The organism is Gordonibacter sp. 28C, from assembly GCF_003339845.1.
GTDB lineage: Bacteria > Actinomycetota > Coriobacteriia > Coriobacteriales > Eggerthellaceae > Gordonibacter.
This window is the reverse complement of the sequence record NZ_PPTR01000001.1, coordinates 517,481-574,732: the sequence shown is the minus strand read 5'-3', so window position 1 is coordinate 574,732 and position 57,252 is coordinate 517,481. Positions and strand designations below refer to the sequence as shown.

The following is a 57,252-nucleotide window of genomic DNA, read 5'->3' as shown; positions in this document are numbered from 1 at the left end:
AGCTTTGGATGAACCCGGCCGACGCCGAATCCCGCGGCATCGCCGATGGCGACAAGGTGGCAGTCAAGAGCCCAGCGGGCGAGATCCGCATCGAGGCGAAGGTGACTCCTCGCATTGTTCCCGGAACCGTAGCCATCCCACAGGGCGCGTGGCACAAGGCCAACATGAGCGGCGATCGCGTGGACGAGGGCGCATGCGTGAACACGCTGACCACCTACAAGCCCACGCCGCTCGCCAAGGGCAACGGACCGGCCCATTCCATGATCGCAGAAGTGACGAAAGCCTAAAGGGGGGAGGACGACATGACTCAGTACGGATTCTATTTCGACAACGCACGCTGCACGGGGTGCCGCACCTGCGAGATGGCGTGCAAGGATTACAAAGACCTGCCCGTCAATATTGCGTTCCGCCGTGTATACGACTACGAGGGCGGCTCGTGGGCCGACGCGGGCGACGGCACCTACACGTCCGACACGTTCGCCTACCACGTGTCGCTGGCCTGCAACCACTGCGCCATGCCGGCGTGCATGGCCAAGTGCCCGTCGGGCGCCATCGAGAAGGACGGCAAAACAGGCCTCGTGCACATCGACCAGGAGAAGTGCACGGGCGCGGGCGTGTGCGTGACCACGTGCCCCTACAACGTGCCCATCTTGGATTCGGAGACGAAGAAGGGCGTGAAGTGCGACGGCTGCGCCGACCGCGTGGCGGCTGGCCAAGACCCCGTCTGCGTGGAGTCCTGCCCGGTGCGCGCGCTCGAATGGGGCGACATCGAGGAGCTGCGCGCGGCGCATGCGGGCACCAAAGCCGGCATCGCCCCCATGCCCTCGCCGGACGAGACCACGCCCTCCATCGCCATCAACCCCTGCCCTGCCGCCAAGGATCCCGGCGACACCACGGGCGCGATCGCGAACGAGAAGGAAGTCACCAACGTCCCGGCATAACAGCCGACCATCCGCGCATACCCGGTGCGCGCAAGCGGCACCGGGTATGCGCATCCCATCTTTGAAGCGGCCGCGCCCCTCCCTCCCCGGCGCGGCCGCTTCCGGTATACTGGAGCGGGATGCCCGCGCTCGAAGCGTGCGGGCAAGGGAGGGGTTTGGCAGAGGGCTGCTCATGGCGTTCGGATTCTTCTTCGACAACACGCGCTGCACCGGGTGCAAGACCTGCGAGATGGCGTGCAAGGACTATCGCGACCTCGGCCCCGAGGCCACGTTCCGGCGCGTCATCGACTACGAGGGCGGCACCTGGAACGCGCCGTCCGGCGACACGGAAACCGCCGCGCCCGAAAACGTGTTCGCCTACCACCTGTCCCTCGCCTGCAACCATTGCGGCAGCCCCGCCTGCACGCACGTGTGTCCGACCGGGGCCATGCACAAAGACGACCGGGGGCTCGTGTGGCCCGACGAGCGCAAATGCATCGGCTGCGGCTACTGCACCATGGCCTGCCCCTACCACGCCCCGTTCATCGACCAGCACCTGAAGAAGAGCTCGAAGTGCGACGGCTGCCGCGCGCGCCAGAACGAAGGCCTGCCGCCCGTATGCGTGGAAGCGTGCCCCGTGCGCGCGCTCGACTGCGGCGACCCCGCCGAGCTGGTGGTGCGCCATCCGGGCACCGTCCGCTCCATCCTGCCGCTCCCGGCGGAGGACGCCACCTGGCCCAACCTGTTCATCTTCCCGTCGCCCGCAGCCGCATTGGCGGCCGAAACGGGCGGGCATATCGCGAACCGCGAGGAGATCTAGCCATGGCCAGCGGCTTCGACGAGCTTTCCCTCGCGGTGTTCACCACGCTCGCCCCGGCGGGCACCGTCGCGTTCGTCGTGCTGGCGCTGGCTCGCCTGTTCTCGCACGACCACGAGGCCGCCGTGCGCATCGACCGTTTGATAGCGCTGCCGTTCTCCGTGGCGCTCGTGGGATTCATCGCGTCGGCGACGCACCTGGGAACCCCGGCCAACGCGCTGCACGTGTTCTCGGGCGTGGGGCGCTCGCCCTTGTCGAACGAGGTCCTGTCGGCCGTGGCCTTTCTGTTCCTGGTGGGGTCGTACTGGATGATGGCCTTCAAACAGCGCTTCCCGGACGCCGTGGCGAAGCCGTGGCTCGTGCTGGCCTGCGTGGCCGGAGCGGCGCTCGTGGCCTGCACGTCGCTTGCCTACGCCGTGGACACCGTACCCACCTGGGACACCTGGTACGCGCCGGCGAACCTGTGGTTCTCGGCGCTGCTTGCGGGACCGGCGTTGGGGCTGCTGTTCCTGCATATGGCGCGGGTGCCGCTGCGCGGAGGCGGAATCGCCCTGGTGGCGGTGTGCGCGGCGGCGCTCGCAGCCGGCACGATCGTGCTCGCCCTGCACCAGCAGAGCCTGGGCGGCGTGGCGAACAACGAGCTGGTGGCAAGCGCCCTCGTCCCGAACTACGGAGGAGCCATCGCGTTCCACGCGTTTGCCGGCGCCATCGGCTGCGCGTGCGCCGCGCTCTCGCTGCGGCATCGCGCGAGCGGCCAGGGGGCCGTGATCCTGAGCGGCGCGGCGGCGCTTTTGCTGCTGGTGGCCGTGTTCGTCACCCGCGTCGAGTTTTACCAGTTGCACATGACGGTGGGGTTCTAAAGCGCTACAATCTTCAGGTTCGCGAAGGGAGAGGGCGGGACATGGAGAGAGCGACGCTCAAGCAACCGGCGCCGATGCCGTTGGAGCCATATCAACTGGCTTTTTCCCTGCTGTTGCTCAATCCCGTCGCGGCGCTCGTCTCGGCTGGGAACTACCTGGGAGGCACGCTCACGGCGTTCGACCGGGGCGAGCTTTCCCTGCCGTTCATGCTCGCGTTTCTCGGAACGTTCGCCGCGTCGGCGCTTGCACTCGTCGTGCTGCATCGCTGGGGCCACGACCTGCCGCTCAGGCGGACGGCATGGGTATCGTTCTTTGCGCTGGCGGCCGGCGGCGGTGCGCTGGCGGCCGGTGCGCTGGCAACGAACGCGCCCCTTTTGCTCGGCGCGTCTGCCGTCCTGTCCGCAGTGGGCACGGCCGCCCTGCTCTACTGCTGGCTGACGGTGTGCTCGGCGTTCCCGCTCAAAACGGCGCTGCTCTGGGTCGCAGCGTGCCTTTGCCTCGCGAGCGTCATGTCCCTGGCGGTGCTGACCACCAGCGATGCCCGCATCATGATGGCGACGACCGCTTTCTCGCCCTGCGTCGCCGCAGCGGTCCTGCTCGCTTCGCGCGGTGCCCGGCGCAACGAAACCCGATGCGAAACCGCCGCGCGCCGCAAAGATCAAAGCGAGCCGCTGGGTGCCTTCCTTGGAGGCACCTGGCCCATCTTCGTCGGCGCGCTGCTCTGCCTTTTCCTTTTGGGCCTTATGTGGACCGAACCGGAGCAAGCCCTTGAATTCGCCCATTCGGCAGGCATCACGCAAGGCACCTTCATCGGGTTCATCGTCGCCGCCGTCGCCATCGCAGCCGTCGCCGCTCTGTACCCGAACGAGAAGAACCTGCGCGCCGTCTGTTTCTCGTTCGCGCCCATCGTCATCACCTTGCCGCTCGCAGCCTGCATTCTGACCGTGGATCCGTCGGGAATCGTCGGCTACCTGTTGGGAGGGCTCACGGGCATCGCCTGTTCGTTCTTCGCCTCGCTGTCGTTCTCCATCGTCCTTGAAAGCGAGGCGAACTGGCGTGTTTCCCTGCCGACGACCTGGGGTTGCTGCGGCATCGCCGCCTGCCTGGCCCTTGCAACGGGAATCGTCGTCAACCAAACCATCGACCCGAGCCAAACCATGAGCGTCACCCTCGCGCTGTTCGTGGCTTACCTGGTGGCGCTCGCCACACGTGCCGTTCGCTCGAACGTGCGGACGAGCGCAGCCCAGCAGACCGAAGGCCCCGTCGACATCCGCCAGGAAGAGTGCGAGAGAATCGTGCGGACGTGCGGATTGTCGCCGCGAGAGGCCGAAGTGCTCGCTCTCTTGGCGCGCGGACGCAGCTCGACCTACATCGCCCAGGAGCTCTACGTTTCGCCGGAAACCGTGAAGGTGCACATCAAGCACATTTACGAGAAGACGGGCGTCCATTCGCGCCAAGAGCTGCTCGATCTCTTCGAATAGCCCCGAACCCGTCGACAAGGCCCCCTCCGGCGATGCGCCGTCATCGGCACGGCATGCAACAGACAACGCCGCCCGCAGTCGAGAAAAGGCTGCGGGCGGCGAAACGAAGACGGCGTCCGGGCGGGGAGGGAGGGTAGTGCCCGGAGCCGCTTCTTGCGAAGGATGGTCGGCTATCGCACCTCTTGGCCGGTGATGAGCTTGCCGGCAACGCGGCCATGCGTGACGGCCATGCCGATGGAGTTGCCGGTTATGGGGGTGGAGTAACCCAGGCCGTAGCGTCCGCCCAAGGTGTTCCCCGCTGCGTACAATCCGGGAATGACGTTGGCGTCCTTGTCGAGAACCTGCAGGTCGCCGTTGGTCACCAGGCCGCAGAGCGTGACCAGGCTGATGGACATCGTGCCGTTGTTGCCGCCGAAGCCGCCCGGCGCCGCGTTTCCGTAGCCGTAGAAGGGGGCCTCCTCGATAGGCGTCATCAGGCAGGCGTCTTTCCCGAAGTCGGTGTCGGCTCCCGCATGGCACAGCTCGTTGTAACGCTCGATGGACGCCAGGAAGTTCTCCTTCGTCTCGCCCGTGTACCCCAGCATGTCGGCCAAGCCGTCGAGCGTCGAGGCTTTGTACAGCTGGCATGCCATGCGCTCCGCCACCGTGCACATGCGCACGGTTCCGCCCTTCGGGTCGTCCACCGCGATGGCCTCCATATCGGCTTCCATCTCGGTGTAGTAATCCTCGCGCCCGAAGTTCGCGCATCCGTGGTCGAGCGACGAGTACTTCAGCGTCTCGCGCCAGTTGGCGTCCGTCACGCCGGTGATGCCGCCCCTCGGCTGCCTGATCACCTCTGCGATCGCGGTGCTCGTTGCCGCCTCGTTCATGAAGCGGTCGCCTTCGGAGTTCAGCCACAAGAACGGGCTGGTGCCCCACGGGCCGGAGCCGCCCCCGCCGAAGCTCATGGCGCCTCTCGGGCCCGCCTCTATCATGCCGCCGGCCCAGCAGCCCATCTTGTGGCCCTCGCCGTAGCAATCGGTCTGGCCCATCAGCGAATCCGCGCCCATGCCGGCCCGCTCGTTCCATTCGCGATACTCGGTCAGCAGGTTCCACGTCATGTCGGTGTTGGCGGCGAAATCGCCCGTGCACAGGATGACGCCCTTCGATGCGACGTACTTGACGTACCCGTCGCTGCCCTCGGCTATGACGCCGGTCACCGCGCCGTCGTCGTCTTGCGTGAGCACGGTTGCCTTCTGCTCGCAGTGCCATTCCACGCCGAGGTCCTTGCCTTCGAGGATGGAGAACTGCTGGACCTCGTCCAAGCGGGAAAACGCCGCGTTCCCTTCGAACGTTTCGTGGTTGATGGTGCCCATGAACTGCACGACCGAAGGCCAGGTTTTGAAGCCGCCGCGCTTGAGCGGGTACTCGACCGGGCCGTCGAACCGAAGGGAGGGCTGCTGGATGCAGATCTGGCTGTCGTCGAGCGGGCTCAGATCGCTCTGGTCCTGCGACACCTTCTTGATGCGGTCATCGGGCCATTTGACCAGTTCGACCATATGGTCGAACGTCTCGCCCGAGTTCGCCACGTATTTGCGGATGACTTCCGTGTTCACGCGCCCGGCAGCGCGCGTGCAGAACTCCTGCACCACTTCGCCCTCGTCGTAGGGGCCGAATCCGCGGTCGATGAGGAACTGCGAGTTCACATGGCCCACGTCCTCGCCCTTCACCTTGCGGGAAGCCTCGGGCGACTGCTCGATCACCGCCACCTTCGCGCCGCCCTCCGCCGCGGCAAGGGCCGCTTGGATGCCCGCGTGCCCGCCGCCGCACACGACGACGTCGCATTCCACCGTCTCGACGATATCGCCATCGTCGATCTCGGGCTTCTCGCCCAGCCAGTCGGCAGTGGCCACGTAGCCCGTGCCCTCTTGCGACGCCGAAGCGGATCCGGATCCTTCGCTTCCCTGCGCTTCTTTGCTGCTCTGCGGCGAACAGCCCGGCACCAAAGCCGCCGTGGCCGCCACGGCGCCCATGCCCAGCGCGCCCTTCAGGAAATCGCGGCGGCCTATGCCGCCATGCTCCAAGCTGTTCTTCTCTTCCTTCATAACACCCTCCTTGGTTACGGGTTCCTGCGCTTGCGAAACGGTGCAACGCGACCGGTTTCGCAAACCCCAATGGAGCGAACCATACGGCCCAAGGAAGATCAGCGCGATCCCCGAACCGAGGTAACCGCATAACCCGATTCGAGGTATTTTGCTGTTTTGCCAGGTAAGAAGCAGGCTGCTGGACGAAAGCCAACAATCCCCCATGCAGAAATCAACCGCTTCCGACGAACAACGCTCGACGCGGCGAGCTTTCCGTGATTCAAGCTATTCGAGTCTTCGAGCATGCGCTCTCGCCGTCTTGCTCATCCTTTTCGGCAATGCTTCGTCAACGGACGGTTTTCGGATGCGCCCTGAATCCATGGGGACCATCGAGCAGGCTTAAGGTTTCGTCCTGATTTTTGCGCGCTTCACACTTTTACGTCCTTGTTTTTGTCAGTGGCGCCCCTTCGCGCATAGCGCGAAAACGAAATGCCCGGGTTGGCTTAGCAAGTCAGCGAGAAGCCCCCTCGCGCCGATAATCGGCCCGTCTCGCGGCCGAGCGTACTTCGGTACGCGAGGGCAAGCGGGAAAGGGTCGAGGATCGGCGCGAGGGGGCTTCGCAGCGTCGGCAGGTTCCGCGGGCCGTAGGCCCGCGGAACCCCTAGTGTCCTCCGCCGGCCATCATCTTGGCGGCGTGGGGCAGCGCCTTCACGATGCCGTCCCAATTCTCGCGGGCGGCCTTCTCGCTGCCGGGAAGGTTGATGACGATGTGACGGCCGCGCTGCATGCACAGGGCACGCGACAGCATGGCGAACGGCGTGATGGCCAGCGAGTGGGCGCGCATGGCCTCGGCTATGCCGGGCACGTTGCGCTCGCACACGTCCTGCGTGGCCTCGGGCGTCACGTCGCGCAGCGACAGGCCGCTTCCGCCGCAGGTGAGCACGATGTCGGCCTCCAGCGTGTCGCAGGCGTGCACGATGGCGGCCGCGATGTCGGCGCGCTCGTCCTTCACCACCACGTGGCTCGTGCACGACCAGCCGTTCTCGGCGATGAGCGCCTCGAGCGCGGCGCCCGCCGTGTCCTCCTTCATGCTGCGCGTGTCGGAGCACGTGATGATGGCGAATGTCAAAGCTTGTTCGGACATGATCGTTCCTTTCTCGCAGGTTGGCGTTAGTGAGTCGGCGAGAAGGGCTGCGGTGCGTCGAATTCGCGGGATCGCGGAGGCGTAGCGTACTTCGGTACGCGAGCCTCCGGGATCGTGCGAAAGCGGCGTGCCACGGCCCTTCGCAGCGTCGAGCCGTTCCGCCGTTCGGCAGAACGGCGGAACCTACAGGCTCACTTCCTCGCTCACGTCCAACAGCACGCACTCGATGAGCGAGCCGGCCGTGCGGGACTCCAACCCTTCGGGCATGATTGCCATGCAGTTGCTGCGCTGGATGACGCCGAACAAGCCCGAGCTCTGGTTCTTCGCCGGCGCTACCACGTACTCGCCCGCGTCGTCCTTGTACAGCGTGGAGCGCAGGAAGATGCGGCGCGGGTCGTTCTTCTTCACGTCGCGCGACAGCTTGGCCGTGACGGTCGGGCGGTCGAAATGCCGGTAGCCCTGCATCTTGCGCAACGCGGGGCGGATGATCATCTCGAAGCCCACGTAAGCCGCCGCCGGGTTTCCCGGCAGGCCGAACACGGGCTTGCCCTGCACGACGCCGAACGTCTGGGCCTTGCCGGGACGCATGTTCACCGTAGTCATGAGTAGTTCGCCCAACTCGTCAACCACGGGCTTGATGAAGTCGAAGTCGCCGTTGGAGGCCCCGCCGCTCGTCACCACGAAATCGTACTCCTTCACGGCGGCGGACACGGCGGCCGCCAGGGCCTCCTTCGTGTCCTCCACGATGGGAAGGATGGTGGGCGCGGCGCCGGCGGCCTGCGCGCACGCGGCCAGCGCGTAGCTGTTCGAGTTGCGGATCTTGCCCGGCGTGGGAACCTCGGTGGGATCCACCAGCTCGCTGCCGATGGAGATGACGGCCACGCGGGGACGACGGTGCGTGGGAACCTCCACCACGCCGCAGCCCGCCAGGAACCCGACGCCGGCCGATCCGATGACCTCGCCGGCCTCGACGACCGTCTCGCCGGCCTTCGCCTCCTCGCCCGCCGCGCGCACGTTCGAGCCCTGCTTCGCCGGGGCGGTGAACGCCACGCGGCTGCCGGGCTTGCCGTCGCCGCACACCACGTCCACGATCTCGTACTTCACCACGGCGTCGGCGTCGTCGGGCAGCGGCGCGCCGGTCATGATGCGCACGCACTGGCCCGCCTCGATGGACCCCTCGTACACGTCGCCGGCCGCCACCTCGGCGACGACGTCCACCTCCACAGGCGCCTCGGCACTCGCGTCGGCCAGTTCGGCGGCACGCACCGCGAACCCGTCCATGGCCGAATGCGCGAACGGCGCGATGTCGATATCGCTTTTCAGCGGGGACGCCGTCACGCGGCCCACGGCCTCCAGCACCGGCACCGTCTCCACCGGCAGCGGCTCCACGTTCGCGAGCACGAGGGCGCGGGCCTCTTCGAGCGAGATCATTTCCTTCATCGGTTCCCCTTCCGTGAAAGACGCGCCGCGCATCCCGCCTGCCGTTTTCGGCAGCGAAAGCGCGCAGCGCGCCTGATATACCCATGTCGTTCATTATAGCGCTGAAAGTATAGAGATAGCCCCTGAGTTGGGCGGAACCGAAAGCAAGACGAATGCGAACGGACGCTTCTTCTGCAAAAGCGGCCGGCGCCGCCCGGTGCCCTATAATGGGAACGCGAAACGCACGCTTGGCCGAAAGGAACGCGCATGACCGCAGAACCATCCCTCTACCGCAACGTGAAGGCCCACCCCTCCGCCCGCCTGTCCCCCGCCGCGGGCATCGTGGGCGACGTGACCATCGGACGCGACTCCTGCGTGCTGGCCGGTGCCCAGATCCGCGCCGACGACGCGCCCTGCGTCATCGGCGACGAGGTGAACATCCAGGAAAACGCGGTGGTGCACGTGGACATCGACCATCCCGCCGTCATCCACGACCGCTGCACCGTGGGCCACGGAGCCATCGTGCACGGCTGCGAGATCGGACCGAACACGCTCTTAGGGATGGGCGCCATCGTCATGAACGGCGCGAAGGTTGGGGCCAACTGCGTGGTGGGCGCGGGCGCGCTCGTGTCGGAGGGCAAGGAGTTCCCCGACGGCAGCCTTGTCATGGGCATGCCGGCACGCGTGAAGCGCAAGCTGTCCGACGAAGAGGTAGCCCGCCTATGCGCGCACGCCGCCGACGAGTACGTGCGCGTGAGCGCCGACATGCTGCGCGAGGGCCTGCTGGCGCACCCCGAGCAGGGCGAAGGGGAAGCCTAAACGCGGCACGGCCCCGCCGAAGCGGGGCCGTGCCGCGTCAACCGGCAAGCGTTCGCTTAACGGCTGATGTTGTAGAACGCGCTCATGCCGGCGTACTGGGCGGCGGAGTCCAGCTCCTCCTCGATGCGCAGCAGCTGGTTGTACTTCGCCACGCGGTCGGAGCGGCAGGGAGCGCCCGTCTTGATCTGGCCCGTGTTCACGGCCACGGACAGGTCGGCGATGGTGGTGTCCTCGGTCTCGCCGGAGCGGTGGCTCATGACGCAGGCGTAGCCGGCCTGCTTCGCCATCTCGATGGCCTCGAGCGTCTCGGTGAGGCTGCCGATCTGGTTCACCTTGATGAGAATGGCGTTCGCGCAGCCCATCTCGATGCCCTTGGCCAAACGCTTGGAGTTGGTGACGAACAGGTCGTCTCCCACCAGCTGCACGCGGTCGCCGATGCGGTCGGTGAGCTCTTTCCAGCCGTCCCAATCCTCCTCGGCCATGCCGTCCTCAAGGGAGATGATGGGGTACTTGTTCACGAGCGCTTCCCAGTAGTCCACCATCTCGGCGCTCGTGAGCTCGCGGCCCTCGCCCGCCAGCACGTACTTCTGCTTGTCGGCGTCGTAGAACTCGGTGGAAGCCGGGTCCATGGCGAACATGATGTCCGTGCCGGGCTTGTAACCGGCAGCCTCGCACGCCTTCGTCACGTACTCGAGCGGCTCTTCGTTCGTCTTGAAGTTGGGAGCGAAGCCGCCCTCGTCGCCCACGCCGCCGCCAAGGCCCGCGTCGTGCAGCACCTTCTTCAGCGTGTGGTAGATCTCGGCGCACCAGCGCAGCGCCTCGGCGAACGAGTCGGCTCCCACCGGCATGATCATGAACTCCTGGAAGTCCACGTTGTTGTCGGCGTGCACGCCGCCGTTGAGGATGTTCATCATGGGCGTGGGCAAAAGGTGCGCGTTCGTGCCGCCCACGTACTTGTACAGCGGCAGTTCGGCGGACTCGGCGGCGGCCTTCGCGCAGGCCAACGACACGCCCAGGATGGCGTTCGCGCCCAAGGCTCCCTTGTTGTCGGTGCCGTCCAGCTCCAGCATGATGTCGTCGATGGTGCGCTGGTCGTCGGCCTCCATGCCCACGAGCGCGTCGGCGATCTCCTCGTTCACGTGGGCCACCGCATCGAGCGTGCCCTTGCCGAGGTAGCGGCCCTTGTCGCAGTCGCGAAGCTCCACGGCTTCGAACGCGCCCGTCGACGCACCCGACGGCACGGCAGCTCGGCCGAACGCCCCGTCCTCGAGCACGACCTCCACTTCCACGGTCGGGTTGCCGCGCGAATCGAGAATCTCGCGACCGAACACATCGATGATGACGCTCATGAATGCCTCCTCGTGATTTCATTCCGCTCCGCCGGACCGTTCCGCCGAAGTCGCACATCACTGGCAATCATAGCACGTCGGAGGCCCGAGCCCCCATTCTGCGAGCGTTTCCCACAACCCCGGCGACGAACGGTAACGGTGGGTGCGCGCCACCGGAGCCGTCGAAGGCGCGACGAAGCTAGAACCGGAACTCCCCCGCCCAGTCGAAGTCGCCAGAGGTTTCCACGCTTCCGGGCCAGTGGGCGCACCAAGCGGGGAGCTGCGGGCGCTCGACGCGGTCGATGCTGGGAGTGTTGGGCTTGAGATCGAGGACGGGCGTGCCGTCCTGGGCGTCGAAGTAGGGCGTCTCGATGATGCCGGCCTCCACGTCCACCGAAGCCAACTTGATGACCGTAAGGGCCAGCGGGTTGGAGCGCAGCGGCGAGCGCGTTGAAAAGATGCCCAAGTCGTGGTCGAGGCGCGCATAGGGTCGCCCGGCGTCCATGAGCGCGCTCAGGTCGGGATCGTCCACCTCGTGGGCCCACCAGATGACGACGGCGTGGCCGAAACCTTCAAGGCCCCGCAGGCCGTCTTCGGTATACTGGGTCGATGCGCACCTGCGCGGGCCCCTCTCCTGCCCCGCTCACGATGCCGACGGGATGCACGGAAAACGTTTTCATAGCTGGTGTTCCTTTCGCGGCATGGCAGCCGCCCTTGCGGCAGCGCTTGGCTGGAGCATACAGGCTGACACCGTGAGAGGGTCAAGAGCGCAGAGCAATTACACTCGTTCATTCTGCACGGAAGCTGCCGGAATGTTGCGTTTCTCCCTCGACTCTGGCCTTCATGTGTCGCACTATTTGCGAAAGGCATTCGTTTGCACAGGTCACGTTTTCGCAATTGACTTTGTCGGTTCTTCAGATGCAACATTCCGGCGATTTCCGTGCAGAATTGACGCAACTTGCCACCGCATCTGAACAGCGAAAAGTTAACGACCGCATTCCGTTACGGGAACCAGAAACTCCGTGAGGTAGCCTTGCGGGTCGTCCGCGTTCCACGGGCCGCGATGGGCCACCTCGCGCGTAGGGTCGGCCATGCGCAGCGACGGATGACGTTCCAACCAGCGCGCAAACGAGGCGTACACGGGCGCGATGTTCTCATAGAGGCCGTACACCTTGATGCTGGCGGCAAGCGGCAGCGCGACGCTGCGGAAGAATCGAAGCGGCCCGTCGCCTTCGTCCTGCGCGTCAGTGGCGTCGGCAACCTCCACCACAACAGAGAGAAAGCCCGCAACGTCGGCGACGTCCGCACCGTCCGCGTCGCCCGCGCTATCCGTGCCATTCACACCGTCCGCCATTCTTGCTGGTTCAACGACCTCCCCGTAGCCGGCCACGTTGCCCGAGCCTTCGTCGCAGAACTCGCAGTACTCCGTGTAAGGTTCGGACGGCGTTATCCCCCGCTCTTTCATGAGCGCGCTCAGCCTCTCCCAAGCCAAGCGCTCGTCATCGTAGGCATGCAGCTCCATGCGCAACGCCACCACATCGTAAGTTGGGACCGACACGAGCGACACCTCGCAACTGAGCGCCGCCCCGCCCGCTTCCACCTCCCGCTGGAAACGATGCAGGTCTGCCAGCCGACGCTGCTCGCGCTCAATGACGCCCTCAAGCTCTCGCCCGCGTTCGTCCAGAGCGCGACAGAGCTCGTCGTCGCCCGCATGGGCCAATTGCCCAATGTCCCGTATCGGAAATCCAACGTCGCGCAAGGCGGTGATGCGGTTCGCCTCCGCCAGCTGCGCCACGGCGTAGCGGCGGTACCCCGTCTCCGGATCCTGCTCGGCGGGTTTGAGCAGCCCTACCTGGTCGTAATGGCGCAACATGCGCACTGATATGCGCGAGAGCCGGGAGAACTCGCCTATCTGCAGCACCGGAACACCTCCTTGGAATCCAGGTCAAGCGAACAAGCGCTCCCTGTGTTCGATTCGCTCCGCGCCCAAACATTAAGCCGCCCCTCATCGAGAAGAGAGCTCCATCTCGTCTAAGCTCACCAAGATGGCCCCCAGCTCTTCCGCGCGCGACCGGCACGCTTCGGTGAACCCCGACTTCGAGAACACGAACAAAAGGCGTTTACCCGCAGGAATCAGAAGGCTGCGTCGCTCCAAAGTTTCGAGCACGTCAACGTCCGTCGGCTTCTCGCGCCATTTGCATTCGGCGAAAAGGATCTCACCTTCGTCGCAAAGGGCGACAATGTCGATTTCCGCCTGTTCGCGGCGCACGGGATCGTTCCCCCACCAACGACCGACATCCAAAATGAGCGGCACGCGAGTTGAGCCCATCTCGCGGAGCAGCCACTGCCTGCACACATCCTCGAACATCGGACCGAGATACGTTGACAGATGCCGCTCCGAAACGAGCCGCGCGATCTCCCTCTGCCGTCCCGCCTGCAAGGGTGTTGCGTACTGCGGCACGAACCGATACCAGAAACGAAAGAGGTTGTCGGCTATGCGATAGCGCACCTTCTTGCGGTTCGCATCGACTACGGGCTGCTCCTTGCAAATCACACCCAACTCCATGAGGCTCTTCAGATAACCCGTCGCCGCGGCCGCTTCGATGCCCGCCGCATCGGCGATTTCGGACGACTTGCCTATACCCGAGGCCACCGCGCGCGTGATGGCGTTGTACATGGCCGGGTCGCGCAGCTCCTGCTGCAGGTACGAATCGGGCTCCCCGTAGAGGAAGGAGTCCACCCGCAGTAGGTTCTCCGCCATGTTCTCCTCAAGCGATAACGAAGGCTCGTATTGCTCCAGATACAGAGGGATGCCGCCCACCACGCCGTACCAGGCCACCACATCCTCGGCCAGCATGCCGTCGAGCAGCTTTGCGGAATCGAACACGTCGAACGGCTGAACCTTGATCTGAGCCTTCCTGCGGCCGTACAGGGGACTTTGGTAACCCAGCACCTGGTGCTCCATAAAGCTCATGGACGATCCGCAGAGGATGAGATACAGCTTGCTATCACTTTTCTCGCGGTCGATTTTCGCCTGGAGCAGCGAGGACACCGGACGATGGCTCTGCGCCAGATAGGGGTACTCATCGATCACGAAGACGATGCGACGTTTGCGCCCAATGCGGAAAATCTGTTCGAACGCCGCATCGAACGACTCGAAAACCGGTACGGGAGCATCGAGCGCTGCTATTCCGTCATTCTGAGACAACTCGGCGATGGCTCTGCTCAGCGCTATAAGGTTTTCCTTCGCGCTCGATTCTTGCGCCGTGAAAACCACAGCGGGCTTGCCTTCGATGAACCTGTTGATGAGACTTGTCTTGCCTACGCGCCTACGCCCGTAAATGACGGGCATTTGGAACGTGCCGGCTTTGTATAGCTGTTCGAGTGTTCCGAGTTCTCGCTCTCTTCCAACAAAGGGCATTGGCGCCTTCTTTCTTGATTTCTTGATTTTAATAAAAGTATACTTTATGAAGTTACGATTTAACAAGTTACGATTTGATTATCGACTGATTAAACGAGATGCGCTCTTGGTCAACTTAAGCATCTGGAGGACTAGGGTTTGCGGACTTGCAGAAAGCTGGGTGCGCTCGCCGCAGGTTTTACTTCTTCGGGCGGATTGTGCGATTGGCGCTCAGGAGAGCGCCTCTGCAGAGTTTCCGACACGATGGGCGCGATGATGGTCGCGACGATGCGTTTTATCAAGCTAAGCTGCCAGTACAGCGGGGTGCGGACGCGAAGCGGAGCACGCCGCCCTCACGTTTCCAGCGGTTGCTCGGAGCCGTCGGCGGCCAGGTCCTCGCGCTCGCGCGCCAGGTAGTCTACGAGCTCCTGCTGCGAGTGCACGGCGAGCTTGCGGTAGATGCTGCGCACGTGCGTCTTCACCGTGTCGGGCGACACGGACAGCGCCTCGCATACGGCACGGCGCGACTTGCCCTGCGCCAGCAGCAGCATGACCTCGCTCTCGCGCTGCGTGACCTCGCGTTCCGTGGCCACGAACTTCACCACGCCCGCCAAATCGCCCGCAGCCAGGCTGCTTTCGCCGGGGCGCACGGTGCCCCAACCGTACTTGAGGTTGCTCCCGCTCGACAGGAACAGGGCGGTCGCCAGCACGAAACACGCCACGCAGCTGGCGAGCAACGGACCGTCGGGCGACGGCTCGCCGTTCAAGAAGGCCAGGGCGACGCCGCCTCCCGCCACCACCCCGAAGAACAACGCCGCGCCCGGGCAGCTGGCGATCCAGGTGGCGGGCATCCCCATGTTCTTCATCAGGCAAGCGCCCAAGCTCCACAGCACCAGGTCGAGGTAGCAGAAACCGGCCGCCAGCACCGCATCGCCCGCCACCACCGCATCGGGCAGCAGCGCGAGCAGCACGAAGCCGGCGGCCACGAACGGGAACGCCACCTTGTACACCAACCGATTGAAGTCGAGCCTCAGAAACACCAACGTGGCGAACAGCAGTCCCACGGCCGCGAGCTGCCCAGCCGAGCGCAGAAGGGTGTTCCCAAACGAGGCCGACCACGCTGCGGCATCGCCAACCGCGCTTCCCGCACCCGCACCGCCCAGCACGAACACCCCCGCGAACAGCACGCCGGCCGCCGCGCCCTGCACGCACGACGTGGCCACGAACTTCGCAGGGAACGGCAACGGCACGTCGCGCCCGTGCCCGAAGTAGCGCGCCTTCGGAAAACCGCCCACCACCGCGCGCAACAGCATGGCGGCGGCGAACGGCAAAACGAGCGACACCGTGAGCAAGGGCGCGTCGCCCGCCTCGGCCGCCTGGCCCGCCATCGCCAGCGCCACGAGCACCGCGGCGGCAGCCACCGTGGCCATCATGCCCTGGTACAGCGTCTGCTGCGTGCCGATCCAGCCGAACACGCGATCGACCTCCACGCGAAACAGCGCGCAACCCACTCCCATGACCAAGCTCGACAGCAGGTAGAGCGCGCCTCTTGCCGCCGGCGGCAGCCCGGTGTCGAGCGCCCATACCAAATGCAGGGCCGAGGCCAACGTCATGAGCGAGGCCAGCGCAACGATCCACGAAGGCGCGCTGGGCACCTTCCGCGTTTTCTTGAACCACACGGCTATGACCGCGCTCGCTGCCGCCATGCACGCGAGCGGCCCCATCCACGCCGGCACGAACAGCGTGGCGGCGCCCCGACCCGGCACCGCCGCCCCCAGCTCGACGGCCGGCCCCGTGCAGCAGGCGATCAGCCATACCATGTAACATGCCATGGACAGCGCGATGCGGACGTGCCCCGCCGCAGCATGGCCGAGCCCCGCGCGCACGCGCTGGCGGTCGCCCGGCTCGTTGAACAGATGACGAACGTGGCTTTCCTTCATGGGCCCTCCCCTTCCCGCGCATAAGCATACCGCGTCGCGCCTCACCCCGTAGGGTGAAAACGCGCGATTCGGCTTTTTCCCTGCGATGGGCGAAGAGGGATGCCGACCGCGCATGCTAGAGTGCGGGCAACGCCGCGGTGCGGAGGGCACCGGGCACCAGGCGGAACCGAGGGGTTCCGCACAGGAGGGAAGGGGTATCCCATGGAAAACGAGAAACGCCTGAGCATGGATCGACGCAGCTTCCTCAAGGGAGCGTTCGCCACCGGCGCCGTGGGTGCGGCCGCCGTCACGGGCGTGGGAGCGCTCGCCGGCTGCGCGGCGCAACCGAAGGAGGGCAAGGCGGGCTCGTCTGCCTCCAGCAGCAAAAGCGGCGGCGCCTACGACTTCGAGACCGCGCCCGACCCCATCGCCGAGGGCGACATCAAGGAAACGGTGGACGCCGACGTCGTGGTGATAGGTGCCGGGTTCTCGGGCCTGTGCTGCGCGCTCGCGGCGGCGGAGGAAGGCGCGAACGTCGTCATGCTGGAGCGCATGGACCACGTCATCGGCCGCGGCGGATCCATCTACGCCATGAACTCGAAGCTCACGAAGGAGAAGGGCTACGAGTGCTCCGTGGACGAGGTGGCGCAGCGCTACAAGCGCATGATGGGCTACCATTCCTACCGCGTCGACGGCCGCAAGTGGATGCTGCACTTCAACCGCTCGGGCGAGGCCATGGACTGGCTCATCGACCGCATGACCGCGGCCAGCTCCGTGGGCGGCGACGACCTCACGCCCGTCATGGAGCACTGGTACGAGGACCCCGAGAACATCAACGGCGAGTTCCCCGGCACGCACGAGTTCCTCGACGGCCCGAACGGCAAGGGCCCCGACGACAACCCGCAGCAGGACGTGTGCGCGAACATGGCGCTGTACTGCGAGAAAGCCGGCGTGGACATCCGCTACGAAACCGAGGCGCAGCAGCTCGCGAAGGACGGCGACAAGGTCGTGGGCGTCGTGGCGAAGGGCAAGGACGGCTACGTGCGCTTCAACGGCAAGAACGGCGTGGTCATCGCCACAGGCGACTTCGGCCAGGACAAAGACATGCTGGAGAAGTTCATCCCCTGGGCGGCGCACCAAACCGAGTTCGGCGGCATATGGAACGGCTCGGGCCACAAGATGGCGTACTGGGCCGGCGCCGCGGTGGACAAGAGCGAGACCCCCGCGCCCATGATCTTCTGCTTCCAGTGGCGCTCCATCACGCGCCAGGTGCGCGCGTTCCAGGGCCTCATGGTGAACGAGGACGGCCGCCGCTACGACAACGAGGACAACGTCATCTCTCACGGCGGGCTGGCCCTCATGCACCAGAAGGGCAACCACGCGTTCGCCATCTGGGACGACGACTACGCCAACGAGCCGCAGTGGCAGAACCACCGCTACGTGGACGGCCCGAAGGTGTTCGACACGCCCGACGACGTGCGCGCCTACTGGCAGACGGTCGTCGACGGCCCCGGCACCATCAACATGAACGGCTCGGGCGACATCCCGGTGAAGATGATCAAGGCCGACACCGTGGAAGAGCTCGTGGAGAAACTCGGCCTGCCAAAGGACGAGGCGCTCAAGACCATCGCCGCCTACAACGGCTACTGCGAGACCGGCGTCGACGAGGAGTTCGGAAAGCGCAAGGAGCTGCTGCTGCCCATCAAGAAGGGCCCGTTCTACGGCATCGAGTGCACGCCGTGGTTCCTCTCCACCACCGGCGGCATCCGCTGCAACGAGCACCTGCAGGTCATGAACGCCGACGACGAGGTCATCGGGGGTCTGTACTGCCTGGGCTCCACGGTGGGCGACATGTACAACAACTGCTACTCCACGCACTTCCCCGGTCACAACCTGGGCGGCACGTGCCTCACGTTCGGCTACGTGACCGGCCGCTACCTGGCCGGCGCGGAGAAGTAGCGCTCAACCTGCGGCCGTCCGCCAAGCGGACGGCCGCCTCGCGGCGCCCGTCCCTGCGGCGCCCTTCGGCCCGGACGCTCACTCCCTCCCTGCGTCCGGGCTTTTTCGCGCGCAGGCGCGCCTGCTTGGGTTGCGGTGCTACAGGAACCAGGCGAGGGCCGCGCATGCCGCGATCCCCACGGCGAGCACGCCGGCGCCTTTCGCAGTGAAGCGGCGGTCTCGCAAGGATGTCCGGGCCGCCCCGGCTCCGTAGCAGCGGGCGTCCATGGCGGCGGCCAGCGCGTCGGCACGACGGAACAGACCCACGAACAGCGGTATGAGCACGGTCTGCCATGCGCGCAGACGCTGCCACAAAGTGCCCTCGGCGAACGCCGCGCCGCGCGCCTGCTGGGCATCGTGCACGCGGCCGAACTCCTCGGCCGTGACAGGAATGAACCGCAGCGCCAGCGAGAACACCATGGCGATGTCGTCTACGGGCACGCGCAGGCGGCGCAGCGGCCGCAGGAAGTCGGCGAGCGCGTCGGTGAGCGCCGTGGAGGTGGTCGTGTACGTGACCACCAGGCTGGCCACCACCAACAGCACGATGCGCGCCGCGAAGAAGCACCCGCGGGCAAATCCGGCGGGGACGAAGCCGAACGACCCGATGAGGGCCACGGGGGGCGAGGAGGCGAGCATCCCCGCAGAAGCGCCACCCAGAACGGTGGGCACCGTGCCCGGAACGGCCTGCGACACGTCGAACGCGAAGCCGTTGAACAGCACCGCGAACCCCGCGATAACGTACACGGGAACGAGAAGCGCGAAGAACCGACGGACGGGCACGCCCGACGAAGCCGCCACCGCGACGAACAAGAGGGCGCACAGCGCGAGCCCCGTCCACGTGTCCACGAGGAACAGCGCGACCGAGTACGCGGCGAGCAGCACGATCTTCACGCGCGCGTCGCACGCGTGAACGGGCGATGATCCGGGGATATAGGAGCTGACGTCGATTCGCATGCTGGCAGTATAACGGAAAAGCCCGCAGCACGACGCTGCGGGCTTTCGAACAGGGTGACAAGGATCGCAAGCAGCCGGATTCGCACTCCCCGGCTGCCGGGAGCTACCTGCCTTCCTTGATGTTCTCGGCGCCTTGCTTGATGTTGTCCTTCGCGTCGGTCGCGGCCTCCTTGATGGCCTCGCCGGCCTTGCCGAGCGACTCCTTGACGGAATCCATGAAGCCCTCGGACTTCTGGTCCTTGCGGTCCTCGTGCTGCTGGGCGCGCATGGCGGCATCGGTGCTGCCCGTCTGCTGGGCCACCTGGTGCTCGCGGTCGGCGGCGGCGTCCTCGGCGCGGCGCTCGTTGACGCCCGCCTTCGCCTCGTGGAACGCGTCCTTCACGTTGTTCTTCACATCGTGAGCCATGTCCTTCGCACCGTTCTTCATATCGACGGACGCATCGCCCGTCTTGTAAGCCTGATCAACCATGCCTGCTCCTTTCAAAGGGATTACGGATTCGCTCTCATTCTAGGGATGCGGCGCGGGCTGCCGGCTTCCGCGCGAAAACGGGGCTGCAACGGTTCGCCCACGGAGGATCGATGCGCCGTCTGATGCGGCGAAGGGGACCCTAACCGCACGTCAAGCTCCTTACAGGCGCTCCGACGAGTCGGTTGCTATCCGCTCGGTGTCGCCTTCCGCCTTCTCGAAGTCGAACGCGGTGGCGGCGGCCTCCACGGACTCTTTCTCGCAACCGTCGCCGTCGACGGCCTCGACGTACTCCTCGGCCTCGCGCTTCACATCGCGCTCGATGCGCTCGAGCTCGTCCGCCGCCTCGCGGTTCAGCTCGGCCGCCTCGTCCGCGTCGATGCGGACGTCTTCCTTCGTCGTGGTTTCAGCCATGGTCCGGCTCCTTTCGCTTGAACTCCCGTTTGCTGGGAAATGCTTTCGACCGAACCCATTGTAAGCTTCGCTTCCGCCAAGCCGGTTTCCGCCCGCTGACGGTCGCGCAACGATTGCATATCACCCGATCAAACGCCGAATCCCCATCCGCTTGCGCACGAAGGCGACCGCACGCCCGGGCAAGCCGCCCGCAACCCTCCGCGCGCTCGACAAGCAAATGTCCTAAAAGGGGACTGTCCCCCTTTAGGACAAAAAGAGGACCGTCCCCTTTTTGGGCATTAAAAAACGGGAACCCGAAGGTTCCCGTTCAGTGCAGTGCGTAGGCGCGGGGCGGCAGAAGGCTATTCGGCCTTCTCCTTCTCCACAGCCTCGGCCTCGGCGGCTTCCGCGTTCTCGGCGGCAGCTTCCTCGGCTTTGTCGGCGGCCTCGACGGCAGTCTCCTCGACCTTGGCCTCAACGGCTTCGGCCTTGGCTTCCTCGGCGGGAGCCTCCACAGCCTCGGGAGCCTTCTCCTCGGCCTGGGCCTCGGGCTCCTCGGTCTTCTCGACCTTCTTCGGAGCGGCCTTCTTCGCGGCCTTCTTGGCAGCGGGCTTGGCCTCTTCCTTCTTCGCCTTCACGGGCTCGGTCACCATCTCCATAATAACCATGGGGGCGTCGTCGCCCTTGCGGGGACCCAGCTTCATGATGCGGGTGTAGCCGCCCTGGCGATCCTGGAACATGCCCTGCTCGACCTTCTCGAACACCTCGCGCACGAGCTCCTTGTCGCCCAGCGCCGCGATGGCGAGACGACGGGAATGCAGGTCGCCGCGCTTCGCCCACGTGATGATCTTGTCAACGTCGGGGCGGATCTCCTTGGCGCGCGACTCGATGGTCTTGATGCGGTCGTTCGCCAGCAGCGCGCACACCAGGCTCTTCTTCATTGCCTTGGTGTGGCTGGTGTCGGTGCCCAGCTTGCGCCCCTTCTTGTAGTGTCTCATGATCTCGTATCTCCTAAAGCTTCAAATTGAGGTCCATGGAAATGAGCTTGTCCTTCACTTCCTCGATGGACTTCGCACCAAAGTTCCTAATGTTCAGCAAGTCGTTTTCGGAGAACTCGACAAGCTGGCGGACCGAATGGATGCCGGCGCGCTTCAGGCAGTTGTAGGAGCGGACGGAAAGGTCCAAGTCCTCGATCTGCTTGTCCAGCTCGGCATTGGACTCCTGCCCCTCGGGAGCGAAGATGGAGGGAACCTCGCCTTCCTCCTCGTCCACGATGTCGGACAGGCCCAGGAACGCCCCCATGTACTGGTTGATGATGTTGGCGGCACGGCACACGGCCTCGGAAGGCGCGATGGAGCCGTCGGTCTCAACCTCCAGCACGAGCTTGTCGTAGTCGGTGCGCTGACCCACACGGGTGTCGGTGACGTTGAGCGTGCACCGGCGGACCGGCGAGAACAACGAGTCAACGTGGATGACGCCGATGGGGTCCTCGGTGCGCTTGTTGCGCTCCGCGGACACGTAGCCGCGACCCACCCCGATGCGGATCGTCATGTCCAGCTGGCCGCCGTCGGCGACCGTGGCGATGACGTGCTCCGGGTTCACCAGCGTGAACTCGGTCGGGATGTCCAGATCGGCGCCCGTCACCGTGCAAGGACCCTCGGCGGACACGTGAGCCGTGGCCTCCTCGATGTCCTCGTTGAGCGCGGAGAACACGAGGCCCTTCACGTTCAGCACGATGTCGGTGATGTCCTCGATGACACCTTCGGCCGTGGTGAACTCATGTTGCACGCCCTCGATCTGGATGGCGGTTGCTTTCGCACCGTCAAGCGACGAGAGCAGCACGCGGCGCATGCAGTTGCCCAGCGTGTAGCCGTAGCCACGCTCGAGCGGTTCCACGACGAAACGCGCGACAGTGTCGTTGACTTCTTCCGTTGTTACCGTAGGCCTCATGAACTCTGTCATGTTGTGTAAGCCTCCTTACTATGCCGCGATTATTTCGAGTAAAGTTCGACGATGAGCTGTTCGCGAATGTCCAAATCGATTTGATCGCGTTGCGGAAGAGCAAGCACGCTGCCCTGCAGTTTCTCGATATCGACCTCGAGCCACGCCGGCACCTGTACGCGCTCGTTGGAGATGAGCGCGCTCTTGATGACCAGCAGGTCCTTGGCCTTGGGGGCCACGGCGACCAGGTCGCCGGGACGCACGCGGAAGGACGGGATGTCCACGCGGCGGCCGTTCACGGTGATGTGGCCGTGACGCACCTGCTGACGAGCCTCGGCGCGAGACTTCGCGAAGCCGAGACGGTACACGACGTTGTCCAGACGGCTCTCGAGGATGCGCAGCAGGTTCTCGCCCGTGACGCCCTGCTGGCGGCCGGCGATTTCGTAGTAGTGATGGAACTGCTTCTCGAGAATGCCGTAGATGCGCTTGGTCTTCTGCTTCTCACGCAGCTGCAGACGGTATTCGCTCTCTTTCACGCGCTTCTTGCCGGCTTCGCCCGGCGCGTAGTTGCGGCGCTCGATTGCGCACTTGTCCGTGTAGCAGCGATCGCCCTTCAGGAAGAGCTTCGCACCTTCACGACGGCACAAACGGCAGTCCGCTCCAGTATAACGAGCCATAATACTTCGATCCTTTCAGTTACACGCGACGACGCTTGCGCGGACGGCAACCGTTGTGCGGAATGGGTGTGCAATCCTGAATGCTGGAAACTTCCAGACCGGCGGCCTGCAGCGAGCGGATGGCCGTCTCGCGACCCGAACCCGGGCCCTTGACGAACACCGCCACCTTGCGCAGCCCGTGCTCCATGGCCGTTTTCGCGGCGGCCTCGGCGGCCATCTGCGCGGCGAACGGCGTGGACTTGCGAGAGCCCTTGAAGCCGACCGTGCCGGCAGACTGCCAGGAGATCACATTGCCCTGGGGATCGGTGATGCTCACAATGGTGTTGTTGAACGTAGACTTGATGTGCGCGGCGCCCACGGCGATGTTCTTACGCTCGGAACGCTTGATGCGCGTGCGCACGTTTTTCTTTGCTGCCACTTAAGCTACCTCACTTCTTCTTTCCGCCGATTTGCTTACGAGGCCCTTTTCGGGTGCGTGCGTTCGTGTGCGTGCGCTGGCCGCGAACGGGCAGGCCGCGACGATGACGCAGGCCGCGATAGCAACCGATCTCCATGAGGCGCTTCACGTTCTGGGAAACCTCGCGGTGCAGGTCGCCCTCCACCTTGATGTTCTCCTGGATGTAGTCGCGCAGCTTCGTCAGATCGTCCTCCGTGAGGTCCTTGACGCGGACGTCGGGATCGACGCCGGTGTCGGCGAGGATCTTTTTGGAGGTGGTCAGACCGATGCCGTAGATGTAGGTCAAGCCGATTTCAACGCGCTTGTCGCGAGGAAGGTCGACACCAACAAGACGAGCCATAGATGATTCTCCTCTTTCCTAGCCCTGACGCTGCTTGTGGCGCGGGTTCTCGCAGATGACGAGCACCTTGCCGTGGCGTCGGATGATCTTGCATTTGTCGCACATTTTCTTGACCGAAGGACGTACCTTCATAATCATTTCCTTTCGGTTTATGTGTTGCTCAGGTCTATACATACGCCCAGCCGCAGGCGGTTGTTTTCTTGCTTGTCGTTTCGTGCGTGGACTTGCTAGTGGAGCCGTTGGCACGGCGCAAATCGCGCCGCTGGCACACAAAATGCGCACACCTGGTTCACAGGTCGCGCAAATTCGCGTGCTTACTTGAAGCGGTAGGTGATGCGCCCGCGGTTCAGGTCGTAGACGGAAAGCTCCACCGTCACCTTGTCCCCCGGGAGGATCTTGATGTAGTGCATACGCATCTTGCCGGAAATATGGGCCAATATCTTGTGGCCGTTTTCGAGCTCCACCCTAAACATAGCGTTCGGCAACGCTTCGAGGACGGTCCCCTCGAGCTCGATAACATCTTCTTTGGTCAAAAGTGCTCCTTCAAGCAAATCGTCACTAAACAGCAACCATAGATGATACCAAAAGATGGGAGATTGGGGCAAGAAAAATAAACGGGCGCACAACACCAACAAACCCGCTGGTTCGAAGTCACCTGCTTGCCAGGCGTGCGGTTCGATGCCGCGCGGTCCTCGCCGGAGAAACGGGACCGCCAGGTATTCGCGCGAAGCGCAGCCGCCTTGTCGGCTTTGGTCGAGCAGCGTCCAAAACTGGCTGGGCCACCAGGATTCGAACCTGGATAGCTGGTACCAAAAACCAGAGTCCTGCCGTTGGACGATGGCCCAGTTTCAAACGGAGGCGCTTGCAGCGCGGCGCGCCCAAATGGGCGCCGTGCGCACGGACATTGAAATGGTGGGCCGTGAGGGAGTCGAACCCGCGACCTTGGGATTAAAAGTCCCCTGCTCTACCAGCTGAGCTAACGGCCCACGTCCGCAATGCGCAAGTACCCATTTTAGCCGGGGCGGCAAGGGCGGTCAATGAAAATGTTGGCAACGCCTGCGCACCTCCTCGAATATCGCTGTCCCCTCGTCTTATGCTGACGCTACTGCGGCGCTTTTCGGTTGAAACGAAGCCGTAACGCCCCCGTCGCGCAGGTCGTACTACAATCGTCAAGGTACGCGCAGTCCCCCGCCGGCTCTTCTCAACGGCCCTGCGCGGCCGTCCCTCAACCCGCCCATCGAAAGGCCGTGGTATCTATGTGGTGCTCGAAAGTCCTCGTCGCCTACGACGGATCCGCCCCCTCCGCGAAAGCCCTCGACCTCGCGCAGTCCATCGGCGCGCAAGACGAGCACGTGGAGCTCGTGTTCGTCCACGTCTTGAAGTTGGTCGCCATGGGAACGGGTGCCGAGGGCCCGCTCATCGAGGAGGCGAACCGCGTGCACGCCGGCCTGCAGCAGTTGGCCGAGCGCGTGCCGAACAAGGCCCACGCGCACCTGCTGAAGGGCACCTCGCCCGCCGACCTGCTGCTGAAGTGCGCCGAGGACGAGGGCTGCGACCTCATCGTCATGGGCAGCCGCGGCAAAGGCGGCGTGAAAGGGTACCTGGGCAGCGTGAGCTACGCCGTGGTGCAAGGGTCTCCCGTGGCCGTGCTCATTGCGAAGGACGCGCCCGACGCGGGGCGCGCGAACGCGGCGATCGACCAGGAGGCCCGTTAACATGTCCAAGGCGGCACAGGCGAAACTCTGGACGAAGGACTTCACGCTCGGCACCGCCGTGAACTTCCTGCTCATGGTGAACTACTACGGCCTCATGGTCGTGGTGGCCGACTACGCCATGAAGACCTACGACGCCCCCGCTGCCACGGCAGGGCTCGCCGCGAGCATCTTCATCATCGGCGCGCTCGCGGCGCGCCTGGTAAGCGGGCGCATCATGGACAAGGTGGGCCGCAAACGGCTGCTCGTGCTCGGCGCGATCGGCGAGGTGGCGTTCTCGGCGCTCTACCTGGTCGGGCTGGGCTTCGCGCCGCTGTTCCTCATCCGCCTGCTGCACGGCTTCGCCTACGGCATGTGCTCCACCACCATCGGCACCATCGTGACGGCGCTCGTGCCCGACAGCCGCAAGGGCGAGGGCGTGGGCTACTACATGCTTTCCGTCACGCTGGGCGCCGCCATCGGCCCGTTTCTGGGCATGTTCCTCACGCAGAACGCCGGCTTCTTCGTTCTGTTCGCCACCACGGCGGCCGTTGCGGCGCTGTCCTTGCTGGCCGCCGCCCAGCTGAAGGTTCCCGAAGCCGCGCAGGAAAGCGACGCCCAGATAGACGAGGCGGCCGACGAGATCGCGCGGGAAGAGCGCGACGAACGCGCGGGCGGCTTCCGCGTGCCGCGCTTCAACATGGCGAACTACCTCGAATCCAGCGTGCTTCCCATCGGCGGCGTGTGCGCGCTTTTGTTCTTCTGCTATTCCAGCCTGCTCGCGTTCCTCACGCCGTTCGCCGCGGAGAGCGGTCTTGAGGCGCCGGCCAGCTTCTTCTTCGTGGTGTACGCCGTGGCCACGTTCGTCACGAGACCCTTCACGGGCAAGCTGTTCGACCGCAAAGGCGACCGCGTGGTCATGGTGCCGGCCTTCATCGCGTTCATCGTGGGAATGGGGCTTTTGGCCACCGTCCATCGGCCTGCGGCCATGCTCGTGGCAGCGGCGCTTCTGGGCTTCGGCGTGGGCACCGTGCAGGCGAGCGGACTGGCGCTGGCCGTGCGCATCGCCCCCGACGACCGGCTGAGCCTGGCGAACTCCACGTTCTACATCCTGCTGGACGTGGGCGTGGGCGTGGGGCCGCTCCTGCTGGGGCTGGTGCAACCCGTGTTCGGGTATCGAGGGCTGTTCGAGGCCATGTCCACCGTGGCCATTCTGGCGCTGGCGATCTACCTGGTTGTCAGCCGCCGCAAGGGGCGCATGCGGCAAACGCTGCGCGCCCAGGACGAATCGTAGGAGCGGGCAGCAGCCCGCTCCTACGAGGAGGTTCGTCGATTGGAGCGAGACCGCTCCCGGCGCGGACTATTCGGCGGGAACGAACGTGTCTTTGTCCGGAGCGAAGGACTGCATGGCCTCGATGGTGCGGGCGAACAGCTCGTCCAGCTCCCAGCCCAGCATCTCGGCGCCCGAGCGGATGACGTCGCGGCTGACGCCGGCGGCGAAGCGCTTGTCCTTGAACTTCTTCTTGAGCGACTTCACCTCGAAGTCCATGACGCTCTTGCTGGGGCGCATGACGATGGCGGCGCCGATGAGGCCCGTGAGCTCCTCGGTGGCGAACAGGATCTTCTCCATCTGCAGCTCGGGCTTGGGCAGCTCGGGGTTGAAGTCCGACGTGTGGCTCTGGATGGCGCGGATGAGCTCGGGCGAGCCGCCGGCGGCCTCGATGTCCTTCGCCGCATAGATGGTGTGCAGCTCGGGCTCGTCGTCGTGCTCTTCCCAATCCAGATCGTGCAGCAGGCCAACGATGCCCCAGAACTCCTCGTTCTCCGGGTCGTATTCGCGCGCGAAGTAGCGCATGGTCTGCTCCACCGTTTCGGCGTGCTCGATATGGAACGGGTCCTTGTTGTGATCCTGCAGCAGCGCGAACGCGTCGTCGCGCGTGATGCCGGCTTCCAGCTTCGCCATAAGAATCTCCTATCCTCGACGGTCTTTCCCTATGCTATCGCAAAACCGCGGGACAGGCGAGGAGCCCGCCCACGGCAACTTCCGACTCGAGAACGCAACATCGCGGCCCTTTTCGTGCTTTTCACTTTTCCTATAATGACCTGGTATTATGGTCGATATCACCAGGTCAAATGCTTACACGAAAAGGGGCGTTATGTTACCTCTCGCCCTACTCCGTCCGCCTAAAACACTATCCCCAGCGCATTCGCGATGAAGCCCCACGTCACGCCCGTTGCGTACAGCAGTACCACCACCAGCACGTTCTGGCCCGGATGTCGGTTCGCACGGAAGAGCACGAGCAGGCCCACGCCGGCCGACACGAGCAGGCCGGCTAGCATGGCGCCCGAGCCCAGGATGCCGTCCACGTACAGCTGGGCGATGACGACGCTGGCCGCGCAGTTCGGCACGAGGCCGACCAGCGCCGAACCCAACACCGAGAGCGCCGGGTTCGCGGTGAGGAACTCGCCGAGCGCCTCCTCGCCCACCACGGCCAGCACGGCGTTCAGCACGAGCGTGATGACGAACACGAACACCGTGACCTGCAGCGTGTGCTTGACGGCGCTTTTCAGGATGCCGCCCTCGCCGTCGTGGCAGTGGCAGTGGTCGTGCTCGCACAGGTCGTGGATGTGCAGCGGCGAGTCGATGCGGCGCGCGACGCGCAAGGCCGCGTCCACGACGAAGCCCATCACCATGCCGATGATGATCTTGGCCCCGAGTATCTTCAGGATGACGTCGACGGGCACCTGCTCGGCGATGAAGATGGGCAGCATCTCGTCCGACGTGGACAAGAACACCGCGAACAGCGTGCCCAGAGTGATGACGCGTCCGGCCCAGAGCGTGGCCGCAGCCGCCGAGAACCCGCACTGCGGCACCACGCCCACGATGGCGCCGATGAACGGGCCGGCCGCGCCCGCGCGCTGAATGGCTGCCTCGGCCTTGTCGCCCGTCTTGTGCTCGAGCCATTCCATGACCAGATAGGTGACGAACAGAAACGGGATGAGGTAGAGCGTGTCCTTGGTGGCGTCCACCAGCACGTCCGCCGCTATGTCGAAGAATGCTTCCATGGGTTGGTATTGTAGTGCAACGCAACGCCCGTGGTCACCGCGTCGTTAAACGGTCACCTTTTCCCAACGTCTGCCCTGCGGCCGCCCGCCCCTCTACCGTTTTCTACCTGTGGTAGGTGGAAGATCCCCGCCCGATTACGTATGATCGTCCAGACGAAAGGAGCATTCTCATGGATGCACGAACGACGGGCCGGTTCATCGCGGCCAAGCGCAAGGAGCGCGGCGTGACGCAGGAGCAGCTGGCCAACGAGCTGGGCGTTTCCGGCAAGGCGGTGTCGAAATGGGAAACGGGCCGCTGCATGCCCGACTGCTCGCTTATGGAACCCCTGTGCGACGCCTTGGGCATCACGTTTAACGAGCTGCTAAGCGGCAGGGCCATCGAGCAGGAGCAGGAACGTCGCGCCTCCGACGACGCCCTGCGTCGGGCCCTGGCGACCGTGGAGCAAGTGCAGCATGAGAAGCGCCTGATCATGGGCATACTCGTCATCGTGCTGGGCATCGCGCTCATCTCCATGGGCAGGACCCTCGTCGTTCCCTCCATCAGCGATACGATGGATTTCTTGGGCGGCTTCATGGAGGGGCTCTCCATCGTCATGGTGCTGGTGGGCGTGTTCGTGACGATACGGGAGCTGGCCCATCCGCCAACCCTCTAACGTGCAAAGAACCGGTTCGAGAGAGGGCGAGCCGGTCAAACCGCCAAACAAAAACGTGCCGTTTTAGGTTTTCGGTTATACTGGCCGGGTACCAATACCCCAATCGCATACGGAGGCGGCATGACGAATCAACAAGCCGGATGGTATCCGGATCCGGCGGGAAATCCCGCGAAGCTTCGATACTGGAACGGCATGCAGTGGACCGACGACTTCACCGACGTGCAGCCTCAAGCCGGTCAGGCCCCCGGCTACGGCAACCCGGGCTACGCGCAGCCCGCAGCCAGCCAGACCTACTACCCGCAAGCTCAGGTCATGGACAGCGGGAACGACGCCACCTTGAGGCTGATCGCCTTCATCTTCTGCATCGTCTCCACCGTGACGACGTGCTGGCTGATCATTCCGCTCGCATGGATGATCCCCATGACCGTTCGTTGCTGGGGCATCTACAAGGGAACCAAGCCCAACACCACGGCTTTCGGCGTGTGCACGCTTTTGTTCGTGACCATCGTGGGCGGAATCCTGCTGCTCATCTCGAAGAAAGACGCATAAAGCGCAAAGGCGTTGCGCCAGCTCGCGCGCCCGCGCCTTCGTGTTCGTGCTGGCGCGTATAGTAAGCGGGGTCGCCCCACGGCGACCCCGCTTCGACTAGCTAGGGGCGGGATGGTTGCCGAAGCCCATCGTTCCTTAAGATTCGGCAACAGTGAGGAAACGCCTCTCCGACAAGAAGTGAGGCTGGAAGAACAAAACCGCCTCGCCCTCAGCCGTTCCAGAGGGCCCGGCCGATGTCCTTCTCGAGTTCCGGATGCCTCTTCAGCACGCGGGGCACCGCGACGGCATCGATGGCGCGCATGGTTTCGACGATGTCGCGCTCAAGCAGCCAGTCCCATCCGAGCCACTTGAACCGTCGATGCTCGTACTCGTTGCCCAAACCCGACGAGTAGACGTGGAACATCTCCTTGCTTGTGAGGGCGCGCGCAAGCCCTTCGCCGAAGAAGAAATCGACGATGGCGTCCGCGCGCTCGCCCCCATCGCGCTGGACAAGAAAGAAATAGGGCGCGAGCAACGCTCCGTCATCGGGCCAAACGCGCAGCAGATGCTCTTCGTGCGGAGCGGCCGTCGAGAAGAAGTGCGGCAGCAGGTACACGGCATGGCAGTTGCGTTGCCGCAGAGACGTGCGCATGATGTCGAGCGTGTCGATGGGCGCGGCCAGGTTGTCGGCGAACGCGGCGACCCCGTCGAGCCCATAGCGCTGGTAGAAATACAGCAGGAACACCTCGTTGATGTCGTCGATGTTGAACCCGCACACGACCATGCCCCGGTAGCGCGGGTCCAACAGGTCCTCCCATCGTCGCGGCACGGGCCTTCCCTCCAGCTTCCTCTCGTCGACCAAGAAGTCGAAGGCGCTGCCGCCGTATATATGGTAACTGCCCGTGCGGTCGACAAGGTCGACGCCGTCGAACAAGGGAATGGGCGGAGCGGGGTACGGCACGGGCCGGAACCGGCCCCCGAGCACATGACGGTCGATGAAGGCCCTGCCGAAGAACTCTCCGAACCCCATGCCGCCCACGACGTCGGGCAGCTTGGCGGGATCCTCGACCAAGCTCAGGTCCGCGTAATTCGGGTCGGGATGCGCCAAGGACCCATGCCCGCCCTTGAGCGGGCGGTCATGGGTCTTGTTGTAACGCGCGACGAACGCATTGGAGGCGAGAGAGACCTCCTTCATTCCAGGGCCGTGCACGCTCAGAACGTAGTCGAGCTTGGCTCGGTCCGCATCGGACAGGTCGTATTTTTTCACGTAACGTCGCATCGCCGGCTCCGGTTACCGGGATACCTTCGTGTCCAGCAGGTCGGACACCTGGGCGTCGGAAAGATCGCAATGGTAGAACAGCTGGTAGAACTCCTTCACGTCCGCCTTCAGGTCGTAGGCGGCCTTGTCGGGATACAGGATGCTGTTGGTCCACTTCACGCCGATGATGCGGTTGACCCCGGTCGGCTTGTCCACCCAGCTGAACGGGGCTTGGGGAGCGGCGTATATTTCGCCGTTTTGAACCGCTTTGACGTCGGCCCATGCCTCGCCGCCGTAGAGGGAGGCCAGATCGCCCTTGGCCGTGGACACGATCACGTCGGGCTGCCATGTCAGCACCTGCTCCATCGACACGTTCGCAAACCCGCTCGTCTGGTCGGTGTCGCACACGTTCACCCCGCCGGCCGGCGTGACGAACTGCCCGTTCCAGTTGCTGTCCCCGCACGTTTGCGTGCCGTCGTCGCCCGTGGAGTAGAGCACGCGCGCCCTGCTGGCCTCCGGCACCTTGGCCATGACCGCGTCGACGTCGGAGAACGTGTCGCTCACGTAGCCGGCCAGCTTGTCGCACTGCTCCTTCTGGTCGAGAATCGTTCCCAAAAACCGGTATGTGTCGTCCAAGTTGGCGAGCTCGGCGTCGCCCACCACCACGGGGACGCCCGTTTGGGCCGTCAGGTCGTCGTAGAGCGCCATGTCGGTGTTGCTCAGGTCGACGGTGACGAAGATGAAGTCGGGATCCATGCTGAGGATTTCCTCTTTGTTGGGATCCTCCCATTTGCTCACGCTCGTTATCTTCGGAAGGCTTGCGGCCGTCGCGTCGAGGTACTGCTTCGCGTCGGCGCTCAGGTCGAACGTCCAGCCCGTCAGCAGCTCGGGGTCGATGCTGTACAGCATGATGCCGTCGGGGTTGGCCGCCCCCATGATCTTCGTCGGGTGCGCCGGTATCGTCACCTCACGCCCGGCCATGTCGGTGATCGTCTGCTCGGCGGGCTCCTGGGCCGCCGGCTCGGTTTGCTTGTCGTTTTGCGCCGAAGGGCTGCCGCACGCCGCAAGCATCAGCGAGAACGCCAAAGCCAGCGACGCCGCGAGGGCCAAAAGCGCCCGCTTCGTCGGTTTCCGCATCGTTCCAGATTCCATAGTGCCTCCTTTTACACGATTGCCTGCACAGCGCGCACTCTGTCGGGCGCGCGCGATATGCCTTCTATCCGAACGGCCCCGAAGGGTGCCCGGCCCTTACGGACTCATGAACGAACTCACGTCGAAGTCAATGCGCTCGCCGGCCCTCACCAAGCGCCGCAGCTCCATCAGCCGCTCGTCGACCGTGCAGAGCACGTCCCGGTTGCAGCGCTCGGCCTCGTTCGGCTCGATGACGCGGCGCACGCCTCCGTTGCCCACGACGAGGCGTTTGTCTCCCATGAGGGCGGTCAGCGGATCGTGCGTGGCCACGAACACGATCTTGTCGTTGCGGATCAGCAGATCGAGTGCACGCTTGCGATCGACACCCGCGTTCTCTATCTCGTCGATCAGAACGATGGGAGACGTGCTGATGAAGGCGAGGTCCGCTATCATGAGCGCGCGCGACTGCCCGCCCGACAGGACCGTGAGCGACGCGTCGGGCTCGAAGGGCTCGCCGGCCAGGTCGTTTGCGCAGGAGATGGCCCGCTCGACTGTTTCGTCGATGCGTCCCTCGGGCATCATCCGGCTCTCGGCATGCAGCCGTAAAAACGAGCGCGCGGGCAGGTCCATGACGAACACCATGCTTTGAGAGAGCTGCGCGACGATCTTGCTCTCGACGGCATGGCGCACGGCGTCGTCGGGAACGGTCCCATCGACGAGCACACGTCGTTTCGTGGGCGTGTCCCCCTGCGCGAGGTACTCGATGTCCTCGAGCAGCCTGCTTTTGCCCGAGCCGGTGGGGCCCACGATGCAGGCCACCTCGCCCGCACGCATCACGAGGTCGAGCGATTCCGCGCGGCCGTCCTTGTCCACGCCGCCTCGTATACGCAGTTCGCTCACCGGCGGGCCGGCTGCAGCCGACAACGACTCCATGCGCCGCACGTACGAGAGCAGGCTCTCTTCGAGCGCTGCGGCGCTCATGCCGCAATCCGAAAGCTCGAACTCGTCGAGCGAGGCGAACAGATGGCGCGGCGTTTCGTGCGCGGCGGGAGGTGCGATGCCCAGCTCGTCGAAGAACCGGACGCACACGGGATGCTCGTCTGCGAGCCGCACATAAAGGAGGTCGAGGATATCCGTCATCGTCGCTCCCCTCCGTCGGAAAACGTCATGTACTTGATGTTGCCGGTGGCGTACTTGTCGCCGATCTTCATCTCGCCGAAGCAGTACGAGCACACGGCGCCGGGCATGGTGAACCGCAGACGCTCGACCTGGTCTCCCTGCGCGTCGAGGGCTTCCTCCAACGCTTGGGCCAGAACGCGGGAGCCCTGCCCCGTCAAGCCGTTCACGAACAGGATGCGCGCCCGAGGGTTAGCCCGCACGGTATGCAGGGCGAACACCTCGCGCTCCGCCTGAGAGACGAGGTCGCTTTTCGTGATGACGACGAAATCGGCCAACTTGAGCATCGGACCGATCTTGCGCGGGGCCTCGATACCCGAAAGGATGTCGATGACGCAGACTGCGGCCACGTCGCGCAAATGGGGCGAGCAGCGGTTGCACAGGCCGGCGCTCTCGCTCACCAGCAGATCGAGCCCCTGGCGTTCCCCCCATGCGAGGCAGGCCCCGATGTTGCTGGCGAAGTAATGGTCGGGGCACAGCACGCCGCTCACGCCCGTTTCCACCGGAATGCCCGCCTGCTCGTACAGGGCCCCGTCGCAGCTCGTCAGGCAATCGAACTTGACCGCTCCCAAACGGTAGCGGCCCTCGAACAGCGACGCTAACTTCAAGATAACCGACGTCTTGCCGCTCGAAGGCGGCCCCGAAAACGTTACCAGCTTCACCCTGTCCTCCTAAAGCCGCAGCACGCAGCTGCGCAGCGCCGCGCCGTTCGGCCCGGCCGCTTTCTCGATGATGTCGATGGGCGTTCCGTAGGCGTCCGTCAGGCTCTCGTCGTCCAACACGTCCTCCACCCGCCCGCAGCGACAGCCGCCGCCCTTGCTCAGCAGCAGCACCTTGTCGGCGACGAGCAGCGCGTGATCGGGATTATGCGAGGTCATCAGCACGGAAAGCCCTCGGGAACGCGACAAATCGCGCACCATGCGCAGCAGAATGGCTTGATTGCCGAAATCCAAACTAGCCGCGGGCTCGTCCATGATGAGCACGTCGGGCTCTTGGACCAGCGCGCGGGCGATGAGGATCATCTGTCTCTCTCCGCCGCTCACCTCGGTGTACGGGCGCTCGGCGAGGTGCTCCAGCCCCAATTCGACCAGCGTTTTCCGCGCGAAGGCCCGATCGCGCTCGGATGGCGCGGCGAACGCCTTGATGCGCGGCGTGCGGCCCATGACCACCACCTCCGCCACGGTGAACGCGAAAGCGGGGACATGCGCCTGGGGAACGTAGGCGATGCGCTTCAGATCGTCGCTGCCCGGCTTCGCATCGAGCGGCGCACCGTCGAGCAGCACCTCTCCACCCAGGCGGGGAAGCAGGCCCAGCACGGTCTTGAACAGCGTGGTTTTGCCCACGCCGTTCGGCCCGAGCAAAACGAGCACCTGGCCGCGTTCCACCTCGAAGCTCACATTCTCCACAACGGCCCGGCCGTCGTATCCGCATCGCAAATCGCGCACCGCGATCATCGGCTCCACCCCCCGCGGCTGCGTTTGAGCAGGAATAGAAAGAACGGCGCGCCGATAAGCGCCGTGAGTATGCCGAGCGGAAGCTCGATGGGCAGCAGGCTGCGCGCGACGATGTCGACGGCAAGCGAGAAGCTGCCGCCTAACAGCAGGGACGCGGGTATCAGCCTCGTGCAGTCGGCCCCGACGATGCTGCGCGCCATATGGGGCACCACCAGGCCGATCCACCCGATGACGCCGCAGTACGCCACCGCCGTCGACGTGACTAGCGTGGCGCACACGATGAGCACCATCCTGACCAACGGCACGTTCACGCCGAGCGTCTTAGCCTCCTCGTCGCCCATGGCCAGAACCGACAGACGCCATCGGAACAGGAACATCGGCAACACCGAAACCGTGAGGAGCGTCGCCAGCTGGCCGACGTCGGCCCACGTGAGGCTCGAGAACGTGCCCATGAGCCACAGCGTTATGGAGGGAAGCGTGCTGTTGGGGTCGGCCACGTATTTGGTCAAGGAGATGCCGGCTTGGAATATGCCCGATACCACGATACCGGTGAGCACGAGCGTGACGGGCGTCGCACCCTTCCCCTCGATGCTGCGGGCGATACCGCACGTCAGCAGCACGGCCGCAAGCCCTCCCGCGAAGGAAAACAGCTGCACGGCCACCGCGGAAAGCGAGAGCAGGATGCCGCACGCCGCCCCGAAGCCCGCGCCCGTGGCCGCACCGAGGATGTCGGGCGAGCTCATGGGGTTCTTGAACACGCCTTGGAACACTGCGCCGGCACAGGCCAAGCCCGCTCCCACCAGAACGGCTCCGACGTTGCGCGGGACGCGGATGACGAAGAACGCCGTATGCGCGGCGTTCGCGTTGGCGAAATCGCCCACTCCGAGCTTTTCGAGCACGAGCGACCCTATCTCCGCAGGCGACATGCCGTAGCGTCCCACGAAGAGCGAGACGAGGAACACGGCGACGAGCAGAAGCGACAGGGTTAGAACGTAGTGCCTTTTCCAAAACGCCATCCGCACCCTTGCGCCCCGTTTCTCCCGCGGCATCCGCCAACCACGCCCCGCCATCCTTCAGGACGGCACCGACCGTATTTATATCTTTTTTAGATTAGCTTCAATTAAGAATATTTGGAAATACGAATTGCTTATCTGAAGTATAATTAGCGCTTATAGCTTTCCCGCTATTTCGATTCAGATCTCTTATCGGGAGAGTCAAGGAACGAAGGGGCTCCCATGGACGACAACGCACCTTACCTGATAGCAATCGCAGACGAAGGATCCATCAGCAAGGCGGCGCAGCGCATGCACCTATCGCAGCCGGCCCTCTCGCAGCGGCTCAAGCAGCTGGAGGGCCAGCTGGGCGTCACGCTCTTCGATCGCTCGCATACGCCGCTGGCTCCCACGCACGCCTGTCAGATATACCTGGAGTGGGCACGAAAGGCAGTCGAAGCAGAGCACGAAATGAGGCGCGAGGTTTCCGCCGTGGCGAGCAACGCAGTCCGCCGCCTGCAGATCGGCACCTCGATTCCCCGGGCGAACAGCATGCTGCCCGACATCGTCGCGCGGTTCTACCGGGAAAGGAAAGGGTGCGTCGTTTCCCTCCACGACGCAGGCGTTCCCGAAACCCACAACCATCTGCTGGCAGCCTCGGAAATAGACTGCGCGATCCTCACGCCCGTCAGGCCCGAGCCGTCGCTTTGCCGAGGAGAGGCGCTCTGCGATGAGCTCATGTTGCTCGCTGCGCCCTCAACATGGAACCTGCCTGCGAAGAAGGCCCGCGACGGAGGCCTCCCCGTCGTCGAACCCTCGGCCATAGCGAACCTGCCCTTCATCATGCCCCCTCGCCAGCTGAAGCATGCTTGGGCCATCCGCACCATGATGGACACGGCGGGCGCGAGGCTCGACGTGCTTATGCACAGCTGCAGCAACGAGATGACCTGGGAGATGATCCGCCGAGGTCTGGGCGTCTCCATTGCTCCCAACACCTTCACGCTCTCGCAGCCCAAGGACCAGCTGGCCTACTACCGCATCGACGGGTTCGCCAGCCTCGGGCATCTTTACTACAACCGCAGGATCGACCGAAGCCCTTCGGAAGACGAGAAGGCGTTCGTGTCCATGGTAAAGGAATGGATAAGCGAGCATCCCCTCCTCGCGTCGGCGAACGCAGAGCAGAGCATGCCCCTTTGATAGCGACGCCCCGCTTCACCGCAGGCTTGCATCAGAGCGCCGCCCTCCCTCTACCTCCCGGCTATCCTCGCGATGGCGCGGGCGACCTCCTCGGGGCGGACGGGCTTCTGCACGTGCCCGCTCATGCCGGCTGCGGCGAGGGCCGCATCGTCCTTCTCGAAGGTGTTGGCCGAGGCGGCGAGAATGGGCACCGTGGACGCGTCCGAGCGCGGGAGCGCGCGGAGGGCCCGCGCAGCGTCCAGGCCGTTCATCACGGGCATCTGCACGTCCATCAGCACGAGGTCGATGGACCCGGGTTCGCTCGCCGCGAACGCGTCGACGCCCTCGCGGCCGTTCCAAGCTCGCTCCACATCGGCGCCGGCCCACTCCAGCGCGTCGGTCACGATCTCCATGTTCACGACGTTGTCCTCCACCACGAGGATGCGCAGACCCTTCAGCAGCGCGGTCTCGTCCTGGTCGCCGTCCTCGTCGTCGGGCACGGGGGGCAGCGGGATGCGCGCCGTGAAGACGGAGCCGCGCCCCAGCTCGCTTTCAACCTCCACCGACCCGCCCATGAGCTCGCAGAGCCGCTTCACGATGGAAAGTCCCAGACCAGTGCCTCCGTGGCGGCCGGCCACCTGGGCCGTCTCCTGCTCGAAGGCCTCGAATACGCGCTCAAGGTTCTCGGGCGCGATGCCGCAGCCGGTGTCGGCCACGACGAACGCGACCTCCTCCAGGCCGTCCGCCTCGTCCAAGGGGCGCGCCGTCACTTCGAGGGTCACGCTGCCGCCCTCGTCGGTGAACTTCACCGCGTTCGACAGCAGGTTGTTCACCACCTGGCCGATGCGCAGGGCGTCGCCCGCATAGCGCTTCCGCACGCGCTCGTCCACGCGAACGGACAGCTCCACGTCCTTCTGCTGGGCGAGCGACCCGAACAGCGCCTCGGCGCGCTCGGCGAGTTCCTGCAGGTCGAAGGGGGCGCTCGTTATCTCGATACGGCCGCTCTCGATGCGCGACATGTCCAGCACGTCGTTGAGCAGCGCAAGCAGGTGGTCGGAGGCGACGAGGGTCTTCTCCAGGCATTCCTGCATGCGCTTGGGGTCGTCGGTGGAGCGCAGCGCCATGGTGGTCATGCCGATGATGCCGTTCATGGGCGTGCGAATCTCGTGGCTCATGCGGCTCAGAAACTCGCTTTTCGTTCGGCTGGCCTGCTGCTCGCGCACGTAGGCATCCCTCGTGCGCCGGTTGCGCAGAAACAGCGCGCCCGCCACCAGGCCGAGGGCCGTGAGCGCGGCCATCACGGTGATGGCGTTCCTGCTGAGCGTAGCGGCGAACTCGCTCATGGAGGCGTTCACCACGTCGTAGGGGATGATGGTGATCAGGCTGTAGTCGGTGTCGGGCACCGCCGTGTGGAAGCCCAGGTAGCGCTGCCCCGCCAAGCGGAACGCGACGTAGCCGTCCTCCTGCGCCGCCACGGACTGGCGCATCTGGTCGAGCGGCTCGCCGCCCTCGAACTCCGCGGCGCGCTCGAGCATGGAGAACAGGTTCGAGCCGTTGGGAACGTCCGGGCTCACCGGCGACGAGACGATGTAGGCGCCCTCGGGGTCCACGATGCTCGTGAACGTCTGGGCGCTCTCGCGCGAAAGCGAGAGCTGCTCGCTCAACGTGTCGAGCGGAAGGCCCGCCAGGCTGGCGACGAACGTGACCCCCTCGCGCTCGAACGGCTCGATCGGCACGGAGATGAGCAGCAGGTTCGTATCGCCCACCGTCTCGCTCACCGACATAAGGGGCTCGGAGGACGACACGATGGCCGGCAGGTTGGATATCTTGGAGATGCCCGGCTGCACGCCCTCGCCGGTGTAGAGCATCCCCCGGTCATCGACGTAGGCGAGGTAGGCCGAGCCGGTGTCCTGCCTCATGTCGCCCAAGAGCGCCTGCAGGGCGGCCGTGCTCTCCGGGTCGGCCTCCCTCACGGCGCGGTTGACCACGTCCAGCTGGGCTATCTGGCCTTGCAGGCTCGTCTGGAAGTGGTCCGCCGTCTGGTCGGCGATCTCCTGCAGGTAGAAGTCGCTCAGGTCCTCCACCGCCGTCCGCGACGCGCTCGCCGTCGAGAGGATCATCCAGGCGCCGCCAATGGCGAGCAGCACCGCGAGCACGAGCGTCACGAGCGCCGCGCCCGTCCAGCGCCGCGCTTTCGCCTTAAGGGACTCGACGCTCACGAGGGGGCTCCTTCCATGACGATGCGGCCCTCCACGGAGGGGGAGACGTTGACGTCCCTATGGCGCTCGAAGTAGGCGGTCAGGGCGTCGGCGTAGGTCATGCCCGTCTCGTCGACCAGCCTCACGTCCTCGGCCAGCGGCGCGGTGTCCGGGCTGTACAGGTTCAACATGGCGTAGCCGTCGCCCGCGCCGTCGGCGTATCCGGCCGATCCGCACAGGTAGGCGTTCACGGCGACGGTGTAGCGGCCGTCCTCCTCCACGGGAGAGCCGTCGGCAAGGCGGACGGAGACGACCTCGGCGCGGGCGGGCGCGTCGTCCTTCTCGGCGGAAGCGTCAACGCGCACCTCCATCTGCAGGCCGCTCACCTGCAGGAACCTTCCCGTGGGGAAGCCTTTGTAGTACAGGGCCGACACGCTGTTGCTCAACGTGTCGAGCAGCGTGCGTCCCGACATCTCAACCACCACGATCTCGTTGGCGATAGGCACGGTGCGCGCGACGTCGTCGGAGTACACGTCGCCCTGATACAGGCTTTCTCGGATGCCGCCGCTGTTCACAAGGGCGATGGGCGCGCCGCTGGCCTCGGCCACGGCGTCGGCCACGAGGTTGCCGAGCGCCGTCTCCCGGCGGCGCACGTCGAAGTCGCTCACGAGCACGTCCCCGGCAACCGATCCCACGAGCACGTGCGACTCCGCCGCGCTCTGGGGGCCCTCCTCGCAGAAGCGGTTGAGCTCGACCAGGGCCTCCTCCACCGTGGCGGAGCCCTTCATGACGTCGAGCACCTGCGCGCCCATCTGAGCTGCCATGTCGGCATCGAAGCGGTCGAAGTACAGGTACCCGTCGCCAAGCGCCTCTTCGACGCCCGTGCCATCGAGATCGACTCCGCTGTCGAAGTTGTTGAGGTAGGATCCGACCGTGCTCGTGTCGCGCATGAGCGCGCGCTGGCCTTCAGGGGTCGACAGCAGGTCGAGCACGCGCAGGCAGGCATCGAGCCGCGCCTCGTTGCCCGGCTCCTCGAGCTCTTTGTTGAGGGCCATATAGGACAAAGGATAGGTGGCTGCCCAGCCGCGCTCGTCCGGCTCATCGCCCGGATACGGCAGAAGATCAAAGTCGTAGCCCTCAGACGCTTCCTCTATCTCGCCCAAAAGCTCGAGCGTGCCGAAGGCCGCCGCGAGCTCGCCTGCGGCCATCCGTGCCACCAGGTCGTCTTGGCGCACAACGTTGCGCGACCCGTCGATGCGCGACACGTCCAGCAGCCCTTCGTCCGCCAGCGCGGAGAAAACCCCGAGCGCCGGCAGCCATTCGTCGCCGAAACCGGCCCCTCCCTCTTGGAACGAGAGGAACCACGACTCGCCCTCCACGGTGCCGAGGAAGCCGGGCACAGTCGCACCGGCCAGCAGGTGTCCGAGGTTGGACGCGTCGGACTGGTCGATGCCGATAACCGCACCGCCCTCCGCCGCGCCCAAGCCCAGCTCTTGCGCCGCGCGCAGACCGTCCAACAGCTCTTGGATGGTCTGGGGCCGTCCGGCGCCCGCCTGCTCGAGCAGCGTCTCGTTCACCACGATGCCGCGGTAGTTGCTTGGCAGGGGAAGGAACAGCGCGCGCCCGTCCGACTTGATCGACGACATGATGGACGCCTGGTAGCGCGTGGAGAAGTCGTAGGCGCTCAGGTCGGCCGCATACTCGGCCACGATGCCCGAGGGCTGGTTCGCGAACAGGATGTCCTTGCCCTGGCCGTTGAGCAGCTGCCGCTCGGTGGTGCTGGTGTACTCGGTGCGCGTGGAGGCCTGGAAATCGATTTCTATGTCGTCGTACGTCGACTCGACGAGCTCCTTCACATTGTCTAGGCCGCCCGCGTACAGAAGCGACACGACGGTTTTGCCGTCGCCCTCGGGCGAGGCGTCGTCGGGCGTGGGAGTGCAGCCGGTCATCATGGCGGCAAGCGCCAGGGCAACGGCCGCGATGGCCGCGGCGAACCGGCGTCGGAGGCGAGGGCACGTTGCCTTCATCGATACGATCCTTCCGCATGTGCATACTGGAAACTCGGTTCATTGTACCGCACGAAAAACGATCAGCCGTTGCAAAAGCCGGGGTCAAAGGCAAGGCAACGAGCCTTTTGCCCCTTCGAGCGGGCGTGCAGGCGCGGCTTGCCCCTGTCATCCTGAGCGGAGCGCGCAGCGCGGAGTCGAAGGATCTTCGGCCGCGCGGCTACCCTTGCCGAAGATCCTTCGACTCCGGCCTTCGGCCTCCGCTCAGGATGACAGGGGCATCGGCCTCCGTTCAGAACGACAAGAGGGGGCGGCCGATCGGCCGCCCCCTCTTTCCGAGTTAGGTTGCGATGCAGGCCCGCGGGCTTACATCATGCCGCCGCCCATGCCGCCGGCAGCAGCCGCGGCGAGGGCCGCCGGATCGGGGTCCTTCGGGATGTCGTTGATGGTGGCCTCGGTGATGAGGATGAGGGCCGCCACGGAGGCAGCGGACTGCAGAGCCGTGCGGGTGACCTTGACGGGGTCGTTCACGCCCATCTCGATCATGTTGCCGTACTCGCCGTTGGCGCAGTTCAGGCCTTCGCCCTTGCCCATGCCCTTCACGTGCTCGACCACGACGCTGCCCTCGAAGCCGGCGTTCTGGGCGATGGCGCGCATCGGAGCCTCCAGGGCCTTGCGGATGATGCCGATGCCCACTTCCTCGTCCTTGTCGGTCGTCTCGATCTTGTCGAGCGCGGGCAGCACGTCCACGAGCGCCACGCCGCCGCCGGCGACGATGCCCTCTTCCACGGCCGCGCGGGTCGCCTGCAGGGCGTCCTCGATGCGGGACTTCTTCTCCTTGAGCTCGGACTCGGTGGCAGCGCCCACCTTGAGCACGGCCACGCCGCCGGAGAGCTTCGCCAGGCGCTCCTGCAGCTTCTCGCGGTCGAAGTCGGAGTCGACGCGCTCGAGCTCGGACTTGATCTGGTGGATGCGGTCCTCGATGGCCTTCTTGTCGCCGGCGCCGTCCACGATGAGGGCGGTGTCCTTCGTCACCTTCACCGTCTTGGCGTGGCCCAGCATCTCGACCTTGGCATCGGCCAGCGTCATGCCGAAGTCCTTGTCGATGACCTGCGCGCCCGTGACGGCCGCGATGTCCTCCAGGATGCGCTTGCGGCGGTCGCCGAAGCCGGGGGCCTTGATGGCGACGCAGTTGAACGTGCCGCGCAGCTTGTTCAGCAGGATGGTGGCCAGCGCCTCGCCCTCGACGTCCTCGGCCACGATGAACAGCGGGCGGCCGGAACGCATGATCTCCTCGAGCAGCGGCACCATGTCCTGGATGCTGCTGATCTTCTGGTCGGTGAGCAGGATGTAGGGGTCGTTCAGCACGGCCTCCATCTTCTCCATGTCCGTGGCCATGTAGGGCGAGATGTAGCCGCGGTCGTACTGCATGCCCTCGACGATGTCCAGCTCGAGGTCGAACGAGGCGGCGTTCTCCTCCACGGAGATGGCGCCGTCCTTGCCCACGGCCTCCATGGCCTCGGCGATCTTCTCGCCGATCTCGGCGTCGCCGGCGGAGATGGTGCCGACGTTGGCGATCTGCTCCTGCGTTGAAACGGGCGTGGCGTCGGCCTTGATGGCCTCGACCACGGTGTCGGTGGCCTTCTGGATGCCGCGGCGGATGCCGAGCGCGTCGGCGCCGGCGGTCACGTTGCGCAGGCCCTCGGACACGATGACGTCGGCCAGCAGCGTGGCGGTGGTGGTGCCGTCGCCGGCCACGTCGTTCGTCTTCACGGCAACCTCGCGCACCAGCTGGGCGCCCATGTTCTCGACCGGATCCTCCAGCTCGACTTCCTTGGCCACGGTCACGCCGTCGTTCGTGATGGTGGGAGCGCCGTAGGACTTCTCGAGCGCCACGTAGCGGCCCTTGGGGCCGAGCGTCACCTTGACGGCGTTCGACAGCTTGTTGACGCCGGCGGCAAGCGCGCTGCGCGCGTCGGCCTCGAACTTGATCTCTTTAGCCATAGCGAATCTATCCTTTCAACTGCGTCTTGGTACCTTCGTTGGGTTTTCCGGCTTCGCCGGAACGGGCGATCTGGAGATCGCCCCTTCGGTTCGACCCGCGAGATCGCAGGCCCACCCGAGCAAATGCTTACGCGAACACCGCGTACAGATCGTCGGCGCGCAGGATCATGACGTCCTCGCCGTCCACCGTGACCTCGGTTCCGCCGTACTTGCCGTAGAGGACCTTGTCGCCTTCCTTGACCGGCATGGGAAGGAACTTGCCGTCCTTGTCCATCTTGCCCTCGCCCACGGCCAACACGGTGCCCGTCTGGGGCTTTTCCTTCGCTTCGGTGGCGAGATACAGACCGGATGCCGTCGTCTCCTCAGCCTCATCCTGCTTGATGATGACGCGATCACCCAATGGTTTCAAGTTCATAACGTTGCCTTCCTTTCGTCCGTCTCATGTCCGAAACTGGTTGAACACGTTTATTTAACCACTCAATCGTGGTGACTGCTAGCACTCATAGGGTAACGAGTGCTAAACACTGCGTTATCATAGCAGCCCTGTCACCGAATGCAAGCGAAATTGAGAAAATCTAAGCGCATCTGACTGAGATTTTGCGCAATCGCCAAAGGATCGTCACAATTCGTTCGAGCGGCCGTTCCCCTTTTTGTGCTTATGCACAAAAATTTGATCAGCGAGTCATCCTACCGCGCGCCCGGCTTCACCAGACCGCCCTCGTAGGCGAGCACCACGAGCTGGGCGCGATCGTGCGCGTCCAGCTTCGCCATGATGCGCGCGAGGTGGGTTTTCACCGTGGCCGGGGAAATGAACAGTTCGCCGCCTATCTCGTCGTTCGTCATGCCGCGCGCCACCAGCACGAGGATCTCGCGCTCGCGCTCGGTGAGGGCGGAAAAGGCCCCGCGCCCGCCGAAGCCCGTCGCGGCCGTCGCGGGGCGCGTGCGCACGAACGTCTCCACGAGCCGCCTCATCACCGAGGGTTGGATGAGCGCGTCGCCGGCGGCCACCACCCGCACGGCGGAGGCGATGTCGTCGGGCTCGGCGTCCTTGAGCAGGAAGCCGCCCGCCCCGGCCGCGAGAGCGTCGTAGACGTACTCGTCGATGTCGAACGTGGTGAGGATGAGCACGCGCACGTCGGCGAGCGCCGGATCGCCCGTGATGGCGCGGGTAGCCTCGATGCCGTTCATCCGGGGCATGCGGATGTCCATGAGCACCACGTCGGGCACAAGGCGGCGGGCGAGCTCCACGGCCTCTTCGCCGTCGCGCGCCTCGCCGACGATGGAGAACCCGTCGTAGGAGGACAGGATGAGCCTGAAACCGCTGCGCACGAGATCCTGGTCGTCGGCCACCAGCAGGCGCAGGGGCCGCTCGTTCGCAAGCTTGGCGGCGCGCTCGCCGCCCGCCGCTTCCCTCGCCTCGCGCATATGCCGCTCGATCATGAGGCCTCCTTATCCACGGTCAAGGGGATGCGCGCCTCCACGCGGAACCCGCCGTTCATGCGCGGCCCGGCGGAGAACGTGCCGCCCAGCAGGCCCACGCGCTCGGCCATGCCCGCGATGCCGTGCCTTCCCCCGTCGCCCTCCGACGCCGCCCCGCAGCCGTCGTCTTCCACCGTCAAGCACGCGCCCGTCGGCCCCGTGGAAAGGCGGACGACGGCCGTGCGGGCCTGCGCGTGGCGCACGATGTTCGTCACCGCCTCGCGCGCGATGCCGTACAGGGCCACGTCCACGAACGCGGGCACGTCGGCCCGGTCGTAGGCCGCCGTGTCCAGCGACACGCCCACCCCGGCGCGCTCAAGGTAGGCCACGAGGTCGTCCAAACGCTCGGTGCCGGCCGTGGGCTCCGTCTCGGCCGCGTCGTCGCCGTGGCGCAGCACGCCTATCATGCCGCGTATCTCCTCGAGCGCGTCCTTCGCCGTCGTGCGCGCTGCGGCTATGGCCTGCTTCGCCGCCTCGGGGTCGCGGTCGACCAGGCGCTCGGCTGCAGCCGCCTGGATGCTCACGGCGGAAAGCGAGTGCGCCGTGATGTCGTGCACCTCGCGGGCGATGCGCACGCGCTCCTCCTCCACGCGCCGCGCCGCCTCCTCCTCGCGCGAGCGCTCGGCCTCCAGCGCGCGCCGCTCGGTTTCCGCCACGTAGGCCCGGTGGGTGCGATAGGCGTAACCCGCGAAGGCCGCAGCTACCAAAAGAGCAATGTTCTGGAAGCGCGTGAAGAAGGCCAGGCTCGCCGTGCGCGAGGGAGCGTCGGCGAACAGCACGCCCGCCACGGCCAACACGGCGGCGGCCACCGCCTCGGCGCGGCCGCGCTCGCTGGCGATGGTGTAGAGCGCGACCACGGGCCCCACCACGGTGAGCGAGAAGCCGCTGAACGCGCTTTGCAGCCCCAGAAACGTCACGAACACGAACAGGAACACGGGCCAGGGGAACCGCCGTCGCACTACGAGCGGCAGCGTGGTCAACGCCAGCGCCGCGAACACCGACGCGGTGGGCACCACGTTCACCACGCCCAGGTACTGGCGCAGCGCCATGTCCGGGATGACGATGGACGAGGCCGTGAGCATGAGCTGGCCGCAGCCGAACAGGAACGCCGCCAAGGCCACGGCGACGTCGATCGCCCAGTCCTTGGGTGCCATCGGGCGGTTGTTCACGAGAAAGTTTTCCATGCCTGCCATGGTACGCGACGCGCCGGGTGCGCGCCATACATCAACCGTGGTAATTGGGAAACGGGTTGCCGCGAGCCTTTTTCGACTCGATCGCCCGCTCTCCCCTTCGCCATGTCGAACCATCGTCGACGCAAGCCAGCTCGGGCCCGCACGATGCCAGACCGCTGCCGAACGCCACGCGACACCATGCGGCTTCATCTCGGTGGCAAGAAGAGGAATTTTGGCAGAAAAACCGAGTTCAGGGAATCAACGGCGAAGCAAAGACGCTCCGCTGTGGCGATCGAAAACCGCGACCTGGGGGTTTACCTTCGAGAATCCGGCGAAGTCGGTCATCGTGGGTCCAGTCATTCCCTGAACTCGGTTTTTCTGCCAAGATGCGGCATGTTGACGTCGAACCAAGACCGAGGGTGCTGGCGCGACCCGATACGTCCAGCACATGCATGCCCGCACGCAGGAGAGCGCCTGAGGCACGGTCACGCGCATGCTCCAACAGCCGTGCAGCGTCGAGGCGGCCATCCGCGCCCACAGCCCGAAGGCAGACCCGAGCCCAGACCCCATGCGAAAAAGCGGTCTTTTCAAGGATGCCGACCGGCCCACGCAACGGGGATCGGCCCAGATCGCGTTGACGACGGCCTAGCATAGGTAGACCTCTCGACCGGCATCGAAGCGCGCCGTCCACCAAGGACGCAGTCAAACCAACGATCAACGCAAGATTGTCCAGCCGCCCGCTCTTACGAAGGCCCCGTGTTTCGGGCCGCCTGCGCCGCATCGTCCTCCACGAGGTCGATGAGCTGCTGGCGGGTGTGGATCTCCAGCTTGGAGTAGATATTGCGCACGTGGCTGCGCACGGTGTTCTCGCTCACGTACAGCACGCCGGCTATGTGCGCGTTCGTTCGGCCGCGCGCCAGATAGCGCATGATCTCCGCCTCGCGCTCGGTCAGGCCGCCCTCGGCGGCCACGGCGGCGCACCGGGCGTCGAACGCCGCGTCCCCCTCTGCCCGTGCGGCGGCCGCAGCCGTCGCGGCGGCCGGCACGCCGGCGTCGGCACCCTCGGCCGACACGCCGTCCGAACCGTCGCCCGCGTAACCGCCCGCGTAACCGTTCTCCCTTCCGTCCGCTCCGCCACCTTTTCCGCCGCTCGAACCGTTGCCCGCCCCGACCGCACCCGGCCCGCCCCGGCGCCGACGGCGCCGGTCGCGCGACACCAGCACGGCCGCCAACGACAGCGCGTAGATAACGGCCATGATGACCACCAGGTAGCGCATGATGTGCTCGCTCTCGCCGAACAGGCCGCCCGGCAGCGAGCCGATGGCGTAGCCGCCCAGCAGCGCCGCGGCCAGGCATATGCGCGCGAGGCATGCGGCCGCGCCCATGAGCACGTAGGGCGAGAGGTTTCGCACGTGCGCGGTCTCGGCCACCACGTAGGTGATGAGCAGGGCGATGAAGTAGTAACCGCCCAAAAGCACGGTGCTGAAAAAGAGGTTGAACTGCTCGCCCAGAAACGGCAGGAACACCAGAAGCGAGGCGATGACGGGCATGAGCACGCGAAACGCCGTGGACACGCGGGGGATGCGCTGAACCACGAACACCACGATGCAGAACGCCAGAATGCCCACGAGCATGCCGGCCGCCGACACGGTGCCCGACCCCGCGAATTCGATCGATCCGGCCAGCATGAAGCTGTTGAGCAGACCGATGACGGCCTCCATGACGCAGAACGCCACCAGCGAGTCGCCCAGCTCCAGGAACGCGTCGCGATACGTTCCGCGCGAGACGGGCTTCGTTTTCCGCGAAGGGCCTCCTACGGCCGAAGTCGCGATCGGAGCAGATCCATCAGCCGCCGCGGCCTCCGCGGACGCGGCTTCCTCGAACGCCGGAGCCTTCGCGGACGCACGCGCCTTTGCATGCGCGGGCGCGCCCCCTTCCGCCGCCGACGCCGCCCTGCGCGCGGGCGCAAGGCCGTCCCCCCGCGAACCCGCCGCATGCGTGCCGCCCGCGCGCAGGGCGCCCCGCACGTAGCGGGCGCACAGCGCCATGACGGCCAGCATCGCGCAGCTCGCAACCATGCGCGCGCCGCCGCCCAAGCCCGAGAGCACCCACGACGTCACCATGTTCACCAGCATGCTGAGCGCGATCTGCGTGACGATGGCGCGCGGCTCCTGGCAGGCCAGCACCTCCACCCACACGAGCGACAGCATGACCGACGCCACCCCGAACAGCACGCCCGGCACGATGAGCGCCATATCGGACGGCATCCACGAGAACGCGCCGAACAGCGCGCACAGGTTAGCCGCCAGCAGCAGCACCGTGGGCGCCACGTAGGGCATGGACAGCGGGCCCAGCCGCCCGCGCAGCACCAGCGCGATGACGGCGACGGAGCACACGACGACGGAGCACGCCACCACCACGTTGAAGAACAGGTCGGGCACGAACAGAAAAGGCGCCTCCACCGAGGCGAACGCCGAGAGGTAGGAGTTGGCGTTCACGCCGCGGAACAACCCGTAGCCCGCCACGACGGCGAGCGAGAACAGCCGCGGGTCGACGGTGCGCGAGGACGCCGCCGGCGCTGCGCGTCCCGGCCCCTCAGCGTTCGACGCGCGCCCAGCGGCGCGCTTTCCCCTCCCCGCTTTCATCATGCGCCCATAATACCGGAAACGCCCGCGCGAGGACGGGGCGAAAACGCAGGATATAGGCGGGAAGGTCAATATAGTCCGAAACGGACGGTGACGGACGAGGCGCGCGGCCATAAAGTGAGGGCATCGTCGCGAGGGCGGCGAAAAGGGGTCCCGCACCGCGCGCGGCACACGGCCGGCGCGAGGCGGGCGAGGCAGAGGGAAACAGGGAGGACAACTATGGAAACCAGCATGAATCGCCGTAATTTCCTGAAGGCGGCCGTGGCGTCGGGCGCCGTGCTCGTGGCCGGCGGAGCATTGGCCGGCTGCGCGCCCACCGGGGGCGGCAGCGCGGGCAGCTCGAGCGAGGGCGACTCCGTGGTGGGAACGTCGCCGGTGAGCTTCACCGAGGAAACCGACGTGCTCATCCTGGGCACGGGCATCGCCGGCATGTCGGCGGCCATGGACCCGGTGGAAGCCGGCCACAAGGTCATGCTCGCCGACAAGCTCGACCGCGTGGGCGGCGAGAGCTTCATCGCCTGCGGCGTCATGAACGTCTCGGGCTCCAAGATGCAGAAGGACGCCGGCATACCGGGCGACCCCGAGGAGAAGTGGCAGGCCTACCTGCCGGTGCTCGAGAAAAAGGGCGAAACCGACGACATGGACTACAAGCACAACGTGTACGTGTACCAAACGGAGTGGGCCGACCGCGTGGCGGCCGACTACGGCGGGGTGTTCCAGCCCCTCGAGGCCTACAAGGACACGGGCGCGCCCACGTCCATGCTGCTGCCCGAGCACGGCATCGGCGACATGACCACCGTGCTCACGCCGCTGCAAAAGGGCCTGGAGGCGAAGGGCGCCACGTACAAGCTGAACCTGCGCGCCACGAACTTCATCGTCGACAAAGACGGCACCCCCGTGGGCGTGCGCTTCCACGACGAGAAGAACGACCGGAACGTGGACGTGAAGGCCAGCAAGATCATCGTGGCCACGGGCGGCTTCTCCTGCAACCAGGAGATGGTGTCCACCTTCGTGCCCAGCCAGGCGCGCCTGGGGCCGCTCACCGTGTACTCCATGGGCGAGGGCCATCAGATGTGCAAGGCGCTGGGCGGCTCGTACATGCACATGGACATGGAAGCCAACCTCATGAGCGACTTGGCGCAGGTCACCGTGTGGGGCTACTTCGGTCCGAACGTGCAGGTCACGCCCCAGGGCAAGCGCTTCATCAAGGAAGACCAGAGCCACGACTCCCCCGACGCGTGCCACAAGGGCGGTTTCGGGTACTGGTGGACCATCTTCGACAACCAGCTCATCACGGGCAGCCAGGCGTGGAACGTCGAGCTGAACATGAAGAACAACGCCGACCGCCTCGTGGGCCCGTGCGACACGCTTGACGACCTGGCCGCCGCCATGGACGTGCCGGCCGACGCGCTCAAGGCCACGTTCGAGAGCTACGACGCGCAGGTGGCCGCCGGCGAGGACAAGGAGTTCGGCAAGAAGCTGTTCCTGCAGTCGCTGGCCGCGCCGTACTACGCCATGAAGCACTTCCCCTACCGCTACAAGACGCACGGCGGCATGAAGATCACCACCGACAGCCAGCTCACGGACAAGGACGGCACCCCCATCCCCAACGTGTACTGCTGCGGCTCCACCGTGGCCGACAGCGGCAGCGACCTCAGCCCCAACGCCGCCAGCGGCCTCATCTCCGGCAAAGCCGTGGTGGAGGCGCTGAAGGCGTAACGCGAGAGCCCCTCCTTCCCCCCTCCTCAACGGGGCCCTGGCGTTTCTGCCGGGGCCCCGTCCATCTTCCAGCCGACCGAGCGGGACTTCCCTAGATCGCCTTCGTCAACGGCAAGGTCGCGACTGCGGCGGAGAGGCCCGATGCGAGTTCCGCACGAGCCGAACAGCCCAACGGGCTGTTCGCGCGAGCTCAGGACTGTCCGAGCAGCGGGCCTCTCCGCCGCAGTCGCGACCGCCCCGCAGGTCGAAAGCTATTTCTCCGCATCCCGCTCGTCGAGCGCCTTCGCCACGGCGCGCCCCACGATGAGGCCGAACGCCCCGTTCGTGGCCAGCCCCTCCACGCTGCCCGCCGCCACCGACCCGCAGCAGTACACGTTGGCGATGGCCGACCCCGTGGCGTTGAGCAGTCGTCCGTCGGCGTCGGTCCGCACGCCTCCGCGCGTCTTGTAGCGCACGGGGAACTGCTTGAGCGCGTAGAACGGCGGCTCGATCTTCTGGAGGAACGCCGTGCGGCCGAAATCGGCGTCCTTGCCGGCGTCCACGAGAGCACCGTAGCCGTCGAACGTGGCCTTGAGCGCGTCGGCAGGCAGGCCCATTCCGCCGACCAGGGCCTCCACGTCGTCGAACGGCCCCACCATGCGCTTGGCGTTCTTCGTGGTGACCTGCGCGATGCTGCGCGCCTGGGCCCCGCTGGACAGCCCCTTGCCGAACACCGTCCACCAGTATCCCCGATCGTCGGCCACGCAGGCGTCGGCCGCCGCGTTCAGATCGTCCTCGCGCGCGAAGCGACGGCCGAGCGCGTCCACGATGAGCACGGGGCCGAACAACCCCCATGCCGCGGCCTGAGGAAGGTCGCTCGTGAGGGGCGCCGCCTTGTTCATGTCGGCCAGCTGGCCTCCCAGATACGCGCACAGCAGCTGGCCCTCGCCCATGGAAGCCGTGGTGTAGCAGCCGATGCGCTCCTGCGACGGCACGTTGGCGTGCACGAGCGGCTGGCTGCTGGCGAACCCGCCGGTGGCCACCACCACGACGCGGGCGCGCACGTCGGTGACGGCGTTCGTCTTCACGTCGCGGAAGCGCACGCCGCACACCGCGCCGGACTCGTCGACCACGAAGGCCGAGGCGCGCAGCCCCGTGGAGAACGCGGCGCCTTTCGCGGAGAGCCCGTCGCGCAGCGGCGTCATGACGCTCTCCATGTCGCCCAAGCCGCGCTTCGGCAGCAGCACGCCCTCCGAGGAGCCCGCCTTCACGTAGTCGGACGGGTTCTCGAACTGCGCGCCGTACTCGTCCACCAGGCGGTCCACCCACTCCGGCGTGGTCACGAACAGCCGCTTGGCGAAGTCGAGATCGGTGACGCCGGCGTCGGCGTACTCCTGCTTGCGCTCGTCCCACGCCTGCTCGGCCGTGGTGGCGATGCCCGCCTGCTTCTGCAGCGCGCTGCCCGAAACGTGCATGACGCCGGTGGCGGAATAGCTCTCACCGCCCAGCAGCTCCAGCTTCTCCGCGATCATGACCGAACGATGAGCTTCCAGCGGGGCCATGGCCGCGGAGAGCCCCGCTATGCCGCTGCCCACCACGAGCACGTCCACCTCGGACGCGAAGCCGACGTCGGGGTCGTCGGCCACATGCGGCCCGGCGTCCGTCGCGGCGGCGGGAGCCAACGGCGACGACATGCCGCCGCTCGACGAGCAAGCCGCGATGGTGCCGCCGGCCGCGATGACGGCGCCCGCGCCTATCAGCTTGAAGAATGCCCGGCGTTCCATGAGACGGCCGCTCCTTTGCGCACTCGCATGGCGTTTACGTGATGCGCCGAGTATAGTGACCGCAAGGCCCCGCGCCGCAGGGCGCGCGGTCGCGTCACGCAATCTTCGCATAGTTGGATGAGCGGTCGGCTTTTGCCGTGGCCTTCGTCGGTTGACCGCAGGGGCAAGCCGCTACGCGTAGAACGCGGCGTCGGGGAACGGGGGCTCCATCGCACGCTTGAAGGCGGTGGCCTGCACGGTGGACAGCACGCGCTCGACCGTGGCGGCGTCGAAGCCCTCGGATACGAGCTCTCGAGCGTCCAGGCCGCGCTCGATATGGGCGCGCAGCAGCGCGTCCAACGTGGGGTAGTCGATACCCATGCTCTTCTCGTCCTCCTGGTCGGGCGAGAGCTCGGCGCTGGGAGGTTTCGTGAACACGCGCTCGGGCACGGGCGGCACGGCACCGGCCGATACGGCCTGCTCGTTGCGCCAGCGCGCCACGTCGTACACGTCGGTCTTGTACAACCCGCCGATGGGGGCGAAGGCGCCGGCCGTGTCGCCGTAGAGCGTGGAGTACCCCATCATGGCCTCGCTCTTGTTGCCGGTGTTCACCAGCATCCAACCGTGCTCGTTCGACAGCGCCATGAGGCACACCATGCGGCAGCGCGCCTGCGTGTTCTCGGCCGCCAGCCCCGCGAGCTCGCCGCCGCACGCACGCGCGAGCACGCGCTCGAACGCCTCGTACGGCTCGCAGATGGACACGACGCTCGTCTCGACGCCCAGGTTGCCCGCCAGCTCGCGCGCGTCGTCGAAGGAGTGGTCGCTGGAATAGGGGCCGGGAAGCAGCACGCCGTGCACATGGTCGGCGCCGAACGCGTCCACGCTCATCACGGCCACGATGCTGGAGTCCATGCCGCCCGAAAGGCCGATGACCACGTCGGAGAACCCGGCGTTTCCCGCATAGTCCCGCAGCGCCTCAACGCAGAGGCGGTATCGCTCGTTTGTTTGCATCTGCCAGCCCTTTCGCTCGCGCCAACCGTTGCGCCCAGTATGAACGCCCATTGTTTCGCCGCGATTAACGCCCCTATCGAAGCGAGGCCGGTTGCCTGCCCCTGCGGGCAACCGGCAGATTCGCGGCCAACCGTGGTCGGTGCGGCTTCTACAAAGCCCGAATCCGGTCGGCCAGCCACTCGGCCCACGCCTCCACGCCGTCGCCCTTCGTGGCGGCGATGGGGAAGATGGGCGCTTGGGGGTTCAGCTGGTGAACGGCCGACTCGAACGCCTCGCGGTCGAAGTTGAACACGGGCATGGTGTCCACCTTGTTCAGCACCACGGCCTCGGCCACTTGGAACACGCCAGGGTACTTGAGCGGCTTGTCGTCGCCCTCGGGCACAGACAGTATCATGACCTTGGCGTTCTCGCCCAAATCGAAGTCGGTGGGGCACACGAGGTTGCCCACGTTCTCCACGATGATGAGGTCGAGACGCTCCAAATCCAGCACGTCCACGGCGCGCTTGAGCATGGCGCTTTCCAGATGGCATGCGCCGCCGGTGTTGATCTGCACGGCGGGAATGCCCTGGGCCTTTATCTTCTCGGCGTCCACGTTGCTGGCGATGTCGCCCTCGATGACGGCGATGTTGAACTCGTCGCGCAGCGCGTCGATGGTGGCCAGGATGGTGGACGTCTTGCCCGACCCGGGGCTGGCCAGAAGGTCGAGCACGAACACGCGGTTCTCCGCGAACCGCGCGCGCAGCTCCGATGCCAGCTGGTCGTTCTTGTCGAGGATGGGTTGCTTCATGTCTATCTGCATAATGCTGGTCCTTCCTGCTCGCACGTCTTTCCGTAGGGGCGATCTTCTGATCGCCCGTTCCGCCGCAGGCGGAAAACGCAGCTCCCGGTTGATTTTCGCGCTTCGCGCGAGCGGGCGATCAGGAGATCGCCCCTACGGTCGGCCAGCGGCGTCTGTCCGACCAGCGGCGCTAGCCCCGGCCGGTAGCGTCTACTCATCCGGCTGCGCTTCTTGCTCTTCCTCGTCGTCGGGAATATCCACCTCGATCGAGTCGATCTGCATCTCGCGGCCGGCTATGAGCTCGGTGGCGAAGCTCTCGCATTCGGGGCAGAGCATGTGGAAGCGATCGTGCTCGTACTCCGCACCGCATTCCAGGCAGCGGCTCCGCGGGCGCACCATGGTGATGTCCAGCTCGGCGCCTGCGCACAGCGCGTACTCCCCTTGCTCCGTCAGCGCCTCGAAGGCGAAGCGCAGCGCGTCCTCGATGGCCTCGGTCATCTCGCCCACCGACAGGCTCACCTTGAGCACCTTGTCGGCGCCGGCCTGCTTGGCGGACGTTTCAACGGCGTCCAAAACGCCTGTCATGATGCCCAATTCATGCATGATGCTCCTTCAACGAAAAAGGGCCCGCCGATTCGGCGGACCCCGGTGATCGGCTCGGCTACTCTTTAGCCTTTTTCGCCTTCTTTATCGCGCGTTCCTTCTCGTACTCTTTTTCCTCGGCCTCTTCGCGTTCGAGGTCCGCGTTCTGCTTCTTGATGCGCTTGCCCAGCACGATGCGCGAGATGAGAAGGCTGCCCTCGTACAGCACCACCAAAGCGGCAAACATGAGCAGCATGGTGACGGGCGAGGCGTCGGGCGTCACCATGGCCGAGATGACCATGAGCGCGACGTAAACCGTGCGCCACGCTCCTCGCAGCTTCTTGTAGGGAATAATGTCGAAGATAACCAGGTAGAACACGATCAGGGGGAGTTCGAAGGCGAAACCGAAGCCTATCTCGAACTTGATGATCATGTCGATATAGGACGATGCCCTCGGCACCACTTCGCCCAAACCTGCCGCCTGCTCCGTCAGCCACTGGAACGCCGGGCTGAGGATGACCAGATAGCAAAATACCGTGCCGAAAACAAACAGGGCAACGGCGGAGCAGAACGTGGGAACGAACCACTTGCGCTCTTTGGGCTTGAGCGCCGGCAAGAAGAATGCGAGGATCTGCCACAGGATGATTGGAGAGCAGGCGACAACAGAGGTCCAAATGGATATCTTGAAGCGCGTGGCAAACGCCTCGAATGGATCGAGTACGATCGTACCTGCCAACAAGCCATCAACGCCTTCCGGCAGATATGGAGCGATGGGCTGGAGCAGAAACTGGCTGATCGTGGGCGTGGCCATGTAGAACACCACCACGGCGATGGCAAGGCACACCACGATGCGAACGAGGCGCATGCGCAGCTCGCCCAGGTGATCGAACAGGGGCATACGTGCCGGTCCGATAGGCATGAGCTATTCCCCCTTCTCGTTCGTCGTCGTGGGCGCGATCTTGGCCGCCTCTTCGGCGGCCTTCTTCTTGGCGGCGCGCGTCGCGGCGGCCTTCTTCGCCGCGGCCGAACGGGCGGCGGCCTTTTCGGCATCCGTCTTGGCGGCGGGTTTCGCAGCAGAGGCTTTGGCGGCAGCCGGCTTCGCGGCCGCGGTTTTTGAAGCGGCGGGTTTCGCAGCCGCAGTCTTGGTCGCCACCGGTTTCGCGGTCGCGGCCTCATCCGCGGAGGCGTTCGCCGTTGCGGGATCGGTCCCTGCCTTGGAAGCCGTCGCGGCGGCCGTCGTCTTGGCCGCAGCGGCCTTCTTGGCCACGGGCTTCGTGCCGTACAGCTCGTCGGCCGAGGGCTTCGCCTTCGCCGGAGCCTGATCGGCCGGCTTCGTCGCATCGTCCTTCGCGGTCGCGGCTGCCGGCTTCGCCGCGGTCGCCGCCGCGGCACCGGCGACGGCCGTGGTCGCGGCAGCGGCGCCCAGTTTGGCCTCTTCGGCCTTCTTGGCGGCGCGCTCCTTGTCGTAGCGGGCTTTGCGCTCCGAGAAGCTCTCCTGCTTCCCGTCGTCCTTCACGGCGTTCTTCGCCGTGTCGCCCACCTTTGACAGGGCGTCCAGCGGGTTCTTGAACGGCTCGTCGGAGTTCGGGTCGTAGACTTCCGTCTTGATGACCTTGTTCATCTCCTCTTGAGCGCTCCTGAATTTCGCGATGGCCTTGCCCAGCGTCTTCGCCATGGCCGGCAGCTTGTCGGGTCCGAAGATGAGGAACCCGAACAGCAGGATGAGGAAAAACTCAAATGGACCTATACCAAACAAAGCAAACCCCTTTGCGCGGTGTCTCTCAACGTGTCAGCCGCGCCCCGCGCGGCAACGATTCATAGTAGCACAAACGCGTTCGGGCAAGGCAGCCGCGAGCGCTCTACAGAAAAAACAAGGGATTGAACGGCGCTCCGAGCAGGCGCGCACGCCCTTCGTAGGAAGGGCTCTCCAGAGCGCCCGTTCCGGCGAAGCCGGAAAAGCAGCCGATACTCGCGTTCTCGCGCTCCGCGCGAGCGGGCGCTCTGGAGAGCGCCCCTACGAACAAACCGGCGAGATTTTCTCAAGCCGGCGCAATGGACGGAGCATCCGCGCCCTACGATCCGCCGCCCATCACCATGAGGGCCATCGTGGGAATGCCCAGAGCCAGCACGAGTATGACGCAGATGACCACCGTGAATATCCGCTTCGTCCTCGCGGCGCGCTCGCGCTGCTCTTTCGCGCGGGCCTCGCGTTCCTGGGCCGCTTTTATGCGCTCGCTCTTCTGCTTTGCCACCGACTTTTGCTGCTTAGCCATTGCCCTACATCCTCAGTTTTCCTCGGATTTCGATGACGCGGGCGATGTTCTTCGCCACTTCCACGTCCACGTGCCATCTGCTCTTCTCGTACAGCGTCACGCCGTCCACCATGGTCATGAGCACGTCGGCCCCGCTGCACGTGTTCACCACGGCCGACACGGGGTCGGTCGTGGGCGTCTGGTGCGAGCCGGACAGGTCCACGGCCACGATGTCGGCGCGCTTGCCGATGTCGAGCGAGCCTATCTTGTCGTCCAGCTTGAGCGCGCGGGCGCCGCCGATGGTGGCCATCTCCAGCATGGTGGCCGAATCCAGGAACTGGCCCACGTTCACGGCGCGTTGCACCAACATGCCGATGCGCATCTCGGCGAGCAGGTCGGTGGAGTCGGTGGCGGCCGGAGAGTCGGTGCCGATGCCGGTGCGCAGGCCGGCGCGCAAGAACTCCGTGAGCGGCGCCACGCCCATGCCCAGCTGGGCGTTGCAGCGCGGGCACACGGCCACGGCCACGTCGTATTCCTTGAGCTTCTTCACGTCCTCGTCGTCCACGTGCACGCAGTGGATGGCCAGCACGTTGTCCGACTCGAACGCCCCCCAGTTCAGGGCGTAGCGCACGGGCGTCGTGCCTGTGGGCAGCCACGGCGGGATCTCCACGTAGCCGCGCTTCTGGTCCATGGTGTGAACCGAGAACGGCGACGAGCCGTACTTGATGAAATTGTACTCCTCGCGGTTGCCGGCCATGTGCATGGCCACCGGCGCGTTCTCGCGGCGGGCGAACTCGGACACCTTGCCGAACACGGAGGGGTGGCACGCGTACATGGCGGCCGGCGCCATGCCGATGGTGATGCGGGACGAGTCGACCTCCTCGCGCCAATGCATGATGTCGTTCTCGGCCACGCGCATGGCGTAGTCGACGCGCCGCTTGTCCATGGCGCCCACCTCGCGGTAGATGACCGAGCGCATGCCCAGCTTCTGCGTGGCCGTGCAGGCCGCGCCCGTGGTGGTGATGTCGGCTACGCAGGTGATGCCGCTCGAAAGCGCCTCGAGGCCGCCCAGGATGGCGGAGTCGTACCAATCGCCCACGTCCATCCTCGCGCTCTTCTCCAACATGGACGTGATCCACGTGG

The 57,252-nt window shown here is 65.5% G+C and carries 53 protein-coding genes, 2 tRNA genes and 1 pseudogene (2 of these 56 only partly in view); 13 read left to right on the top strand and 43 right to left on the bottom strand.

Translation table 11 applies throughout. The features are described from left to right. From C1878_RS02380 to C1878_RS02360, 5 genes are all read left to right on the top strand, one after another. On the top strand, positions 1-287 hold the final stretch of the coding sequence (locus C1878_RS02380; RefSeq protein ID WP_114600080.1) for a DMSO/selenate family reductase complex A subunit. 2,206 nt of this gene lie to the left of the window's left edge; the window shows 287 of its 2,493 coding nt (coding positions 2,207-2,493); its start codon lies beyond the left edge, outside the window; it ends in the stop codon at positions 285-287. A gap of 15 nt (positions 288-302) precedes the next feature. Further along, entirely contained in the window at positions 303-941 is a 639-nt protein-coding gene (locus tag C1878_RS02375) for a DMSO/selenate family reductase complex B subunit (protein WP_114600079.1), read from the top strand. 172 nt (positions 942-1,113) lie between these two features. Then, positions 1,114-1,740, top strand: coding sequence for a 4Fe-4S dicluster domain-containing protein (locus tag C1878_RS02370; protein WP_114600078.1), 627 nt, complete (start codon positions 1,114-1,116; stop codon positions 1,738-1,740). 2 nt (positions 1,741-1,742) lie between these two features. Next, complete coding sequence (locus C1878_RS02365; protein ID WP_114600077.1) at positions 1,743-2,597, top strand: DmsC/YnfH family molybdoenzyme membrane anchor subunit; 855 nt, start codon at positions 1,743-1,745, stop codon at positions 2,595-2,597. Positions 2,598-2,638: 41 nt separating this feature from the next. Continuing rightward, positions 2,639-4,078 carry a helix-turn-helix transcriptional regulator gene (locus tag C1878_RS02360; protein WP_114600076.1) on the top strand — a complete coding sequence of 480 codons (1,440 nt, stop codon included), beginning with the start codon at positions 2,639-2,641 and terminating at the stop codon, positions 4,076-4,078. 170 nt (positions 4,079-4,248) lie between these two features. On the opposite strand, the gene C1878_RS02355 is transcribed toward C1878_RS02360, so the two are convergent. The 3 genes from C1878_RS02355 to glp all read right to left on the bottom strand — a co-directional run bounded on the left by C1878_RS02355 (position 4,249) and on the right by glp (position 8,725). Continuing rightward, entirely contained in the window at positions 4,249-6,162 is a 1,914-nt protein-coding gene (locus C1878_RS02355; protein ID WP_114600075.1) for an FAD-binding protein, read from the bottom strand. A 640-nt stretch (positions 6,163-6,802) separates the two neighbouring features. Continuing rightward, a complete protein-coding gene (locus C1878_RS02350) occupies positions 6,803-7,285 on the bottom strand; it encodes a molybdenum cofactor biosynthesis protein B (RefSeq protein WP_114600074.1) in 483 nt (160 codons plus the stop codon). Between the two features lie 183 nt (positions 7,286-7,468). After that, on the bottom strand, positions 7,469-8,725 hold the full coding sequence (gene glp / locus C1878_RS02345; protein ID WP_114600127.1) for a gephyrin-like molybdotransferase Glp: 1,257 nt from the start codon (positions 8,723-8,725) through the stop codon (positions 7,469-7,471). Between the two features lie 246 nt (positions 8,726-8,971). Between glp and C1878_RS02340 the strand changes: the two genes are divergently transcribed. Next, positions 8,972-9,523: a gamma carbonic anhydrase family protein gene (locus C1878_RS02340; RefSeq protein WP_114600073.1), complete on the top strand. Its 552-nt coding sequence runs from the start codon at positions 8,972-8,974 to the stop codon at positions 9,521-9,523. A gap of 56 nt (positions 9,524-9,579) precedes the next feature. On the opposite strand, the gene eno is transcribed toward C1878_RS02340, so the two are convergent. The 5 genes from eno to C1878_RS02315 all read right to left on the bottom strand — a co-directional run bounded on the left by eno (position 9,580) and on the right by C1878_RS02315 (position 16,191). Continuing rightward, the gene (gene eno, locus C1878_RS02335; RefSeq protein WP_114600072.1) at positions 9,580-10,872 is read right to left on the bottom strand and encodes a phosphopyruvate hydratase; all 1,293 of its coding nucleotides are present in this window, start codon (positions 10,870-10,872) and stop codon (positions 9,580-9,582) included. Positions 10,873-11,050: 178 nt separating this feature from the next. Beyond that, positions 11,051-11,401 (bottom strand): TrmO family methyltransferase, encoded by a 351-nt coding sequence (locus C1878_RS02330; RefSeq protein ID WP_241963579.1) that lies wholly within the window; start codon positions 11,399-11,401, stop codon positions 11,051-11,053. A 435-nt stretch (positions 11,402-11,836) separates the two neighbouring features. Continuing rightward, entirely contained in the window at positions 11,837-12,772 is a 936-nt protein-coding gene (locus tag C1878_RS02325) for a MerR family transcriptional regulator (protein ID WP_114600070.1), read from the bottom strand. Positions 12,773-12,856: 84 nt separating this feature from the next. Continuing rightward, complete coding sequence (locus tag C1878_RS02320; protein ID WP_114600069.1) at positions 12,857-14,272, bottom strand: ATP-binding protein; 1,416 nt, start codon at positions 14,270-14,272, stop codon at positions 12,857-12,859. Positions 14,273-14,604: 332 nt separating this feature from the next. Beyond that, positions 14,605-16,191: a response regulator transcription factor gene (locus tag C1878_RS02315; RefSeq protein WP_158539666.1), complete on the bottom strand. Its 1,587-nt coding sequence runs from the start codon at positions 16,189-16,191 to the stop codon at positions 14,605-14,607. 201 nt (positions 16,192-16,392) lie between these two features. Between C1878_RS02315 and C1878_RS02310 the strand changes: the two genes are divergently transcribed. Then, on the top strand, positions 16,393-18,129 hold the full coding sequence (locus tag C1878_RS02310; protein ID WP_114600067.1) for an FAD-dependent oxidoreductase: 1,737 nt from the start codon (positions 16,393-16,395) through the stop codon (positions 18,127-18,129). Positions 18,130-18,267: 138 nt separating this feature from the next. On the opposite strand, the gene C1878_RS02305 is transcribed toward C1878_RS02310, so the two are convergent. The 12 genes and pseudogenes from C1878_RS02305 to C1878_RS02250 form a co-directional block, all read right to left on the bottom strand. Then, positions 18,268-19,122: an energy-coupling factor transporter transmembrane protein EcfT gene (locus C1878_RS02305; RefSeq protein WP_114600066.1), complete on the bottom strand. Its 855-nt coding sequence runs from the start codon at positions 19,120-19,122 to the stop codon at positions 18,268-18,270. Positions 19,123-19,225: 103 nt separating this feature from the next. After that, positions 19,226-19,591 carry a hypothetical protein gene (locus C1878_RS02300; protein WP_114600065.1) on the bottom strand — a complete coding sequence of 122 codons (366 nt, stop codon included), beginning with the start codon at positions 19,589-19,591 and terminating at the stop codon, positions 19,226-19,228. Between the two features lie 159 nt (positions 19,592-19,750). Further along, the gene (locus C1878_RS02295) at positions 19,751-20,002 is read right to left on the bottom strand and encodes a BAG1 BAG family molecular chaperone regulator 1 (RefSeq protein ID WP_114600064.1); all 252 of its coding nucleotides are present in this window, start codon (positions 20,000-20,002) and stop codon (positions 19,751-19,753) included. Between the two features lie 626 nt (positions 20,003-20,628). Then, a pseudogene (gene rplQ / locus C1878_RS17040) lies at positions 20,629-20,979 on the bottom strand (50S ribosomal protein L17); the annotation flags it as partial. Between the two features lie 13 nt (positions 20,980-20,992). Then, positions 20,993-21,943, bottom strand: a complete 951-nt coding sequence (locus tag C1878_RS02285) for a DNA-directed RNA polymerase subunit alpha (RefSeq protein ID WP_114600062.1) — start codon at positions 21,941-21,943, stop codon at positions 20,993-20,995. 29 nt (positions 21,944-21,972) lie between these two features. Further along, positions 21,973-22,599, bottom strand: coding sequence for a 30S ribosomal protein S4 (gene rpsD / locus C1878_RS02280; RefSeq protein WP_114600061.1), 627 nt, complete (start codon positions 22,597-22,599; stop codon positions 21,973-21,975). Positions 22,600-22,618: 19 nt separating this feature from the next. After that, positions 22,619-23,017 (bottom strand): 30S ribosomal protein S11, encoded by a 399-nt coding sequence (gene rpsK / locus C1878_RS02275; RefSeq protein ID WP_041239256.1) that lies wholly within the window; start codon positions 23,015-23,017, stop codon positions 22,619-22,621. 10 nt (positions 23,018-23,027) lie between these two features. Beyond that, a complete protein-coding gene (gene rpsM, locus C1878_RS02270) occupies positions 23,028-23,396 on the bottom strand; it encodes a 30S ribosomal protein S13 (protein ID WP_080143796.1) in 369 nt (122 codons plus the stop codon). An 18-nt stretch (positions 23,397-23,414) separates the two neighbouring features. Continuing rightward, complete coding sequence (gene rpmJ, locus C1878_RS02265) at positions 23,415-23,528, bottom strand: 50S ribosomal protein L36 (protein ID WP_006363204.1); 114 nt, start codon at positions 23,526-23,528, stop codon at positions 23,415-23,417. Between the two features lie 182 nt (positions 23,529-23,710). After that, positions 23,711-23,929, bottom strand: a complete 219-nt coding sequence (gene infA / locus C1878_RS02260; protein ID WP_009306918.1) for a translation initiation factor IF-1 — start codon at positions 23,927-23,929, stop codon at positions 23,711-23,713. Positions 23,930-24,167: 238 nt separating this feature from the next. Beyond that, positions 24,168-24,241, bottom strand: a tRNA-Gln gene (locus tag C1878_RS02255). Between the two features lie 65 nt (positions 24,242-24,306). Next, positions 24,307-24,382, bottom strand: a tRNA-Lys gene (locus C1878_RS02250). Positions 24,383-24,652: 270 nt separating this feature from the next. Here C1878_RS02250 and C1878_RS02245 point away from each other — a divergent pair. After that, a complete protein-coding gene (locus C1878_RS02245) occupies positions 24,653-25,111 on the top strand; it encodes a universal stress protein (protein ID WP_114600060.1) in 459 nt (152 codons plus the stop codon). Between the two features lies 1 nt (position 25,112). Continuing rightward, entirely contained in the window at positions 25,113-26,381 is a 1,269-nt protein-coding gene (locus tag C1878_RS02240; protein WP_114600059.1) for an MFS transporter, read from the top strand. Positions 26,382-26,447: 66 nt separating this feature from the next. Here C1878_RS02240 and C1878_RS02235 read toward each other — a convergent pair whose 3' ends face one another. Next, the gene (locus C1878_RS02235; protein ID WP_114600058.1) at positions 26,448-27,050 is read right to left on the bottom strand and encodes an HD domain-containing protein; all 603 of its coding nucleotides are present in this window, start codon (positions 27,048-27,050) and stop codon (positions 26,448-26,450) included. A 221-nt stretch (positions 27,051-27,271) separates the two neighbouring features. Further along, positions 27,272-28,153: a putative manganese transporter gene (locus C1878_RS02230; RefSeq protein ID WP_114600057.1), complete on the bottom strand. Its 882-nt coding sequence runs from the start codon at positions 28,151-28,153 to the stop codon at positions 27,272-27,274. Positions 28,154-28,323: 170 nt separating this feature from the next. On the opposite strand from C1878_RS02230, the gene C1878_RS02225 reads away from it, so the two are divergent. Next, entirely contained in the window at positions 28,324-28,806 is a 483-nt protein-coding gene (locus C1878_RS02225) for a helix-turn-helix domain-containing protein (RefSeq protein WP_114600056.1), read from the top strand. Between the two features lie 120 nt (positions 28,807-28,926). Next, positions 28,927-29,355: a DUF2510 domain-containing protein gene (locus tag C1878_RS16685; protein ID WP_199519266.1), complete on the top strand. Its 429-nt coding sequence runs from the start codon at positions 28,927-28,929 to the stop codon at positions 29,353-29,355. 208 nt (positions 29,356-29,563) lie between these two features. On the opposite strand, the gene C1878_RS02210 is transcribed toward C1878_RS16685, so the two are convergent. From C1878_RS02210 to C1878_RS02185, 6 genes are all read right to left on the bottom strand, one after another. Beyond that, the gene (locus C1878_RS02210) at positions 29,564-30,601 is read right to left on the bottom strand and encodes an ABC transporter substrate-binding protein (RefSeq protein WP_158539664.1); all 1,038 of its coding nucleotides are present in this window, start codon (positions 30,599-30,601) and stop codon (positions 29,564-29,566) included. Between the two features lie 24 nt (positions 30,602-30,625). Next, positions 30,626-31,744, bottom strand: coding sequence for an ABC transporter substrate-binding protein (locus C1878_RS02205; RefSeq protein WP_114600054.1), 1,119 nt, complete (start codon positions 31,742-31,744; stop codon positions 30,626-30,628). A 96-nt stretch (positions 31,745-31,840) separates the two neighbouring features. Further along, positions 31,841-32,863, bottom strand: coding sequence for an ATP-binding cassette domain-containing protein (locus C1878_RS02200; protein ID WP_199519265.1), 1,023 nt, complete (start codon positions 32,861-32,863; stop codon positions 31,841-31,843). Beyond that, the gene (locus tag C1878_RS02195) at positions 32,860-33,561 is read right to left on the bottom strand and encodes a GTP-binding protein (protein ID WP_114600053.1); all 702 of its coding nucleotides are present in this window, start codon (positions 33,559-33,561) and stop codon (positions 32,860-32,862) included. The genes C1878_RS02200 and C1878_RS02195 overlap by 4 nt, the downstream gene beginning before the upstream one ends. Before the next feature lie 9 nt (positions 33,562-33,570). Then, entirely contained in the window at positions 33,571-34,353 is a 783-nt protein-coding gene (locus C1878_RS02190) for an ABC transporter ATP-binding protein (RefSeq protein WP_114600052.1), read from the bottom strand. Further along, the gene (locus C1878_RS02185) at positions 34,350-35,369 is read right to left on the bottom strand and encodes an iron ABC transporter permease (RefSeq protein ID WP_114600051.1); all 1,020 of its coding nucleotides are present in this window, start codon (positions 35,367-35,369) and stop codon (positions 34,350-34,352) included. Before C1878_RS02185 ends, C1878_RS02190 begins: the two co-directional genes overlap by 4 nt. A gap of 219 nt (positions 35,370-35,588) precedes the next feature. On the opposite strand from C1878_RS02185, the gene C1878_RS02180 reads away from it, so the two are divergent. Beyond that, the gene (locus C1878_RS02180; RefSeq protein ID WP_114600050.1) at positions 35,589-36,542 is read left to right on the top strand and encodes a LysR family transcriptional regulator; all 954 of its coding nucleotides are present in this window, start codon (positions 35,589-35,591) and stop codon (positions 36,540-36,542) included. Between the two features lie 50 nt (positions 36,543-36,592). Here C1878_RS02180 and C1878_RS02175 read toward each other — a convergent pair whose 3' ends face one another. From C1878_RS02175 to C1878_RS02145, 7 genes are all read right to left on the bottom strand, one after another. Beyond that, positions 36,593-38,740: a hybrid sensor histidine kinase/response regulator gene (locus C1878_RS02175; RefSeq protein ID WP_114600049.1), complete on the bottom strand. Its 2,148-nt coding sequence runs from the start codon at positions 38,738-38,740 to the stop codon at positions 36,593-36,595. Beyond that, positions 38,737-40,746 (bottom strand): extracellular solute-binding protein, encoded by a 2,010-nt coding sequence (locus tag C1878_RS02170; protein ID WP_114600048.1) that lies wholly within the window; start codon positions 40,744-40,746, stop codon positions 38,737-38,739. Before C1878_RS02170 ends, C1878_RS02175 begins: the two co-directional genes overlap by 4 nt. A 345-nt stretch (positions 40,747-41,091) precedes the next feature. Next, positions 41,092-42,729, bottom strand: a complete 1,638-nt coding sequence (gene groL / locus C1878_RS02165) for a chaperonin GroEL (protein WP_114600047.1) — start codon at positions 42,727-42,729, stop codon at positions 41,092-41,094. A gap of 127 nt (positions 42,730-42,856) precedes the next feature. Further along, positions 42,857-43,144, bottom strand: coding sequence for a co-chaperone GroES (groES, locus tag C1878_RS02160; RefSeq protein WP_114600046.1), 288 nt, complete (start codon positions 43,142-43,144; stop codon positions 42,857-42,859). A gap of 272 nt (positions 43,145-43,416) precedes the next feature. Beyond that, on the bottom strand, positions 43,417-44,154 hold the full coding sequence (locus C1878_RS02155; protein ID WP_114600124.1) for a response regulator transcription factor: 738 nt from the start codon (positions 44,152-44,154) through the stop codon (positions 43,417-43,419). Positions 44,155-44,165: 11 nt separating this feature from the next. Continuing rightward, on the bottom strand, positions 44,166-45,377 hold the full coding sequence (locus C1878_RS02150) for a sensor histidine kinase (RefSeq protein WP_241963575.1): 1,212 nt from the start codon (positions 45,375-45,377) through the stop codon (positions 44,166-44,168). A gap of 746 nt (positions 45,378-46,123) precedes the next feature. After that, positions 46,124-48,028 (bottom strand): helix-turn-helix transcriptional regulator, encoded by a 1,905-nt coding sequence (locus tag C1878_RS02145; RefSeq protein WP_241963574.1) that lies wholly within the window; start codon positions 48,026-48,028, stop codon positions 46,124-46,126. Between the two features lie 228 nt (positions 48,029-48,256). Between C1878_RS02145 and C1878_RS02140 the strand changes: the two genes are divergently transcribed. Continuing rightward, on the top strand, positions 48,257-49,744 hold the full coding sequence (locus tag C1878_RS02140) for an FAD-dependent oxidoreductase (protein WP_241963573.1): 1,488 nt from the start codon (positions 48,257-48,259) through the stop codon (positions 49,742-49,744). A gap of 251 nt (positions 49,745-49,995) precedes the next feature. On the opposite strand, the gene C1878_RS02135 is transcribed toward C1878_RS02140, so the two are convergent. The 8 genes from C1878_RS02135 to C1878_RS02100 form a co-directional block, all read right to left on the bottom strand. Continuing rightward, positions 49,996-51,507, bottom strand: a complete 1,512-nt coding sequence (locus tag C1878_RS02135; protein WP_114600043.1) for an FAD-dependent oxidoreductase — start codon at positions 51,505-51,507, stop codon at positions 49,996-49,998. A gap of 171 nt (positions 51,508-51,678) precedes the next feature. Further along, entirely contained in the window at positions 51,679-52,497 is an 819-nt protein-coding gene (gene nadE, locus C1878_RS02130; protein WP_114600042.1) for an NAD(+) synthase, read from the bottom strand. Between the two features lie 148 nt (positions 52,498-52,645). Continuing rightward, on the bottom strand, positions 52,646-53,296 hold the full coding sequence (gene hypB / locus C1878_RS02125) for a hydrogenase nickel incorporation protein HypB (RefSeq protein ID WP_114600041.1): 651 nt from the start codon (positions 53,294-53,296) through the stop codon (positions 52,646-52,648). 189 nt (positions 53,297-53,485) lie between these two features. Next, complete coding sequence (locus C1878_RS02120) at positions 53,486-53,878, bottom strand: hydrogenase maturation nickel metallochaperone HypA (RefSeq protein ID WP_114600040.1); 393 nt, start codon at positions 53,876-53,878, stop codon at positions 53,486-53,488. Positions 53,879-53,936: 58 nt separating this feature from the next. Beyond that, positions 53,937-54,776 (bottom strand): twin-arginine translocase subunit TatC, encoded by an 840-nt coding sequence (gene tatC / locus C1878_RS02115; RefSeq protein ID WP_114600039.1) that lies wholly within the window; start codon positions 54,774-54,776, stop codon positions 53,937-53,939. A 3-nt stretch (positions 54,777-54,779) separates the two neighbouring features. Continuing rightward, positions 54,780-55,613, bottom strand: coding sequence for a twin-arginine translocase TatA/TatE family subunit (locus C1878_RS02110; RefSeq protein ID WP_114600038.1), 834 nt, complete (start codon positions 55,611-55,613; stop codon positions 54,780-54,782). A gap of 316 nt (positions 55,614-55,929) precedes the next feature. Beyond that, on the bottom strand, positions 55,930-56,130 hold the full coding sequence (locus C1878_RS02105; protein WP_114600037.1) for a CASC3 protein CASC3: 201 nt from the start codon (positions 56,128-56,130) through the stop codon (positions 55,930-55,932). Positions 56,131-56,134: 4 nt separating this feature from the next. Then, positions 56,135-57,252, bottom strand: the 3' portion of a protein-coding gene (locus tag C1878_RS02100) for an amidohydrolase family protein (RefSeq protein WP_114600036.1). It continues 238 nt past the right edge of the window; only the last 1,118 of its 1,356 coding nucleotides appear in the window; its start codon lies beyond the right edge, outside the window — the gene reads right to left on this strand; its stop codon occupies positions 56,135-56,137.

Coding starts and splice junctions, on each gene's coding strand:
- C1878_RS02375 (WP_114600079.1), top strand. CDS start 303: ATGACTCAGTACGGATTCTATTTCGACAACGCACGCTGCACGGGGTGC.
- C1878_RS02185 (WP_114600051.1), bottom strand. CDS start 35,369: ATGGCGTTTTGGAAAAGGCACTACGTTCTAACCCTGTCGCTTCTGCTC.
- C1878_RS02230 (WP_114600057.1), bottom strand. CDS start 28,153: ATGGAAGCATTCTTCGACATAGCGGCGGACGTGCTGGTGGACGCCACC.
- C1878_RS02365 (WP_114600077.1), top strand. CDS start 1,743: ATGGCCAGCGGCTTCGACGAGCTTTCCCTCGCGGTGTTCACCACGCTC.
- groES (WP_114600046.1), bottom strand. CDS start 43,144: ATGAACTTGAAACCATTGGGTGATCGCGTCATCATCAAGCAGGATGAG.
- C1878_RS02120 (WP_114600040.1), bottom strand. CDS start 53,878: ATGCATGAATTGGGCATCATGACAGGCGTTTTGGACGCCGTTGAAACG.
- rpmJ (WP_006363204.1), bottom strand. CDS start 23,528: ATGAAGGTACGTCCTTCGGTCAAGAAAATGTGCGACAAATGCAAGATC.
- C1878_RS02340 (WP_114600073.1), top strand. CDS start 8,972: ATGACCGCAGAACCATCCCTCTACCGCAACGTGAAGGCCCACCCCTCC.
- C1878_RS02245 (WP_114600060.1), top strand. CDS start 24,653: ATGTGGTGCTCGAAAGTCCTCGTCGCCTACGACGGATCCGCCCCCTCC.
- C1878_RS02370 (WP_114600078.1), top strand. CDS start 1,114: ATGGCGTTCGGATTCTTCTTCGACAACACGCGCTGCACCGGGTGCAAG.
- groL (WP_114600047.1), bottom strand. CDS start 42,729: ATGGCTAAAGAGATCAAGTTCGAGGCCGACGCGCGCAGCGCGCTTGCC.
- C1878_RS02360 (WP_114600076.1), top strand. CDS start 2,639: ATGGAGAGAGCGACGCTCAAGCAACCGGCGCCGATGCCGTTGGAGCCA.
- C1878_RS02140 (WP_241963573.1), top strand. CDS start 48,257: ATGAATCGCCGTAATTTCCTGAAGGCGGCCGTGGCGTCGGGCGCCGTG.
- C1878_RS02240 (WP_114600059.1), top strand. CDS start 25,113: ATGTCCAAGGCGGCACAGGCGAAACTCTGGACGAAGGACTTCACGCTC.
- hypB (WP_114600041.1), bottom strand. CDS start 53,296: ATGCAGATAGACATGAAGCAACCCATCCTCGACAAGAACGACCAGCTG.
- C1878_RS02300 (WP_114600065.1), bottom strand. CDS start 19,591: ATGGTTGATCAGGCTTACAAGACGGGCGATGCGTCCGTCGATATGAAG.
- C1878_RS02295 (WP_114600064.1), bottom strand. CDS start 20,002: ATGGCTGAAACCACGACGAAGGAAGACGTCCGCATCGACGCGGACGAG.
- eno (WP_114600072.1), bottom strand. CDS start 10,872: ATGAGCGTCATCATCGATGTGTTCGGTCGCGAGATTCTCGATTCGCGC.
- C1878_RS02135 (WP_114600043.1), bottom strand. CDS start 51,507: ATGGAACGCCGGGCATTCTTCAAGCTGATAGGCGCGGGCGCCGTCATC.
- rpsD (WP_114600061.1), bottom strand. CDS start 22,599: ATGGCTCGTTATACTGGAGCGGACTGCCGTTTGTGCCGTCGTGAAGGT.
- C1878_RS02155 (WP_114600124.1), bottom strand. CDS start 44,154: ATGCGCGAGGCGAGGGAAGCGGCGGGCGGCGAGCGCGCCGCCAAGCTT.
- C1878_RS02310 (WP_114600067.1), top strand. CDS start 16,393: ATGGAAAACGAGAAACGCCTGAGCATGGATCGACGCAGCTTCCTCAAG.
- C1878_RS02315 (WP_158539666.1), bottom strand. CDS start 16,191: ATGAAGGAAAGCCACGTTCGTCATCTGTTCAACGAGCCGGGCGACCGC.
- C1878_RS02105 (WP_114600037.1), bottom strand. CDS start 56,130: ATGGCTAAGCAGCAAAAGTCGGTGGCAAAGCAGAAGAGCGAGCGCATA.
- C1878_RS02235 (WP_114600058.1), bottom strand. CDS start 27,050: ATGGCGAAGCTGGAAGCCGGCATCACGCGCGACGACGCGTTCGCGCTG.
- nadE (WP_114600042.1), bottom strand. CDS start 52,497: ATGCAAACAAACGAGCGATACCGCCTCTGCGTTGAGGCGCTGCGGGAC.
- C1878_RS02350 (WP_114600074.1), bottom strand. CDS start 7,285: ATGTCCGAACAAGCTTTGACATTCGCCATCATCACGTGCTCCGACACG.
- C1878_RS16685 (WP_199519266.1), top strand. CDS start 28,927: ATGACGAATCAACAAGCCGGATGGTATCCGGATCCGGCGGGAAATCCC.
- tatC (WP_114600039.1), bottom strand. CDS start 54,776: ATGCCTATCGGACCGGCACGTATGCCCCTGTTCGATCACCTGGGCGAG.
- C1878_RS02190 (WP_114600052.1), bottom strand. CDS start 34,353: ATGATCGCGGTGCGCGATTTGCGATGCGGATACGACGGCCGGGCCGTT.
- C1878_RS02180 (WP_114600050.1), top strand. CDS start 35,589: ATGGACGACAACGCACCTTACCTGATAGCAATCGCAGACGAAGGATCC.
- rpsM (WP_080143796.1), bottom strand. CDS start 23,396: ATGGCTCGTCTTGTTGGTGTCGACCTTCCTCGCGACAAGCGCGTTGAA.
- glp (WP_114600127.1), bottom strand. CDS start 8,725: ATGAAGGAAATGATCTCGCTCGAAGAGGCCCGCGCCCTCGTGCTCGCG.
- C1878_RS02305 (WP_114600066.1), bottom strand. CDS start 19,122: ATGCGAATCGACGTCAGCTCCTATATCCCCGGATCATCGCCCGTTCAC.
- C1878_RS02355 (WP_114600075.1), bottom strand. CDS start 6,162: ATGAAGGAAGAGAAGAACAGCTTGGAGCATGGCGGCATAGGCCGCCGC.
- C1878_RS02320 (WP_114600069.1), bottom strand. CDS start 14,272: ATGCCCTTTGTTGGAAGAGAGCGAGAACTCGGAACACTCGAACAGCTA.
- C1878_RS02205 (WP_114600054.1), bottom strand. CDS start 31,744: ATGGAATCTGGAACGATGCGGAAACCGACGAAGCGGGCGCTTTTGGCC.
- C1878_RS02285 (WP_114600062.1), bottom strand. CDS start 21,943: ATGACAGAGTTCATGAGGCCTACGGTAACAACGGAAGAAGTCAACGAC.
- C1878_RS02170 (WP_114600048.1), bottom strand. CDS start 40,746: ATGAAGGCAACGTGCCCTCGCCTCCGACGCCGGTTCGCCGCGGCCATC.
- C1878_RS02200 (WP_199519265.1), bottom strand. CDS start 32,863: ATGACGGATATCCTCGACCTCCTTTATGTGCGGCTCGCAGACGAGCAT.
- C1878_RS02225 (WP_114600056.1), top strand. CDS start 28,324: ATGGATGCACGAACGACGGGCCGGTTCATCGCGGCCAAGCGCAAGGAG.
- C1878_RS02145 (WP_241963574.1), bottom strand. CDS start 48,028: ATGATGAAAGCGGGGAGGGGAAAGCGCGCCGCTGGGCGCGCGTCGAAC.